A 53,151-nucleotide genomic window follows, 5' to 3' on the forward strand; every position below is an offset into this window, starting at 1 on the left:
CGGCCGTCGATCTGGGTGCCGAGGCGCTGCGCGGTGCGCTGCGGACGGCAGGTCTGCGGCCCACCGACGTGGACCTGCTGATGTTCACGTCGGTGACCGGCGTGGCCGCCCCGTCGGTCGACGCCCGGCTCGTGGGGCGGCTCGGCCTGCGCCCGGACGTGAAGCGGCTGCCCGTCTTCGGGCTCGGCTGCGTCGCCGGAGCGGCGGGGATCGCGCGGCTCCACGACTACCTGCTGGGCCGGCCCGACGACGTGGCGGTGCTGCTCTCGGTCGAGCTGTGCTCCCTCACCTTCCAGCGCGGTGACACCTCCCCCGCCAACCTGGTGGCGACCGCGCTGTTCGGTGACGGGGCCGCCGCCGTGGTGGCGCTCGGCGAGGGCAGGGCGCCCGACGCCGGTCCCGAAGTGGTGGCCACGCGCAGCCGGATGTATCCGGACACCGAGCACGTGATGGGCTGGGACATCCGCGATTCCGGCTTCAAGGTGGTGCTCGATCCGGGTGTCCCCGACGTCGTGCGCCGCCATCTGGCGGACGACGTGGCCGGCTTCCTCGCAGAACACGGACTCAAGCCGAAGGACGTGGCCCACTGGGTGTGCCATCCGGGCGGCCCCAAGGTCCTGGAGGCCGTCTCCGACGTGCTCTCGCTCCCCGACGGGGCCCTCGACGTCACCTGGCGCTCGCTGGCCGAGGTGGGGAACCTGTCCTCGTCCTCGGTGCTCCACGTCCTGCGGGACACGCTGGAGCGGCGGCCCGAGCCGGGCTCTCCCGGACTGCTGATGGCCATGGGCCCTGGATTCTGCTGCGAACTGGTGCTGCTGCGCTGGTAGGTCGGAGGACACATGTTCTGGTACACGGCACTGGTGCTGACCGTGGCGGGCGAGCGCCTGGCAGAACTCGCCGTCGCCCTGCGCAACACGCGCTGGGCGCTGGCCAGGGGCGGAACCGAGTCGGGCCGCGGTCACTATCCGGCGATGGTCGCCCTGCACACGGGGCTGCTGGCGGGATGTCTGGCCGAGGCCGCATCGGCGGACCGGCCGTTCGTACCGCTGCTCGGCTGGACGATGGTGGCCGTGGTGGTGGCGGCACAGGCCCTGCGCTGGTGGTGCATCCGTACGCTCGGGCACCGGTGGAACACCCGCGTCATCGTGGTGCCGGGGCTGCCGCTCGTGACGGGCGGCCCGTACCGCCTGCTGCGCCACCCCAACTACGCCGCCGTCGCCGCCGAGGGGATCGCGCTGCCCCTCGTCCACGGGGCGTGGGTGACCGCACTGCTCTTCACCGTGCTGAACGCCGCGCTCATGGCCGTGCGGGTCCGGTGCGAGGAGGCGGCGCTCGCCTCGGCCGGGGGCGTGCCGGCGTGATCGATCTCCTGATCGCGGGCGGTGGCCCGGCCGGCCTGGCGGCGGCGATCCGCGCGGCCTCGCTCGGCATGGAGGCCGTCGTGGTCGAGCCCCGTACCGCCCCCGTCGACAAGGCGTGCGGCGAGGGCATCATGCCCAGCGGGGTGGCGGCGCTGCGTGCCCTGGGCGTCGAGCTGTCAGGCCATCCGCTGCGCGGCATCCGTTACGTGCAGGGCGCGCGGAGCGCGGCGGCGGCCTTCCGTGGCCGGGCAGGGCTCGGGGTGCGGCGGACGGCACTGCACACCGCACTCCATGAGCGGGCGGTGGAGCTCGGCGTCCGGATCGTGCCGGGGAAGGTCGGGCACGTACAGCAGGGCGATGACCGGGTCGGCGCCTGCGGGCTCACCGCCCGTTGGCTGATCGCCGCCGACGGGCTGCACTCGCCCGTCCGTCGCGGTCTCGGTCTGGACGGGCCCGCCGGCGCGGTGCGCCGGTACGGGCTGCGCCGGCACTACCGCGTGGACCCGTGGACGGAGTTCGTGGAGGTGCACTGGTCCCGGCACGGCGAGGCCTACGTGACGCCGCTCGGGGACGGCTTCGTGGGGGTGGCCGTGCTCAGCGGGGAGCGTCGAGCGTACGAGAGCCAACTGGCGGCCTTCCCCCGCCTGGCCGCCGCACTTCGCGGCCGGGAGGCCGGTGCCGTGCGCGGTGCCGGGCCCCTGCGTCGGCAGGCGCGGAGCCGGCGCGCGGGGCGGGTCCTTCTGGTCGGTGACGCCGCGGGCTACGTGGACGCGCTGACGGGCGAGGGGGTCGCGCTCGCCGTGGCGACGGCCGGTGCGGCGGTGGACTCGCTCGCCGCGGGCCGTCCGCAGGACTACCCGGCCGGATGGGCCGGGCTGACCCGGCGTCACCGGCTGCTCACCGCAGGGTTGTTGTCGGTGGCTCGGCGTCCCGCCACCGCACGGCTGATCGTCCCCGCCGCGCATCGGGCCCCGGGCCTGTTCGGCGCCGCGGTGCGCGCGCTGCAGTAGGGGCCGCGTCGTGCCGGGTTCCGGTCCGGTGCAGGTCACCGCCCCGATGAGCGGTCCAGCGGCCCGCAACACCGCGTGATCAACGCCCAGTTGCTGTGGCAGACTTCACCGCAGGAGTGGTTTCACCTCATCTGCAACGGAGCTCGCCATGACGGCAGGGACGTCCCAGCCCCCGATAGACACCAGCAGGCCGCAGTCGGCGCGCGTCTACGACGCGCTCCTCGGAGGCAAGGACAACTACCCGGTCGACCAGGCGGTGGCGGAACAGCTGCCGATCGAGGCGAAGATCGGCGCCCATCAGAACCGCGCGTTCATGCACCGCGCCACGGCGTGGCTGGCCGGAGCGGGCGTCGACCAGTTCCTCGACATCGGCACCGGCATTCCGACCGCGCCGAACCTCCACCAGATCGCCCAGGAGATCAATCCGTCCGCCCGGGTGGTCTACTGCGACAACGACCCCATCGTCCTGCGTCACGCCGAGGCGCTGCTGATCAGCCGGCCCGAGGGCGCCACCGACTACGTCCCGGCGGACGTCCGCGAACCGGACACCATCATCGAGGCGGCTCACAAGGTCCTCGACTTCCGTCGTCCCGTAGCCCTCTCGATGCTCGGTCTGCTGCACTTCCTGCCCGACGACGTGGACCCGGTCGGCATCGTCCGCACCCTGACGCAGGCGCTGTCACCGGGCAGCTATGTGGTGCTGTCCCAGGGCGCGTCCGACGTCAACCCGGAGCGGGGGCAGCAGGGCGCCGACGAGTACGACAAGGGCGGCATCCGGCTGGCGCTGCGCACCCGGGCGGAGTTCGCCCTGTTCCTCGACGGGCTGGACGTCGCCGAGCCGGGGCTGGTGACAGCCCCCGAGTGGTTCCGCGACACGCCCGCGCCGGAGCCCGAGCACAGCGGACTGTACGTGGCCGTGGCCCGCGTACCGTAGGGAGAGACCGCAGGAGAAGGGAATCCGCCATGGATTCGGCTCAGCACCCCACCGCCGCATCGGTGTTCGACGCTCTCGGTGCCGACTATGAGCAGGCGTTCGGGGAATCGGCCGCGCACCGGGCCTCGTTGGAGCTGCTGCTGGAGCGGCTGGCTCCGGGCAGCCGGGTGCTGGACGTCGGCTGCGGCACGGGTCGGCCGGCCGCGCAGACCCTCGCCGACGCCGGCCACGATGTACTCGGCGTCGACGTCTCCCCCGTCATGGTGGACATCGCGTCGCGGCAGGTGCCCGGAGCCGAGTTCCGCTGCGCCGATGTCCGTGATCTTCCCCTGGAGGACGGGAGTTTCGACGCGGTCTGCGTGTACTTCTCACTTCTCCAGCTGTCCCGCACGGAACAGACGGACATGCTGCGTCTGGCTGCCCGGGTGCTGCGGCCCGACGGGCACTTGGCCGTGGCCACGGTGCCGCTGGACGTGGAGGGGGTGTCCGGCACGTTCATGGACCAGGCGGTTCACGTGACCAGTTTCGGCGAAGAGGCGTTCATCGCGGTCGTGGCGACGGCCGGATTCACGGTCCTGGCGCAGGAGAGCACCCTGTTCACTCCGGACCATCCGGCGGCCGTGCCCGAACCGCATCTGTTCCTGCTGGCGCGGCGGACCTGACGGAGCGCCGGACCTCACGGAGCGGCGGACCTGACGGAGCGGCGCTGCGGGGCGCGAGGCCCCCGCAGCGCCAACCGGACCGGATCCGAAGAATTCTTCGCGGACGTGTCACGTTTTCCCGTCGGGGCGTTTCAGTGCAGTGCCGGACCGGCCACCGAGGCCGGCGAGAACACACCGGCACCCGCCTGATGAGGAGCTTCCATCATGTCCGTCGCCCACGTCGTCGTCACTCTCGTCGCCGCCGCCATGGCCGGCTACTCGGCCGGCGCCCTTCTCTTCCGCGCCCAGTGGGTCGTCCAGGCCCTGACCGACTACAGCGTCCCGCGCTCCTGGTGGACGTGGCTCGGTGCGGCGAAGGCCGCGGGGGCCGTGGGACTGGTCGCCGGTCTGTTCGTGCCCTTCGTCGGCATCCTGGCCGGTTCGGGGCTGGTGCTGTACTTCGCCGGCGCGGTCATCACGGTGATCCGTGCCCGCTGGTACTCGCACATCCCCTTCCCGCTGGTGTACGCGGCGCCGGTCGTCGGGGCCATGGTGCTCGGCCTCGCGGCCTGAATCCCGCGCCCGGGGCCCGAGAGGCGCAGAGCGGCGCGGCTCATGCGCGGTCACCCATGCGACACGGCCATCGGCGCACCGCCACTCCTCGTGGACGGTGACGGGCTCCCGGTCTCCAGTGACCGGGGCGCCGCCCGCGTCGCTGGTGACGGGGCCGCTGCCCTCGTCCGCGGCTGCCGCCGCCGCCGGGCCACAGTGCGGGGCGGCCCCGCGGCCGGGCGCGAGGGAGTTGCGACCGTCCGCCGCCCGGGCGGCGCGGCGCCCGCACCGGACCCAGCCGGACCCGTGATCCGTACGCTCGTGTGTCCGGCTGTTCACACGACTCCCCACCCCGCGTGTGCGCCTCGGTGTACGCCCCCGTCCCGGTTCCCCGCGCAGCGAACCGCTCGGAGGCATGGGCGGCCCGACGCGCCGCACCTGTGGGGCAGTTGCCGCTCGGAGGCCGAGCCCCGGCGGTGTCACCGACTCGCTGAGATGCCGAACCCCGCCCGAGGACATAGCGTCCATGTGGCTCGTACCGCATTTCGGGAGGTGCTGATGCGGAAGGCGATTCTCGCTCGGTGCCGCACCTTCCACGAATCCGGGCAGGGAGCGATAGACCGGGGTTGTCCGGCGGGCTGCCGGCCCATGGCGGCGTTCACCCGTACGGCCGCTCGTTGCGCAGGCGCGTTTCTGCTCTCCGTCTCGCTCCTGCTCGTCACGCCGGCCCAGCCTTCGAACGCCGCCCCTCCCCCTGTCCGGCCACCGGACGGCCACGGCGTCGCCAGGGAGGGGTGCGACGAGGGGCCCGCGTCGTGCCACGGCGGCGTGAAATGGCTGTACCGGTACGACTACTCGCTGGGCGTCCACCCCTTCACGAGCCCCCACGACGTACGCCGGCAGCTCACCGGCCACTTCTGGCTGTTCCCGGTGAGCGGCGCGTGTCCGGCCCGGATCCGGCCGGCGGACGAGTGCGATCTGCTGGGCGGGAACCCCGTCCGGGTGGAGGCCGTCGGCGACACCCGGCTCCAGATCGCGACCCTTCCCGGCCACGACCTGGGCGACGGGCTGCACATCCGTTTCACGTTCAGCAGCACCTTCGGCTTCCATTACCTGACCGTCAGCGCCTGGCAGGACCGGCCGACCCGTTGCACCCGGAGCACACCGTGCGCGGTGGCGAGCCGTGCGGGTGCCTGGGCGCTGTGGAAGGTGCTGTCCGGGACGCTGGCGATCACCGCGTACGCCGCCTGACCGGGGCGGCCGGACTCCTCCGGGGAGCCGACCCTACTGTGTGCCGGTGCCGCCCCGGCCCTCCTCCAGGGCCGCCGTGTCCAATGCCGCCGTGAGCCGGTCGAGGCGCTCGCGAAGTTCGCTGATCTCATCGAGGCCGAAGCCCGTCGCGGCGGCGATCCGGCGCGGCACGAGGAGCGCCTGGTCGCGCAGGGCCGTGCCCTCGTCCGTGAGGTGCACCTGTACCGACCGCTCGTCCCGGGCGCTCCGCTCACGCCGCACGAGACCCGCCGCCTCCAGCCGCTTCAGCAGCGGCGACAGCGTGCCGGAATCCAGCCGCAGGTGCTGCCCCAGCGCTTTCACCGGGAGTTCGCCGTGCTCCCAGAGGACCAGCATCACGAGGTACTGGGGATAGGTCAGACCCAGATCCTTCAGGAGGACCCGGTAGACGCTGCCGAAGGCGCGCGAGGCGGCGTTCAGGGAGAAGCAGATCTGCTGGTCGAGGCGGAGATAGTCGGCCTCGGGCGGGGCCTGGCGGGCGGGGCTGGGCGTGGCGGTCATGGATTCAGCATAACGCCGCACCCCCCATTTGATTGTGCACAACTGAGTTGTGTGATTCACTTCAGGGAAGCGGCGGACACCCGCCGCGCAACCCTTCGAGAGGAACGGTTTCCATGGAATCGATCTACACCGCCGTCGCCACCGCCACCCACGGCCGTGACGGCCGCGCAGTGAGCTCCGACGGCGCGCTGGACCTGCAGCTGGCCATCCCGGTGGAGATGGGGGGTAACGGCAAGGGCACGAACCCTGAGCAGCTGTTCGCCGCCGGATACGCCGCGTGCTTCGCCAGCGCCCTGGGGCTCGTGGGCCGTCAGGCCAAGGTCGATGTCACCGACGCCGCCGTGACGGGAGAGGTCGGCATCGGCAAGCAGGGCGAAGGCTTCGGCCTCGCCGTCACGCTGCGCGTGGAGCTGCCCGGATCCGTCGACGAGGCCACCGGTCGCAAGCTGGTGGAGCAGGCCCACCAGGTCTGCCCGTACTCGAACGCGACCCGCGGCAACATCCCGGTCGAGCTCGTCATCGAGTAGCCGAGGCGCCGCGCGGGGGACGGGCGGACACGGGGACGTCGTGCCGCACCCCTCGCCCGGGGGAAGGGCCCCGGGACTCAGCCAGGGAGAGAGAGCCGCCTGGACACGCGAATCGCCGAGGACAACAGCCCGTCGCGGACACGGACGGACCGGTACATCCGGTCCGACCGGAAGGAAATCCCCAAGGACCCGACCTGATCGCCGCTGTATACGGGCACCGCGATACAGGTGGTGCCCCGGGCGTACTCTTCGCGGTCCATGACCAGCGGTGCCGCCGACGGGGCGTCCAGCTGCCGGAGCAGCTCCTCCCGGTGGGTGATGGTCCGGGGGGTGAGCCCGGTCAGGGAGTGCCGCGACAGGTACTCGGCCCGCGCCTCCTCGTCCAGCTCCCGCAGCACGCTCTTGCCCAGTGCCGTCGCATGACCGGCGTCCTCGAAACCCACCCAGAGGTCCACCCGCGGGGTCCTGGCACTGTCGACGATCTCCATGACCCGGATCTCGCCCTCCTCGTACAGAGTCAGGTAGACAGCGGCCGACAGATCGTTCCGCAGAGCCGTGAGAAGGGGGCGGACGCGCTCGTGCAACTCGTGGCCCGCGCGCATCGCACCCGATGCCGTGCCCGCGTCGGCGAGGACGTACGCCCCGTCGCCCAGGTCCGTCACGAACCCGTCCCGGCTCAGCGCGGACAGCAGCTCACGGACCGTGACCAGCGGAAGCCCTGCCTCCCGGGCCAGCTGTTGCGCGGTGACCCCACGCCCGTGCGCCCCGACGGCCTCCAGCAGGCGGAGCGCACGTCTGACGGCCGCGACAGGATCAGGGCCGGCTTGGTCAGCCATGCCCCCAAGCATCACCCCGGGACCCGGGTGCGGCAACGCGTCCCGCTCGGTACCCCTCCCACCCGGAGGCCGACGGACCGCCCGAAGGGATGGCGGTGCCGGCCGCACCCCGGATCGCGGCTGCAGCTGCGAGGGCCGTCCGCCCGAGGGCCGTCGGCGGCCGGATGGCCGGATGGCCGGCGCCGGCCGCCGGGCATAGCCTGCGAAAACGCAGTTTCGTCAGCCACCCCACATGGTTGAAGGGTCAAGGAACTTGAGCGCCAACGGTGACGGACAAGAACCCCGGGGACCCGGAGCCGGGCCCGATCCGGAGGCCAGACCCGCGTTCCGTCCCTACCACCACCCCGCGGCGGGCTGGGGCGCGGCCAAGGGCGTGAGCCGCTTCCTGGTACGCGAGGGCGCACTGGTGAACGGCGCGCGGGCGCTCACACGGATGAACCATGAGCACACGGGGTTCGACTGCCCCGGCTGCGCGTGGCCCGACACCAAGGGCCTGCGCCTGGACATCTGCGAGAACGGCATCAAGCACGTCACCTGGGAGATGACCCGGAAGCGGGTCGGACGCGAGTTCTTCGCCGCCCATTCGGTGACCGAGTTGTCCGGGTGGAGCGACCACGACCTGGAGGACCAGGGCCGCTTGACCGAGCCCATGGTGTACGACCCCGGGTCTGACCACTACGTGCCCATCAGCTGGAAGGACGCCTTCGAACTGACCGGGCGGGCCCTGCGCGAGCTGGACGACCCGAATCAGGCGGCGTTCTACACCTCGGGGCGGCTCGGCAACGAGGCGACATTCCTGTACCAGCTGATGGCCCGCGAGCTGGGCACGAACAATCTGCCGGACTGTTCCAACATGTGTCATGAGGCGAGCGGCCGCGCCCTCCAGGCGTCCCTGGGCACGGTCAAGGGGACCGTCGACCTCAAGGACTGGGAGTCGGCCGACGCCTTGTTCATCCTGGGGGTCAACGCCGCCTCCAACGCGCCGCGGATGCTCACCGCACTGGTCGACGCCCACGACCGCGGCGCCCGGATCGTGCACGTCAACCCCCTGGTCGAGGCGGCCGCGACGCGCACCATCGTCCCGCACGACTTCGTGGACATGGCGCTGGTCAAGCCGACCCGGACCAGCAGTCTGAATCTGCAGCCGCGCATCGGCGGCGACATGGCCCTGTTGCGCGGCATGGCCAAGGCGATCCTGGAGCAGTCCCTCACCGACCCCAAGGCGCTGGACCAGGAGTTCATCGACCGCCACACCGCCGGCTTCGAGGACTACCGCACGGTGTGCGGGGCCACGCCGTGGGAGGAGATCGAGACGCAGTCCGGCCTGGGCCGAGCCGACATCCTGCGGGCGGCACGCGTGTACCGCGAGGCCGACCGCTCCATCGTCAGCTGGTGCCTGGGACTCACCCAGCACGAGCACGGCGTGGACACCGTGCGTGAGATCGTCAACCTGTTGCTGCTCCGCGGCAACCTGGGCCGCGAAGGTGCGGGCCCCTGCCCCGTACGAGGACACAGCAACGTGCAGGGCAATCGCACCTGCGGCGTCGATCACCGCCCCTCGGACGCGTTCCTGGACCGCCTCGCCGAGGCCTGCGGCATCGACCCGCCCCGCGAGCACGGCCTGGACACCGTCCGGACCGTCCGGGCGATGCACGACGGCGGGGTGAAGGTCTTCGTCGCCATGGGCGGCAACTTCGCCCTTGCCGCGCCCGACACCCCGTACACCTGCGAGGCACTGCGCGCCTGCGACCTCACCGTCCAGGTGAGCACCAAGCTGAACCGCAGCCATGTCGTCCACGGCAGGCGGGCGCTGATCCTCCCGTGTCTGGGCCGTAGCGAGAAGGACCATCAGCGCACGGGGATCCAGAGCACGTCCGTCGAGGACTCGATGAGCATGGTCCATCTGTCGACCGGCATGAAACGGCCCGCGTCCCCGCATCTGCTGTCCGAACCAGCCATCGTCGCCGGCATGGCGCGCGCCGCCCTCCCGACCAGTGCCACGCCGTGGCACTGGTACATCGAGGACTACGACCGCGTCCGGGACACCATGGCCCGGGCGCTCGACGGCTTCGAGGACTTCAACCGCCGGGTACGCCTGCCCCTCGGCTTCCGGATCAGGCAGCCCGCCCGCGAGCTGGTCTTCCGCACCCCCTCCGGACGCGCCGAGTTCTCGGCCGCCGCCCTGCCCGACGTCGTCCCCGCCGCGGGCACCCTGGCCCTGGGGACCATGCGGTCGCACGACCAGTGGAACACCACCATCTACTCCGACAACGACCGCTACCGCGGCATCAAGAACCTGCGCACGCTCGTCTTCATGAACCGGGCCGACATGCGCGAGCGCGGCATCGACGACCTCGGCCCCGTCGACATCACGAGCACCGCGAAGGACGGCAGCCGCCGGTCGCTCAACGGCTACCTGGCGATCCCCTACGACATCCCTCGCGGCTGCGCGGCCGGCTACATGCCGGAGATGAACGTGCTGTGCGCACTGAGCGACTTCAGCACCCAGAGCGACCAGCCGATCATGAAGCACGTCAAGGTCACCATCGACCCCGCCGCCTGAGCAAAGGACCCGCCCGCGACGCACGTTCGACGTGGGCGAGTGGTGCCGGTGCGCCCCACGCGCCAGGGGACCGCGTCAACCACCGGACAAGCGGGCAGGGTTGGGCGCACGAACAGACTTCGAGATCCAAGGCATTCCACAACGACACCCCGCGATTTAGGTTAGGCTAAGCTAAATTATTACTAGCGGGGCGGGCAGAAAATGAGACCGGTCGTCACAGAGCAGGCGGGCCCGGGCTCGTTCACCGGCTCCACGGAATCGCGGGACGCGGCGGTCGTCGTCGTCAAGTTCGGCGGTAACGCCATGGTCGACGCCGGTCTCCAGCGGTCGTTCGCGCGGGACGTCGTGGACCTGTGGCACGCAGGCCTGCGCCCTGTCGTCGTCCACGGCGGCGGACCCCAGATCAGCGCGATGCTCGACCGGCTCGGCCTGGAGACCCGCTTCGAGGCGGGCCTGCGGGTGACCACGGCGGAAACCATGGAAGTGGTGCGCATGGTGCTGTCCGGCGGGGTCCAGCGGGAGCTCGTCGGCCAGATCAACGCCCACGGCCCCTTCGCCGTGGGCATGACGGGTGAGGACGCGCACACGATGACGGCGGTCCGGCGGCCGGCCTACGTGGACGGCCGCCCGGTCGACATCGGTCTCGTCGGGGACATCGTGGCCGTGAACCCGGGCATGGTGCGCACACTCCTGGAGCAGGGACACATCCCCGTCCTCTCCCCCGTGGCCCGGGGTGACGACGGTCAGGTCTACAACGTCAACGCGGACCTGGCGGCGTCGGCCCTGGCCGTGGCCCTCGAGGCGGAACGACTGGTGGTCCTCACCGACGTGGAGGGGCTGTACGCGGACTGGCCGCACAGCACCGAGGTGATCGGGCAGCTGACGGCCGACGCACTGGAGGAACTGCTGCCGGGGCTGGCGAGCGGCATGCTCCCGAAGATGGAGGGGTGCCTGCGGGCCGTCCGCGGCGGCGTACGCCGGGCGCAGGTCCTCGACGGCAGGGTGCCACATGCGGTACTGCGTGGCGCCCTCGGCGAGGACGGCCCCGGCACCACCGTGATCCCCGGTGCCACCGTGGTGCCCGGAACCGGTGGGGACCATGCCATGAGCGGCGTGTGACCAGCGGCGGGGCCCGCCACACTCCGGCCCTGCCGGGCGCGGACGCGGCAGCCCGCCCACGCCCCGGGTGCGCCGCGCACGAGGCAGCACCTTCCGGAGCGGGGACTGCGAGTCGGGCCGGAACCGATCAGGCGTCCGCGGACACCACGAGGCTCCGGGGCCGGAGGTCGGTCCAGTTGGTCTCGACGAACTCCAGGCACGCCTCCCGGGTGTTCTCCTCGAAGGCGATCACCCAGCCCCCGGGCACTGCCACGAAGGACGGCCACAGCGAGTGCTGCCCCTCGTCGTTCACCAGGACCAGAAACCGGCCGTCGGGGTCGTCGAACGGGTTGGTGCTCATGCGTCAGGTCCTCCTCGGGTCCGACGGGCCGGTGACAGCCGCGTCGAGCGTGTACATCCGCACGCCGGGCCGGCCGTCGCGCCTCCCCGGGAACGGGCCCGGAGAGCTCGTTCGAGTGAGTGGCCGGGGATGGAAGAGGAGACCCACCTTAGGTTAGGCTCCCCTAATTAGACGGAGCTTAGCCCGTAACCCTCCCCTCCCACAAGGAGACGTTCATGCCCCCGGTGACCGAACGCATCCGCACCGAGAACGACTTCGCCGCGTTCGGACTGCCCGCCACGCCCGGTACCGGCGAGTTCTGGGCAGCGGCGCGGGCGCCGGCGTCGGTGCCCGCCGAGGGCGGAGGCTGGGTCACCCTGTTCCTCTGGCGTGGTTCCCCGGCGCACATCGGTTTCGAGAGCTGGTCGGAGCCGGTCCCGCTGCGCCGGTGGCGCGACACGGACTGCTGGTATGCCGCCGTTCCCATGCCCGAACGGCTGCGGGTGACCTACCGGTTCCTCGTGGACGAGGCGCCGCACGCGGATCCTTTCAATCCCGCCGGTGCCGGCATGGACCGTTCCGTCGCGGCGACCCCGGACGCCCCCGCCCAGCCGCACTGGCCCGCCGTCGGCGCCGATGACGTGCTCCCCGTACCGAGCACGCGGCTGCGCTGGAACAGCGAACGGCTCGGCGGGCGGCGCACGGTCCGTGTCCACCCGGTGGGCGGCGGTGGGCCGGTGGTGCTGCTGCTGGACGGGGACGACTGGCTCTACCTGCATCCGGCCATGACCGCGTTCGACTCGGCCGTCGCCGAGGGCGAGATGCCGCCCGTCACGCTCGTCTTCCTGCCGGCCAAGGACCGGGCAGCCGAGTTCGCGGTGGGATCCGGGCTGTGGGAGGCGATCCGCGACGAACTGCTGCCGCTGGTCGCGGCGTCGGGAGTGCCCGCGGATCCGGGCCGGCTGGTGGTGGCCGGGCAGAGCCTCGGCGGGCTGAGCGCGGTGAACGCGGCGCTGGAGCATCCGGAGCTGGTCTCCCGGGTCGCCTGCCAGTCGGGCTCGTTCTGGTGGACACCGGGCGCCCTGGACCTGGCGGACCCCTTGGGCGGCCCGCCGGGCGGCACCGTGGCCGCGCTGCTGCGCAGACGCCCCGACCTGAGCGGGCTGCGGGTCGCGTTCGACGTCGGGGAGCACGAGACGCGGATGCTGCCCCACTGCCGGCCGGTCGAGACCCTGACCGCAGAGGCGGGTGCGACGGTGCGGGTGTCACGGTCGGCGTCCGGCCACGACCGCGCGGGCTGGCGGCACGCCCTGCTCAGGGACGTCGCCTGGGCCCTCGGCTAGGTTCGAGCGGGATCACGGCTCCAGGGACGCCAACGGCGAAGTGGTAAGGCTCATCCGCTCGTTGCCCTCCGGTGGACCTGGCGTTCGGCGAACTCCCCCTGTAGCGAGTCACGGCGGCGATCCACACCGACAACTCCCCCGCCCTCGCCGTCCTCGCCGAATCCGGCTTCGTGCGCGAAGGCACCGACCGCGCCGCCTGTCTCCATCGCGGACGACGCCACGATCTTGCCGTGCTCCCGCTGCTCCGCCCCGACTGGGAGGAGTTGCCCCGCCCTCGCGCCTGGGACGCCTGAAGAGCGGGCCGCGCCTGCCCGGCACCCGGGCCGGGTCCGGTACGACTCCCTCAGGAGCGGAGTCGCCCGCCGCTCACCTCGCCACCGCCAGGCAGTAGGCCCCGTCGGTGGCAAGGAGGTTGCGATGGGTGTCCTCGGCCGTGATGACCCCCTCGTCCAGGACGAGCACCCGGTCGGCCGCGTCCAGGACGGCCGGGCTGCTGGTGATCACGACAGTGGTGCGGCCCCGGCGCAGCTTCACGAGGTTGCGCGCGATCAGCTGCTCGGTGACCGCGTCGACGGCCGTGGTCGGATCGTGCAGCACCAGCACATCCGTGTCGGCCGCCAGAGCGCGGGCCAGGGACAGCCGTTGGCGCTGCCCCCCGGACAGGTTCGCACCGCGGTCACGGACGCCGTGGTCCAGCCCGGTGCGGTGCAGGGCGACCACGTCGGTCAGCATGGACGCCTCGACGGCCTCGGGCACCATCCGGCTGGTGCCCGACGGATCGATGTTCGTGCGCAGGGTGCCGGCGAAGATCTCCCCGTCGTACGGGTTCACCAGCATGTGCTCACGGACCGCCTCGACCGACAGGTCCGCGATCTCCTGCCCGCTGATCCGTACCGTTCCCTCGTAGGCGTGCGGCGGAACGCTGACGGCCAGGACCGAGGCGAAGTCGGCTGCCGCGCGCGGCTGGTAGGCGGTGATCGCCACGAACTCTCCCGCGGCCACCCGGAACTTCAGCCCGCGCAGCGTTCCGTGGCGGACGCCGTCGATCTCCAGGTCCCCGCCCGCCGCCGGGCGCCGCGGCCCCGGAGCCGCTACCGGCGGCGCCGCCAGTACCAGGGCCATCCGCTCGGCCGACGCGCGCGCCATCATCACGTACTTCGGCATCTCCGAGAACATCTTCAGCGGTTCCATGATGAACTGCGCGAGGCCCACCGCCATGACGAGTTCCCCGATGGTGATCCGGCCGGCGAAGGCCAGCCATCCGGCCGTGAGGGTGACGGCGGCGGCCAGGACCGCGTTGAGGGCCTGCGCGGCGCCGGCGTACGCGCCGTTCACTCTGGCGACGGTGATCGCCTGGTGCCTCGCCTCCGTGCTGACCTTGCGGTAGGACACGAACGCCGCGTGGTTGCCGCCGAATCCGTGCAGCGGGCGCAGGCCTGTGATCAGGTCGGCGACCTTCGCGCCGGCCCGCGCCACCCGGGCCTGCTGTTCCTGGGTACTGGCGCCGATCCGCTTGGACATCACGCTCAGGATCGTCAGGATCACGACGGTGCCCATGATCACGAGCAGGCCGAGCCGGACGTCCGCCAGACCGAGCGCGACCGCCGCGACCAGGACCGCGACCAGCGAGCTGATCAGCAGCGGCACCACCTCGATGATGTCGGCGGTGGAGTCGGCGTCCTCGGTGGCAATGGTCAGCACCTCGCCGGACTTCAGATCGATGTCCCTGTCCACCGGCTGGAGTCCGCACTCCGCGACCTGCACCCGCCAGCGGTGTGCCTCGGTCGTGTTGGCCTTCTGCAGGATGCGCATCCCGAACCGCCACGACAGGGACACGGTCGTGATGATCACGGCCAGTGCCCCGATCGACACCGCGAGGGAGCCGGGGCTCCGGTCCTGCAGTGTGTGCTCGACGATCAGGCCGAGGGCGATGGGGAAGGCGGTCTCGCCGGCCTGGTACAGGCCCATGAGGACGGTGCCCCAGGCCATGGCACCGAGATTGCGGCGCAGGGCGGTGCGCAGGATCCCGGCTCCTCGCAGGGGCCGGTGGGGGTCAGGAGTTCGCATCGAGGTGACCGGCAATCGCTTCGGGGGTTCGCAGGGTGAGCAGGTCGCGGATCGTGATGACCGGACCGTACTCCCGGCGGAGCAGTCCGATCAGACGCACCGCCAGCATGGAGTGGCCACCGAGGGACACGAAGTCGCTGACCGCACTGACCTCGTCGTCGTCCAGGTCCAGTGCCTCGGCGAAGAACTCGCACACGGTGATCTCGGTGTCGGTCTCCGGTGCCCGTTCGGCCACCGTGGTCAGTACGCCCAGCGGCCGGGCCTCCGGCAGCGCCTTGGTGTCGGCCTTCCCGTTCACCGTCAGCGGGATGCGATCGACCTGCGCGTAGTGCGTGGGGCGCAGGAAGTCCGGCAGCGCGGCACCCACTTCGGCGGCGACGGAGGCCAGGTCCGAGCCGTCGAGCACGAGGTAGGCGGCAAGCCGGAACGCCCCGTCGACCTGCGGGTCGGGCTGGGCGACCGCGGCGGCGAACCGTACCGCCGGGTGCGCGGCGAACGCGGCCTCGACCTCGCCCGGTTCGACACGGTGCCCACGGATCTTGACCTGCTGGTCGGTGCGGCCCAGGTACGTCAGGTTGCCGTCGGGCCGCCGGAGAACCAGATCTCCGGTGCGGTACATGCGCTCGCCCGGGTCCCCGAACGGGCAGGCGACGAATCGGTGGGCCGTCTGGGCGGGCTGTCCGAGGTAGCCGCGCGCGATGCCCACGCCCGATACGTACAGTTCGCCGGGCACTCCGTCCGGCAGGGGACGCAGCCACGGGTCCAGCACGTACACCTCGGTGTTGTCGATCGCGACGCCGACCACCGGGTCCTCGCACTCGAAGGTGCCGACACCGAGGGTGTTGATGGTGTACTCGGTGGGCCCGTACAGGTTGTAGCCGGCTGTGCCCCCGGTCTCCGTGAGCCGCTGCCACAGGGCCGGGGTGACCGCCTCTCCGCCCAGCAGCACGAGCGCGGGGCGCCGCTCGGCGTGGTCGAGCAGCCCCTCGGCCACCAGTTGCTGCGCGTACGTCGGGGTCACGTTGATCACGTCGATCCCGTGCTCCAGGCAGTACTCGACCAGCCGGGGCGCGTCGCGGCGCAGTTCCTCGTCGCAGATGTGCACCTCATGGCCGTCGGCGAGCCACAACAGTTCCTCCCACGACATGTCGAAGGCGAACGACACCGTGTGCGCGATCCTGAAGACCCGGTTCCCGTGCTCCGCCAGCACCGGCTCGAAGATCCGGCGCTGGTGGTTGATCAGCATGTTGGTGAGCCCGGCGTACTCGGTCACCACGCCCTTGGGCTTTCCGGTGGATCCGGAGGTGAAGATCGTGTACGCGGGGTGCCGCAGCCGGTCCGGATCCTGCGGAGCGAACGTACGGAAAGGCTCCGCCTCGGGCAGCGGACGGTCGAGCTCGATCAGCTCACCGGTCAGCCGGGGCGACACCGCGCCCACCGTGAGGATCACGTCCGGGCAGGCGGCTTCGACGATCGCGGCGATGCGCTCGTCCGGGTGGTCGAGCTCCAGCGGTACATAGGCGGCACCGACGCGAAGTACGGCGAACAGCGCCACGATCGAGTCCAGGGAACGCGGGATCGCGAGCGCCACGGTCCGCTCCGGTCCGATACCGCGACCGGCCAGCACACCCGCCACCGCACGGCTGCGGTCGCGGAGCTGGGCGAAGGTCATGGCCGAACCGTCGGCGACGAGCGCGACGCGCTGCGGGTCGCGGTCCGCCGCCCGGTCGAACCGGTCGACGACCGTGTCCGTGCCGACGTCCGTACGAGCGGCGGGTGCCGGCAGTGAACCCGCCCCGCGCAGGGCTCCGACCGGACCGGCCGACCTGGCCATGTCCTCCAGCACCCGCAGGTAGCCGTCGAGGAGGCGGCGGGCCCCCGCGGGGTCGTCGTCACGGTGCTCCAGCTTGACGGTGAGCCGCTCGCCGGGCGTGACGACCCAGGTGAACGGGTAGTGGGTCGAGTCGTCGGCCTGCACCGAGGTGATGCCGTGCCTGGCGTTCATCTCGGCGAACGCGTCCAGGTCCAGGAAGTTCTGGAGCACGAACAGGTTGTCGAACAATGTGTCGTGTCCACTGGCCCGTTGGATCTCGCCGAGGCCCAGGTGCTCGTGTTCCATCGCCTCGACCCGGGCCCTCTGGACGGACGTCAGGTAGTCGCCGACCGTGTCGTCCGGCCGGGCCCGCGTCCACATGGGCACGGTGTTGAGCAGCACGCCGACGATGCCGGACAGGCCCTCGCCCTCACGGCCGGAGACGGTCACACCGAACACCGCGTCGCCGCGGCCGGTGTGCGCGCCGAGCAGGAGGCCGAACGCCCCGGTCAGGACCGTGTTCAGCGTGACACCGTGCGCCTTGGCCGCGCCCCGCAGCAGGTCTGACAGCTCGGCGGACATCGTGTGCACGAGCGCCCGGGGCAGTTCGTCCGTCACGGCCGGCCGCGCCCCGGCGAGCAGGGTCGCTCCGGTGAGGCCCTCCAGGTGCTCCGCCCAGAAGCGTTCCGCCACGGCTGGGTCCTTGGCGTCGAGTGCGCGGGCGTAGTCCTCGAACCCCGGCGAAAGCGGGGTGGCGTCCAGGGGTTCGCCCGCGAGGAGGGCCCGGTATGCCTCGAACAGGTCCCGCAGCAGGATCTCGCGGGACCAGCCGTCCCAGAGCAGGAGGTGGTAGCTGAGCAGCAGGCCGTCGCGGTCGCCGGGCAGACGCACCACGGTCAGCCGGATCAGCGGTGGCTCATCCGGGTCGAACCCGGTCTCGCGGTCCGTGGCGCGCAGGGCGTCGGCCTCGGCGTCCGTAGTGAGGTGAACGGTACGGACATCCACGCGCCGGCCCGCCTTGAGGACCTGGACCGGGTTTCCGCGGTCGTCGGTCGTGAAGCCTGCGCCCACGACCGGGTGACGGGCGATCACGTACGCCATAGCCTCGGCCAGCGCGCCGGTGTCCAGGCGCCGGTCGAAGGTGAAGTAGCTCTGCGCGACGTAGTGTCCGGCCGTGCCCGCCAGCTGGGCCTGGAAGTACAGGCCGCGCTGGAGAGGGGTGACGGGCGCGGTGCGCTCGGCCGTCGTTGAGGCGTCGGCGATGCGTTCCAGCGCGGCGCGCCAGTGCGCGGTGATCTCGTCGGGGATGCCGTCGGCGAGGGTGAAGGACGCTTGCAGGCTCCCGGTGGCGTCGTCGGTCCAGGCGTTGACCTCGACGGCGTACGGGCTGCCCTCCTCCGCGCCGGAGATGTGCGGCACCTGGGATTCGCCGCTCCGGCCGAGGTAGTTGAACAGCACCTGCGGGCGGGCGGTCAGCAGGGGTGCCGTCTGCGGGTTGAGGTACCTGAGCCGGCCGTAGGCGACGTGGCCGTCCTCGTCCGGCTGGCGCTGGGCGACCTCGCGCGCCGCCTCGACCGGGTCGGTGTGCGCGGTGAGCCGCACGGGGGCGATGGAGGTGAACCAGCCGACCGTGCGGGTGTAGTCGTGGTGTTCCAGTGCCGGGACCCGGCCGTGCCGTTCGAGGTCGATCGCGAGATCGGTGGGCGAAGGCTGGACCCGGGTCAGCGCCGTACGCAGTGCGCCGCACAGCAGCTCGGTGAGACCGATGCCGAGTGCGGCGGGTGCGGTGCGTGTCACCCGGTCGCTCACGGCGGGCGCGAGCACGACGGCGGTCTCGCGCAGGCCCTCGGCCGGGGGCAGCGGGGTGGGCGCCCCGAGCGTGGTGATCCAGTGGCCGAGCCCGGTCACCTGGGCGGACCGGGCGCTCGTCGCTTCCGCGTACTCGCCGTAGGACGTGGTCGGCGGCGCCAGGGCCCCGCCGCTCAGGGCGGTGGCCAGGTCGTCGAGGAGGATGAGCCAGGACACCGCGTCGACGGCCAGGTGGTGCACGGTGACCACGAGGGTCCGGCTCTCCCGCATCCAGGAGAACGCGATGACGTCCCCGCTCCCGGGATTCAGGCGTCCGGCCGCTTCGTTCGCGGCGGCCGTCGCGTCGTCCGTGTCCGTCCGGAGGACGGTGACCTCACGGCGGGGTTCGGTGTGCAGGGCCCACACGCCGTGCTCGACGTGCAGCCGCAGCCGCAGGACCGGGTGCGCGGCCACGACGGCGTTCGCTGCGCGTTCGACATCGGCCGCCGACGCGCCCTCGGGCACCACCAGGGACCTCGCCTGGGCGAACCGGGCGAGCGAGCCGCCCAGTTCCCGCCGGCGCAGCATGATCGGCGTCGCGGGCAACGGACCGTCGGCGCGACGGACGGGCCCGGCGGCGGTCTGCGGTGTACGCGCCTCCAGTTGTTCGGCGAGGGCTCGCGGCGTCCTCAGCAGGAAGACGTCCCGTGGTGCGACCGGCAGTCCGAGGGCCCGGGCCCGGTTGATCACGGTGATGGCGAGGATGCTGTCCCCGCCCGCCATGAAGAAGTCGGTGTCGGCGTGCGCGTCGGAGCCGCGCAGCGTCTCACGGAAGACACCCACCAGTGCCGCGAGCGCGGAGCCGTTGAGCGCCTCGGGGAGGGAGTCGGTCCCGGCTTGCTCGGTCAGGGCCTTACGGTCCAGTTTTCCGTTGACCGTCAGCGGCAGCGCTTCGACCGATCGCACCAGGCCCGGCACCATGTGCGCGGGCAGTTTCGCGGTGAGAAGGCCGTTGAGGTCGCCGGGAACCCGGCCCACGACGTGCGCGACCAGATGATCGCCGCTCTCCGCCGCGGTGACGGCCACGTCGACCACGCCGTCGAGCTCCCTGATCGCGGACTCCACCTCGCCGAGCTCGATCCTGAATCCCTTGAGCTGGACCTGGTCGTCGGCGCGGCCCGCGAACTCCAGCTCGCCGTCCAGCGTGCGCCGGGCGAGGTCCCCCGTGTGGTACATGCGGGAGCCGTCGCCCGCGAACGGATCGGCCACGAACCTGCCCGCGGTGAGCCCCGGCCTGCCGAGGTAGCCGAGCGACACCTGATCGCCCGCCACGTAGATGGCACCCACGCGGCCGGGCGGCACCGGCCGGAGCCGGTCGTCGAGGAGATAGGTGTACAGGCCGGGGATCGGACCGCCGATCGGGCTGGCGCCGGCGACGAGGTCCCCGTCGGTGAGCACCCGGTGGGTGACGTGGACGGTGGTCTCGGTGATGCCGTACATGTTGACCAGCTCGGGCGAGCCCGTGCCGTACCGCTCGACCCAGCCGCGCAGCCGCGCGGGGTCCAGCGCCTCGCCGCCGAAGATGATCCGCCGCAGCGAGGAGGCGGGTTCGCCGGCATGCCGGTCCGCCTCGATGAACTGGTAGAACGCCGACGGGGTCTGGTTGAGCACGGTGACTCCGCGCTCCCGGACCAGACGGTGGAAGTCGACCGGGGAACGGGTGAGCGCGTAGTCCGGAACGAGCAGCTCCGCACCGTGCGCCAGCGCACCCCACAGCTCCCAGACGGCGAAGTCGAAGGAGTAGGAGTGGAACTGGACCCAGACGTCCCGGGGGCCGAAGTCCATGTCGGCCCGGGTGTTCGCGAGCAGCGCCACGACGGAGGCGTGCGGGACGACGACGCCCTTGGGCCGGCCGGTCGACCCGGATGTGTAGATCACGTACGCGGGGTCGTCCGGACCCGGTCCCGCGGACTCCGGAACCGGCCGGTCCGCAGGTGGCAGTTCGTCCCCGAGCACGAGCACGCGGGCCCCCACGCCCGCCCGGGTCAGCAGTTCCGTGAAGCGCTCGTACTGATCGCGGTCGACGAGAACGGCCTGCGGTGCGGCATCGGCCAGTATGTACACGAGCCGTTCGTCCGGATACGCCAGGTCAAGCGGTACGTACGCACCACCCGCGGTGACGATGGCGACCAGGGCGAGCACCTGTTCCAGGGAGCGTGGGACGGCGACGGCGACCCGTCCGCCCGGCCCGACGCCGGACTCGCGCAGCGCCTGGGCCAACTCGTCCTTCGCCGAGGCCAGTTCGCCGTACGTGAGTGAGCTGCTGCGACCGTCGAGGGCGCACTGGGTGACGGCGACGGCGGCCGGGTCGCGCAGTGCGGCGGCGTCGAACAGCGCGCCCAGCGTCGTCGGGGGTACTGGCGCGGGGCGCCGGTCGTCGGCCGGCAGCTCTGCCACCAGCGCGTCGGGCCGGGTGAGCAGGGTGGTCAGCGTACGGGTGAATGTGTGCAGGATCGCCGCGGCGCTCGCTTCCCGGAGCAGTGCGCCGTCGTAGATCAGGTTGAAGCGCGGCCGGCCGTCGTGTGCGCGTTCCACCACCAGCGTGAGCGGGTAGTGCGGAGCCCCCTCGTTCACGATGCCGGTGATGACCAGTTCGTCGGCGGGGCCGCGCAGAGCAGCCACGTCGGTCGCGACATCGAACACGACCAGGGTGTCGAAGCGGGCAGCGGCTCCCGTCAGCCGGCCGATCCTCGCCAGCGAGACGTGCTGGTGCGGCAGCACCGCGCTCTGGTGTTCCCGCACCGAGGCGAGCAGGCCCGAGGCCGTCGTCGTACCGGCCCACCGCGCACGTACGGGGATGGTGTTGATGAACAGGCCCACCATGTCGGCGATGCCGGGCACATCCGCGTCGCGCCCCGACACGGTCGAGCCGAACACGACGTCGTCGCTGTGCAGGATCCCGCCGAGCGTCACGGCCCAGGCGCTGTGCACCGCCACGCTCAGGGGGACGCCGGCCCCCCGGGCGGCCGTGTCGATGTCGTCAGCCGGTTCCACGGACGTGTCGGCGAACCGGTCGGACGGGGTGTGCCCCTCGGCGACCAGGGAGGGGCCGGGCAGACCTGCCAGCTGCTCGCGCCAGACGCGGTCGCTCTCGTCGTCGTCGCGTCCGGCGAGCCAGTGCACGTAGTCCGGGAAGCCCCCGGTCCGGTACGCGGTCCCGGGCCGGTGGTACTCGGCCAGCAGCGTACGGAGCATCGGCGGCACCGACCAGCCGTCGGCGATGATGTGGTGCACGGTCTGCACCAGCACGTTCCCGCCGGCACCGTCGCGAATGAGCGTGTAACGCATCAGCGGGCCGGTGGCCAGGTCGAACCCGGCGCGGCGGTCCTGCTCGGCGTGGTCGCGGATCCCGGCCTCGGTGATGCCGGGCCGGTCGAGCGTGGTGAAGGGGGCCTCGGCGCCACTCTCGAGTACGGAGACCACGCGGCCGTCGGCGAGGGCCACGAACCGGGCGGCGAGGTTCGGGTACAGCGTGAGCAGCCGGGTGGCCGCCGCCGCGAGCCGTTCGGCGTTCACCTCGCCGTCCAGTGTGAGCAGTTGCTGCTCCACATAGCTGCCCGCCGAGTCGTCGTCGAAGACCGAGTGGAAGTAGAGGCCCTCCTGCAACGGGGTCAACGGCAGGATGTCGCACAGCCCGGGGCCGTCCAGTGCGTCGACATCGGTCTGGGTGAGCGGCAGCGGGGCGAAGTCGCTGGGCGAGTGGCCGCCCTGTTCGAGCCCGGCCAGTCCGGTCAGCGCCTCCCTCAGGTACTCACCGATGACCGTGATGTCCTCGTCGGTGAACATGCCGTCGGGCCAGGAGATGGTGGCGGTCAGCCGGTACCCGCCGCCGGCGGCCGGTTCGGTGATGAGGTTGAACTCCAGGGCACGCGGAAGGCGCATCCTCGGGTCGCGCTTCTCGCCCAGCTGTCCCGTGGTGCCCGCGAGCTGCCAGTCGCCGGAGGCGTCCGAATCGAAGCGGCCCAGGTAGTTGAACAGCACCTGGGGGGCGGGCCCGTCGAACCGGGAGTCGCTCAGGTACCGCAGGGCACCGTAGGAGACTCCGTTGCTCGGTACGCGTGCGAGGTCCTCCTTGACCGCCTTCAGCGCGGCGGCCAGATACGCGGGCGAGGTGAACGAGGCGGCGGTGCCGGGGTCGACGGTCACGGGGAAGAGCGTGGTGAACCAGCCCACGGTCCGCGAGAGTTCCGGCTCGAAGCCGGCGGCGTCCGCGACGAAACGTCCTTCGCGTCCGTGGCCCTCCAGTTCGATGTGGGCGAACGTCTGGTCCTGACCGAGGTCACGGCGCCACCGGGCGAGGGCTACGGCGAGCGCGGTCAGGAGTACGTCGTTGACGCCCGCGTGGAACTTCGCGGGGATCTCGCCGAGCAGCGCCGACGTGATCCCGGGCGCGACGGAAACGGTCCGCTCCCGCTCGTGGGCCACCGTGTCCGCCCCGGACAGGGCGCGTCTGCCCAGGGGCCTGTCCACGCCCGGCAGGGGCCGCTCGAAGCAGGCGCGGTCCGCGTCGAAGTCAGTACGTCCGAGCAGTTCGGTCCAGCGCCGGAACGATGTGCCCACCGGGGGAAGTTCGACCGGTGCACCCGCCGCGGACTGCCGCCACGCCGTGGCGAGGTCCTCCATCAGGATGCGCCAGGAGACCCCGTCGACGACCACGTGGTGGATGACCACGACCAGTTGCCGGGCCTCGCGGCGCCAGACGGCGCGCAGCATGACGCCGTTGTCCGGATCGAGCCCGTCGGTGGCGAGCCGGACGCAGGAGTCCAGGGGCCGGCCGCTCTCCTGCCACCCTGCGACGGCTTCGTCCGCCTCCGGTATGTCGAAGCTCCAGCGCTCCCCGCGCACCAGCCTGGCCCGCAGCATGTCGTGCCGCCGGACCAGGGCGGTGAGGATCTCGTCGAGGGCTTCGGCGGTCAGGTCCGGCGGGGTGTTCAGCACCACCGACTGCACGAATCCGTCGACCGCGTCGGTGGTCCCACCGAGCCACTGGACGATGGGCGAGCCCACGACGGGCCCGGTCGCCACGTCGTCGTCCTCCATCGTGGACACGTCCTCGCGGCTCGCGACCGCGGCGAGGGCGCCGACGACACCATGGGCGAAGATCTGGCCTGCCGTGACGTGGAGACCGGCATCCCGCAGCGCGCTCAGCAGGGAGATCGCCAGGATGCTGTCCCCTCCGAGCCGGAAGAAGTCCTGGTCGACGCCGACCTCGTCGAGCCGCAGCACCGCGGCGACGGCCGCGCAGACCACACGCTCGTTCTCGGTGGCGGGCGCGAGTACCGGTCCGGCCGATGTCACGGGCTCCGGCAGCGCGGCGCGGTCGAGCTTGCCGTTGGCGGTGAGTGGGAACTCCTTCATCACGACCATGTGGGCGGGCACCATGTACTCCACCATGTGCGCGGCGGCCCACACCCTGACCTCGTCGGCGTGCAGGTCCTCGCGCCCGGCGGCCGGGATCACGTACCCCACGAGGTAGGTGCCGCCCGCCGTGTTCTTCCTGGCGACCACGCAGCTGTGGCGCACCCCGGGGTGCTCGGCGAGACCGGCTTCGACGTCCTCGATCTCCAGGCGCATCCCCCGGATCTTGATCTGGTTGTCGGCCCGCCCGAGGAAGTCCAGTGAGCCGTCCGGGGCGAACCGGGCGAGGTCACCGGTCCGGTACAGCCGGGATCCGTCGGCCGCGAACGGGTTCGCCACGAAACGGGATGCGGTCAGGGCGGGCGCGTTGACATATCCACGGCCCAGGAGGAAGCCGCCGACATACAGTTCGCCGCCGGCCCCGACCGGGACGGGGCGCAGCTCGTCGTCCAGTACGTACAGCTGGGTGTTGGGGTTGGCCTTGCCGATCGATGTCGACAGGCGTTCCGCCGCGCCCCGGTAGATGACGTGCGAGACGCCGATGGTCGTCTCGGCGGGGCCGTAACCGTGGTACATGGGAATGTCCAGGCGGGTACGGAAGCGCTCGTAGAGTTCGGGGGTCAGCACCTCGCCGCCGCACCACACATGGCGCAGGCTGTTCAGCCGCCCGGAGTCCCCCGCGATCTCCAGCAGGACGTCCAGCATGGAGGACACCAGGTACGTGAAGGTGACGCGCTGCTCGGCGATCACGCTCAGCAGGTGGTGCGGGTCGCGTTCACCGCCGGGCCGCAGGACCACCAGCCGGCCGCCGCACACCAGGGGCAGGAAGATCTCGTTGATGGAGATGTCGAAGGAGAGCGGTGCCTTGAACAGCGACGCGTCGTCGTGGCCGAAGTGCAGGATCTCGTCGACCTGCCACAACAGGCGCTCGGCTATCGCCTCGTGGCGGATCATCGCGCCCTTGGGCCGGCCGGTCGAGCCGGATGTGAAGATCACGTAGGCCAGGGCGGGCCCGGGAACGGCGACCTCGGGGCCGTCGGCGGGACGGGAGGCGAACCTCCAGTCACCGAGGTCGACGGCGACGGCCTCCGGCTCACCCGGTTCGTTCTCGCCCGAACCGTTGAGCTGGAGCACGGCCCGGGCGTCCTCGATGACGACGGCCCGGCGCGCGGCGGGCCACAGCGGATCGAGCGGGACGAACGCGCATCCCGCCTGGAGGACCCCGAGCAGCCCGATGACCATGTCGGCGCTGCGGCCCAGCGAGATTCCCACGACCTGCTCGGCGGTGAGTCCGCGTTCGATCAGGTGATGGGCCAACTGGCCGGCGTGCGCGGCTGCCTGCCGGTAGGTCAGCGAGCGGTGCTCGTCCACGATCGCGACGGCGTCCGGGCGTGTGCGTACCTGCTCGTGGAACATCTCCACGATGGTGGGGCGGACGCGGCCTGCCCCGGTGTCGTTCCACCGGGCCAGGGCCTCGATCCGTGCGGCGGCCCCGGAGGGGCCGATGGTCCCGAGGGGCCGGTCGGGGAAGTCGGCGAGGTCGTCCAGGGCCAGCTGAGCCTCGGCCCGGGAGACACCCTCGGGGACGGAGATGGTGCCTGCGTCCATATCGGTCTCCCAACCGGCCCCCGCGGTACCGCCGTTGCCGGCCCATCCGAGGACATCGGCGAACAGGGTGCCGGGGGTGAGGTCCATTCCCTCGGGGCTCCGTCCCGTCGCCCAGTAGGAGAGGCCGATGGCACACGCGGTGATGATGGTGCGATCACTGTGGTCACCGGTTCGCCGGCGCAGGCCGGCCAGGCCCTTTTCGGGAAGCAGTACGAGACGAGCGCCCGGTTCCATCATCGAAGACTCCGCTTCCCATCCGAGGTATTCAACTTAGCCTAGCCTAACTAAGGTTCACCTAACTACCTTCACGCCAGGCCTGCCACAAACGTGCGTACCGGCCCCCCAGAGCCACGAGTTCCTCGTGCGTCCCCTGCTCCACGACCCGCCCCGCGTCAAGCACGGCGATCCGATCGGCGGCCATCGCCTGCGTCAGCCGGTGCGCGACGAACAGCGTCGTCCGGCCCGCACACGCGGCCAGCACGCCCCGCTCCAGCTCTGCGGCGCCCTCACTGCCGGCCTCCGCCGTCGACTCGTCCAGCACCACGACCGGAGACCGGGCCAGCACCAGCCGCGCCAGGGCGATCTGGGCGACCTTGGTGACGTCCAGGCGCTCGCCGCCCTCGCCGACCAGGGTCCGCAGTCCGTCCGGCAGCGCCTCGGCCCACGCTCCCGCGCCGACCGTCCGCAACGCGTCCGTCAGCTCCGCGTCGGTCGCCTCCGGTGCGGCGAGCCGCAGATCGTCGGCGAGCGGACCGGAGAACACGTGCGTCTCCTGCGTCAGGATGCTCACCAGGGCCCGAGCCCCGGCCTCGTCAAGACCGGCGAGATCGTTCGGTCCGATCCGCACCGATCCGGCCTGCGGGATCCCGATGCCCGCGATCAGGGCGGCGAGCGTCGACTTCCCCGCGCCCGTGGCCCCCACCAGAGCGAGGGAACCGCCGGCGGGGATCGTCAGGCTGACGTCCCTGAGAACCGGGTCCTCGGCATCGGGATAGCTGAACGTCAGACCCTCCACCGTCACTTGGTACGGCGCCGAGTCGGCGGGCGCCACGTTGGTGTCGCCCACCAGGCGGTCCTCCGCGTCCTCCCCCAGCACGCCGACCAGCCGGGTCAGGCTCGCGCCCGACTTCTGCGCCTCGTCGAACGTGAACATGATGGCGCCGAGCGGAGTGAACAGCCGGTGGAACATCAGCGGAGCGGCCGAGACCTCACCGAGGGTGGCCGCGTCGCCCTCCAGCAGGGCGTAGCCGACCAGAAGGATCAGGACCAGTCCGATGAACTCGGCACGGTTCTCCCGGCCGACGAAGCGGCCGAAGAACCGGAACACCTCGATGCCGAGCTCCCGCACCCGCCACGACTCGCTCGTGACCTTTTCCCGGAACGCGCCCTCCAGGCGGTAGGCCCGGACCGTTTCGATTCCGTTCAGGCCGCTGATCAGCGCCTGGGCCCGGTCGGCCTGCGCGGCCCGCTGCTTGCGGTAGAGCGGTGCGGACCGGGGGAGGTACCAGCGCAGCGCGAGTGCGTACGCGGGGAGGGCTCCGGCGCCGGCCAGGCCGAGCCGCCAGTCCAGACCGAACATGCCGGCCGTCGCGATGGCGACGAGTACCCCCGCCGTGAACACGGTGGGAATGGCCGATCGGATGCCCCGGGACAGCACGGCCACGTCGTCGCCGACCCGGGACAGCACGTCTCCCCGGCCGACCTGCTCGATCCGCGCGCTGGGCATCCCGAGGACCGCACGGACGGCAGCTTCGCGCAGCCGGGCGAGCAGATCCGCGCCGAGCCGCCCGATCAGGTACGTCGACCCCGCGGTGGCCGCCGCCCCGAGCAGCGCGGCAGCCACCATCAGCGCCCCGATCCGGACGAGGAGCGACCGCGGTTCACCCTCGACCACCCCGTCGACCACCTGGCCGAGCAGGAGGACCGGGAGCACCTGGAGCGCCGCGCCGGCCACCGTGGTGATCACGGTGGCCGCCGTCAGCCACGGCACCTCGCGGCAGCGGGCCGTGATCCACCGGGTGGCCTCACCCCCGGTGGCGGTGCGCAGCGTCGCCGGGGCGGCGCGGGTGCCGGTGGTGCTCACACGCGGGCCGGGGCGAGCCGGCCGGTGGTTCGGGTGAATGTCACTGGTCGACCGACTTGACGAGTTCGTCGATCGCGTACGGCAGGGACAGCAAGGTGCCCTGGGAGATGGCCGCGCCGACCGCCGGTCCCTCGCTGTCGAGGAGATACGACACCCGGCCGTCCTTGACTGCCTTGAGGTTGCTGAACAGTTCGGACTTCTTCAGGGCTTCCTGGTCCGCCTTGTCGTTGATGACGAAGATGCGGTCGACGTCGACGAGGTCCATGCGCTCGGGCGAGAGCACCGTGTAGAACTTGCCGCCCGCGATCTTGTCGATCTCCGTCGCGCCCTTGTAGCCGATGCCCGTCACCAGGCGCCCGCGCACGTCGGTGGTGGTGAACGGTGCCACCGACTTCTCGTACCAGGACAGGGCGACGCCGGTCTGGGTCACGAACTCCGGGTGGGCCTTGGCGGCGGCGTCGAGCTGCTCCTGGATGCCCTTCACCATCGCGGTGCCCTCGTCCTCCTTGCCGAGCGCCTTGGCGATGTGGACCGCGTTGTCCTGCCACGGCGCGCTGAAGGGCTCCTTCTCGGCCTTGGTACGGCCGACCGTCGGGGCGATCTTCGAGAGCTTGTCGTACGCGGCCTGGTCGACCTCCGAGTAGACCGCGATGATCAGGTCGGGCCGAAGGGCGGCGATCTTCTCGTAGTTGGGGCCCGCGTCACCGTTCTTCATGATGACCTCGGGGCGCGCGTCCCCCCACTTGTCCTTCACCCAGGGCCACTGGGTGTTGATGTCGGGGGTCTTGCCCGCGGGGTTCGGGTACTGGTCGACCATGCCGACGGGCTTGATGCCGAACGCCAGGACGGTCTGGTCGTCCGTGTAACCGACCGAGACGACCCGCTCGGGCGCCTTGGTGATCTTCGTGGATCCGAACGCGTGCTCCACGGTGACCGGGAAGGCGCCGGCCGCGGCGGCGGGGGCCTTGTCGCTCGCCTTGTCCGCCTCGTCCGCCGAGTCGGAACCGCATCCCGCCAGCAGGCCGATACCGAGGGTCGCGGCGGACACCGTCGCCGCCAGCCGCTGCCAGGGCTTCGTGAGCATCGTTCTATGGAGGAGCATCCGGAATCCCTTGCTTTCGCACTGTCCACTGAGCCCCGTATAAGGGCAGCCAAACCTTACCGCGACCTAATGAGGGCAGCCTAGCCTAACCAGCGTATTCGCCTCGTCCGAAACCTAGTTGAGATGAACGTGGGTACGGCCGATCGGCACGATGAGGGGCCGGTCGCCGACCGGGTCATCGATCACCATGGCGCGCAGCCCGAAGGCGTCGTGCAGCAGTTCGGCGGTGATCACGTCGCGGGGGTGTCCCTGCGCCAGGATCGCCCCCTCACGCATGACGACGAGGTTGTCGCTGTACCGGGTGGCCAGGTTGAGGTCGTGCAGCACCATGACCACGGTGCAGCCCGACTCGTGGAGGTCGTCCACCAGGTCGAGCACGTCGATCGCGTGCGCCAGGTCCAGATAGGTGGTCGGCTCGTCCAGCAGCAGCAGATCGGTGCCCTGGGCCAGGGTCATCGATATCCAGACCCGCTGACGTTGTCCGCCGGACAGCGAGTCGACGGGGCGGTCCGCCAGTTCGGACACCCCGGTCATGGCCAGCGCCTTCTCGACGACGCCGGCGTCGTCCGACGACCACTGGCGCAGCCAGCTCTGGTGCGGATGGCGCCCCCTGGCGACCAGGTCGGCCACCGTCAGCCCTTCCGGGGCGACGGGTGCCTGGGGAAGCAGGCCGAGCTTCTTCGCCACGTCCCTGGTCCTCAGCGCGGCGATGTCCTCGCCGTCCAGTACGACCGCGCCCCCGGACGGCTTGAGCAGGCGGGTCAGGGTGCGCAACAGGGTGGACTTCCCACAGCCGTTGGGGCCGATGATCGTGGTGATCACGCCTGGCGGGATCGAGACGTCCAGCTCGTCGATGACGGTCCCGCCGCCGTATCCGACCGTGACACCTCTGGCCTCCAGCCGTGAGGTGCCCCCGGCCACCGACTCGACCTCGGTGATGGTGTGGTGAACGGCCACGGGCTGCCCTCTCTCCGAATGGTCCCACTCGTCTGTCGTCATCTGAGGTTCGCCCGCACCAGCAGGTACACCAGGAAGGGCCCGCCGATCGCGGCGGTGACCACCCCCACCGGAAGGCCGATGGGCAGCGCCGAGCGCGCCACCAGGTCGGATCCGGTCAGCAGCAGCGCGCCGGTCAGCCCGGAGGCCACCATCGGCGGTGTCGGACACCTCGCCAGACGCATCGCCACCTGCGGCGCCACCAGCGCGACGAAGGGGACCGGGCCGGCCGCGCTCACCGCGACCGCGGCCAGCAGAACCGCACACAGCAGCAGGACGGCCCGCACCCTCGTGTACCGGACGCCGAGGCCGGCGGCGACCTCGTCACCGAGGTGCATCGGCTTGAACTGGAACGCGACGCAGGCCACGACGGCGAGCAGGGCGAGCGAGCACCACGACGCCACCCGGACCTCGTCCCACGACCGGTTGTCCAGCGAGCCGACCAGCCACGCCTGGGCCCGGGCCACGTCCCTGATGTCCGCGGAGACCAGCAGCCATGTGGTGACCGCCTCCGTCATGGCGCTCACCGAAATGCCGATGAGGATGAGCCGGAAGCCGTCGATCCCCCGCCGCCACGCCAGGAAGTACACCAGCAGCCCCGCCCCGAGACCGCCGGCGAGCGCCGCCGCGGGGAGGCCGACGGAGCTGCCGACCGCCGCCGCGGCCCCGCCCGACACCGTCACCAGGAAGACCGCGACCATGCTCGCGCCCCCGGTGATCCCGAGCACGTCCGGGCTGGCCAGCGGATTGCGCGCGACGGACTGGGTGATCGCCCCGGACACCCCGAGCGCGATCCCCACGACCAGGCCGGCCAGCGCGCGAGGCATCCGCAGATCCATGATCACGAACTCGTCGACCTGCTCGCCCCGGCCGAGGACCGTGGCGATCACCCGGGAGAGGCCGATGGGGAAGTCCCCGGTACCGAGGGAGAGACAGAACACCAGGAAGGCAGCTGCCGCCAGTACCAGCGTGACCAGCACCAGCCAGGGTCGCCATACGAACGAGACCTGGCCGAACCGCACGCCCGGGGCCAACGAAGGCTTCGTCTCCGTCACGTTCATGCGCTCCTGAACTTTCCGCGCCACACCAGCGCCGCGAAGAACGGGGCGCCCAGGAGGGAGACGACGACACCCGCGTCCAACTCGCCCGGCCGCACCACCAGTCGGCCGACGATGTCGCAGACCAGGAGGACCACCGCGCCAAGAAGTCCCGCGTACGGCACCAGCCAGCGGTAGTCCGGTCCGGTCAGGTAGCGGGCCACGTGGGCGACCATGAGGCCGAGAAACGCGATGGGGCCGCACGCCGCCGTAGCCGCGCCCGCCAGCAAGGTGATGGCGATGATGCCGACCGTCCGGCTCAGCGCGATGTTCACGCCCAGCCCCCTGGCCACGTCGTCACCGAGGTTCAGCAGATTGAGGGAGGGCAGCATCATGAGCGCCGGCACCAGCCCGACCGCGACGAACCCGGTCACCGGCCAGATGACGTCGAAGCCGACGCCCGCCACGGAGCCCGCATTCCAGAATCGGAGCGCGTTCAGCGACTTCTGGTCCGAGAGCGCGACCGCGGTGGTCATGGCCGCGAGGAACACGGTGATCCCCTGGCCGGCCAGAGCGAGCGTCAGCGGATTGCCCGCGCCCCTGCCGATGCTCGCCAGCCCGAACACGACGACACCGGCGACCGCCGCCCCGACGAAGGCGAACCAGACGTACTGGAACGGGTCGGTGAACCCGAGGACGGCAATCACCGAAACGACCGCGAACGAGGCACCCGCATTCACACCCAGCAGACCCGTGTCCGCGATCGGGTTGCGGGTGTACCCCTGGATCAGCGAGCCGCCGACCCCCAGGGCGACGCCCGCCACGATGGCGAGCACCGTCCGTGGCACCCGCACGGTCCGCACGATGAGCCGGATCTCGGTGAGCCGCTGGTCGGATTCCGGCGCGGCGAACAGCCCGTGCCACACCTCGGCGGGACTCAGCGCCCGCGGCCCCACGGCCATCGACACCAATCCCGCGATCACGAGGATCACCAGGAGCGCGCCGAGACCCACAACCCGCTTACGGCGGGCCGTCGTTGTGCCCCGGGGCGCGGGACGCTCAACTGCAGTCGTGCTCATATCGGCGTACGTTATCCCTTTGATCCACTCGAACGACGCGGCGGTCCGGACCGTGACGGCCCTCTAGCGGGGCGTGGCGGCCGCTTCACCGACGACGGCTTCGGCGCCCCGGGCAAGCAGCGAGTCCAGGATCTCTCCGACCCGGATCGCGGTGTTGGACAGGAGCGCCGAGGTGATTCCGTGCGTGTGCTCGGTACCACCCTGGAGATAGATGCCGCAGCGCAGGCCGGAGTCGGTCGCGATGCGGTAGTCGCGCTCGACGCGGACCCGGCCCTGCTCGTCCCGCAGGCAACGCTCCCCGACATCGCCCAGGAGACCGAGCGGGTCGGCGGGGCTGTAGCCGGTGGCGAGCACCACCACGTCGGCGTCCAGAAGCGTTTCCTCGCCCGTGACGAGGGACCTCACGGTGGCGCGGACGCGGTCCGGCGTCTCCTTGACCTCCTCGAGCCTCGACACGTTGAGGAAGCGCAGACGCTCGGCTCCGAGCACCTTCTCCTGGTACATCTGGCGGTACAGGTCGTCGATCAGGTCGATGTCCACCACGGAGTAGTTGGTGTTGCCGTGGTAGTCCATCAGTCTGCGCTTGATGCCCTCGGGCGCGGCGAAGTACTCGTCCACCGCCCCGGGGTCGAAGATCTTGTTGGCGAAGCTGCTGTCGTCTGCGGGGCTGTAGCCGTACCGGGAGAAGACCGCGCAGACCTCGGCGCCGGGGAAGCGGCGGTGCAGATAGGCGACGTTCTCCGCGGCGCTCTGCCCGGCACCCACGACCACGAACCGCGAGGGCGAGGTGCCCTCCAACGTGTCGACCTTCGACAGCAGTTCGGAGTTGTGCCAGACACGGTCACCTCGCTCCACCCCCTCCGGCACGAGGGGACGCAGCCCGGTTCCTATGACGAGGTTGCGGGCGCGGTGAACGGTCAGCCCCTCCCCCGACCGGACCGTCACGTCCAGGTACTCCACCTCGCCGTCGCGGACCGCGGGCGTGATGCCGACGACCTCGTGGTCGTAGGAGACCATGTCGTCGACCTGCGCGGCGGCCCACTCGAAGTAGTCGTGGAACTCCACCCTCAGCGGGAAGAGGTTCTTGTGGTTGATGAAGTCGATCAGCCGTCCCTTGCTCTGCAGGTAGCAGAGGAAGCTGAACTCGCTGGACGGGTTCCGGAGCGTCACCAGGTCCTTGAGGAAGGAGACCTGCATGGTCGCGTCGTCGATGAGCATGCCGCGGTGCCAGCCGAATCGCGGCTGCTGCTCGAAGAAGTGGGCGCTGAACGCCTCCTGGGTCCCGCCGCGTGCGTTGTGCTCGTTGATCGCGATCGCCATGGCCACATTGGAGGGGCCGAAGCCGATGCCAATGAGGTCGTGGACCGGTGGTGCGTCGCCAGGGCGAACCTGTGACATGTCACTCCCATCGTGCGGGGAAGCCGCCTGTCAGGCGTGGGGAACGTGCGGGAGACGGGCACGCCGATGGAGTGACCCGATGAAACTTAGGTGAGCCTAAGCTAATCCTGCGACGCTGTCGATAGACCGGAATCAGCCACCCCAAGGCATGGGACCGGTCAACTGCAGCGCCGCCCCAGCCCGTTGCGTGATTAGGTTAGCCTTGCTTTACTGGCTGTCGCTCCATCCCTACGCTGAGGAGGAACCCCTATGCGGGTCGTCATGTTCGGTTACCAGACCTGGGGGCACCGCACCCTGCAAGCCCTCCTGGACTCCGAGCACGACGTGGTGCTGGTCGTGACCCACCCCAAGAGCGAACACGCCTACGAGAAGATCTGGAGCGACTCCGTCGCGGACCTCGCCGAGGAGCACGGAGTTCCGGTCCTGATCCGCAACCGCCCCGATGACGAGGAGCTGTTCGAGCGCCTCAAGGAGGCCGACCCGGACATCATCGTGGCCAACAACTGGCGGACCTGGATCCCCCCGCGCATCTTCGCCCTCCCCCGCCGCGGCACACTGAACATCCACGACTCGTTGTTGCCGAAGTACGCCGGCTTCTCGCCGCTGATCTGGGCGCTGATCAACGGTGAGCGCGAAGTGGGCGTCACCGCACACATGATGAACGACGAGCTCGACGCCGGCGACATCGTCCGGCAGGAAGCGGTCCCGGTCGGACCGGCGGACACCGCCACCGATCTCTTCCACAAGACCGTCGACCTCATCGCCCCGGTCACCACCGGCGCACTCGCCCTCATCGCGGACGGGCAGACGGAGTTCACCGAGCAGGACCGCTCGCAGGCCAGCTTCTTCCACAAGCGCTCCGCCGAGGACATCCGCATCGACTGGACCTGGCCGGCCCAGGACCTCGAACGCCTGGTGCGCGCCCAGTCGGAGCCCTACCCCAGCGCCTTCGCCTTCCACCGGGGCAAGCGCCTGGAGGTCCTCGCCGCCGTGGTCTCCCAGGGCCGCTACGGAGGAACGCCCGGCCGCATCTTCTACCGCGAGGGAGAGGGCGTGGTGATCGTCGCCGGCGCGGACGCCCGCACCGGCCGCAACCACGGCCTGGCCGTGACACGCGTGCGCACCGAGGACGGCCGGGAGATGCCGGCGACGGAGTACTTCACGTCCATGGGCGGGTACCTGACCAGCCGCCCATGAGGCACGGGGTCCCGCGGCCCCGGGCTCACGGGGCGGCCCCCCTTCTCCCAGCGGCCGGCGGAGCCCCCTCGCGCCCCACCTGTGGACCTCCGCCGGGCCGTCGGCCTCGAGCGGTGCGCCGCGGTGATCGGCCGGGTTCGCTCACTTGGCCAGTGCGACCCGGACCAGGGCGGCCGCCAGTCTCGGCAGGTCGTCGCCGGTGACCAGGCGCGCCAGTCCTTCGGGTGTCTTCGGCAGGTCCAGCCCGGCGGCGGCTTCACGGGCCCGGGTGTCGAACGCCGGGCGCAGCTCCGGCCACACACCCTGGGCCTCCCGGCTGAAGATGTCCGCGCCCACGGGCCCGATCCGGGGGAACTCCCGCAGCAGCCCGCGCACGCGCTCCGGGTCCCCGCCCGCTTCCTCGCGCAGTCGCCGCAGGTCCCCCCGGTACCGGTCGAGCAGGAATTCCGCGCCGTCTCCGAGCGCGGTGGCCGTGCTCTCGTCGTAACGGCGATAGTGTGCGCGCCCCAACGCGTCGACCCGGTCCTGCCAGGAGGCCTGCGCCATCGCCCGCGGCGTGCGCATTCCCGCTGCCGACAGCTCCCGGGCCGCGGCCACCGCGATGTCGGCCTTGATGCGTACCGACAGCAGGACGCACAGGGTCAGCAATCGGTACAGCGGCGAGGGGGTGTTCCGGAGCCGGATTCCGGCTTCCTCGGCATACGTGCGCCCGTGCTCCTCCAGCAGACGCTCGGCTTGCGCCGACCGGGACATGGGGCACCTCCCGTGGACTGCGCACGGCGGCGGGCCGGGTCGGCTCCGCCCACCGCGTGTCGCGGTTCGTCACCGTGCAGGGGCCGTGTGTCGCATCGCCGACCGGCCCTCAGTCTACTCGCCCGGATGCGATCACCCCCGGTGCGAGCCCGCTGCCCGACTGTGCGGGCCGAGTGCCCGGGTCACCCGAGCGCACGGCCCGATGGGCGTTCGCAGGGCGGCGGTGCCATGTTTCGGAAGCGGCCCGGTGGTAACCCGGTTGTACGGCGGTGTCCCACCACCGGTGCCGTCGCGGACCGTGTGCCGCTGGGCAGAGCCCTACCAGTACAAGGAGGAGAGCGACATGCCGGCAGGATCCAGCCGTAAGCGAGAGCGTCAGTACGAGCATGTGAAGGAGAGCGCCGAGGACCGCGGGGAGTCGACGAAGCGGGCGAAGGAGATCGCCGCCCGCACCGTCAACAAGGAACGCGCCCGCTCGGGTGAGGCGAAGACGTCGAGCAGGACTTCCACCCAGGACCCGAAGTCCGCTTCCCAGCGCGGCGGGGAGCGCTCGCACAAGGGCGCCCAGGGCCGCACCAGGGATCAGTTGTACGAAGAGGCCAAGAAGAAGAACATCGAGGGCCGCTCCTCGATGAACAAGGAGCAGCTCCGTAAAGCGGTGAGCAGCTGAACCACCGGCCGCCGTCGGCGTAGGGGCCGCCTGGGCCGAACACCTCGCCTCGCGGTCCTTCAGCCGGCGGCGCGCAGGACGGGCAGGAGTGCCTTCCGCGCGCACTGTCCGGTGGGTGAAACGCACCGGCTCGAGCAACCGAGGCACGTTTCACGGCCCCGCAGTGAACCGGGTCAGAACGCGACGTCCTCGGCTGCACGCAGGTGGGCGCCCATGTTGCGTTCCATCATCCGGAGCGCGGCCTGAGCGAGGTCCGGGTGGATGTGGGCCACCGCGTCCTGCGGGATCGTCAGGCGCATATGGCGGATGTGCGCGTCGAGAGCCGAGTAGAGAATGCACTGCTCCGTCACCTGGCCGCACAGGACGAGGTGGTCGGCTCCCAACTGCCGTAGCAGGTAGGGGAGAGGCGTCTCGTAGAAGATCGAGTGCCGGGCCTTGACCACGAAGAGCGACTTCTCGTCGGGCCTCAGCGGTTCGACGAGGTCCGGACGGGCACCCGCCATCGCCGCTTCGACGATCTCCCCGTGGTGGGAGCGCCAGTCCCCGAAGTTGTCGTTCGCATAGATCACCGGCGCCCCCGTCGCCCGGGCCGCCCGCAGCAGTGCCGCGATGGCAGGAACCGCCCGCTCTACCGAGGCCACGAGCCGCTCGGCGTCCTCGTGGTCATAGGGGTTGATCATGTCGACGACGATCAGCGCCTTGCGTGCCATGGTTCCCATGGTGACAGCGACCGCCCCCGGCGGCCTGCGCGGGACGCCCGTATGCCGCCTGTGCCGATGACCGCATCGGCGCCGCCGCATGTGACCGGGCCCGCGCCCGGCAAGGCTTCCATGGGCCCGGGCAGGACGTCGAGTACGCCGCCACCTCGTACGGCCATGTGCCCTGGCACGTGTGATTGGCCGGGCCCCTTCACGGGAAGGCGACCCGGATCCTGATGTCCCGCACGCTCGATCTCGCCGCTTCGGTGCGGCAGGCGATCGCGTCGATCGACGGCATGCACGTCAATGACGCCGCCGACTTCTGTGGGCCGGGTGCCGGGTCCGAGTTCGACCCGCTGCCGGTCGTCATCGACATCGACGGACTCGGGATCTCCGGATACCGCGCCGCCGACTGGCTGCGCGAACACCACCACATCGACGCGCACCTGATGGATCACCGCCGTATCAGTACCCAGCTCACCCATGCCGACGACGGCGACACGACGACGCGCCTCCTGACGGCGCTGCGTGACCTCGGCCGCCGGGCGTCCGAACTGCCGCGAGGGCCCGAGACGGCGGTGCCCACACCTGCCGGACTCCGGATGGAGCAGGTACGTCTGCCACGCGACGCCTACTTCTCGGCCACCGAGGACGTACCGGTGGAGCAGGCGGTCGGACGGATCGCCGCCGAAATGATCACGCCCTACCCGCCCGGCATCCCCGTGGTACTGCCCGGCGAGCAGTTGACCGAGCCTGTGGTGCGCTATCTGCGCACCGGCCTCGCCGCGGGCATGAACCTCCCCGACCCGGCGGACCCGGAGCTGAACACCGTACGTGTCTGCGCCGACGGGGACAGTGCGTGAGCAACCGGGACCGGGCCGGCCCGCGCTGATCGTCCGCGCAGCCGAGCTATCGCGATGTCAGCCACGCGTTCTGGACACGCACTCGGCCACCACGGCCCGCAGGCTGCCCGTCCGTTCGAGCACGCCCCGCTGGGTCCGCGCCCCGGTCCCCCGCTCCAACACGCGCGTGACGGCGTCCTCGGCCGCGGCGAAGTCGCCACTGTCCTCCAACGCGTCGCGAACATGCGCAAGCAGCGCGCCCATCACCTCGGACGCGGGCTCGGGACGCATGGTCGCGGGGTGAAGCAGGGGGCCCTCCAGGCCGGAGCGGCCGGCCTGCCAGGCGGCCATGCGCAGGAGACCCACCCCGACGGGGTCGGGCGGTTCCCCGGCACGCCAGCTGCGCGCCGCCGTCTCGACCAGACCCCGCACCAGCGAGGCGAGCAGCACGGCGTCCGCCGGATCCAGACACACGTCCGCGACTCTGACCTCGACGGTCGGATAGCGGTACGAGAGCCTTGCGTCGAAGTAGATCATTCCCTTGTCGCGCAGGACGCCCGTGTCGACGAGTGCCTGAACCTGCTCGTGGTAGCGACGCGAGGAGCCGAAGGTCTCGACCGGACCGGCCGAGGGCCAGCGCCCCCAGACCCTGCTCCGGTAGCTGTCGTAGGCAGTGTCCTGTCCCTGCCAGAAGGGTGAGTTGGCACTCAGCGCGAGCAGAACCGGAAGCCACGGACGTATACGGTCCAGCACTCCGACACCTTCCTCGTCCGAGTCCACGGAAACGTGTACGTGGCAGCCGCAGGTCAGCTGTTCCTGAGTGGTCAGGCCGAACCTCTCGGCCAGCCAGCGGTACCGCTCCCCTTGACCGATCGAGGGGCTGACAGGCAGCGGCGCGGTCGCGAGGGCGGCCACGTCCGCCCCCACCTGTGCGGCACTCGCCGCGGCCTCGGCCCGCCGACGCAGGATCTCCTCGGCGAGTTCGCTCATGTCACCGCACGGCTGAGTAGCGAACTCCAATTGCTGGAGGTGGAGTTCGGACTCGAAGGCCGAATCGCCCTCCGCGCGGCTCTCGGCACGGGCAAGCACCGCCGTCGACAGCGCCCGGGGCTCGCCGCTCTCCGTATCGACGAGGAGCAGTTCCTCCTCGACCCCCACCGTCCGCACCATCGCGTCCTCCCAGCCGCAATCCGTCGGGCGCGACCTGCCGTGCGGTCCTCGTACCGCACGTGCGCATGCCGTTGCGTCCGAGGCCCTTCGCGTCTCCGTTTCGGTTCCAAGCTTCCCGCACAACCCAGTCAGGGGCACCTCCCGGTCCCTTGCGCCACCTGCCCGGCAGGCCGTGCAGCGCCTCAGGCGCCGACAGGTGAGGCACGGTGCCACTCGGCGAGCAGACGTGCGCCCAGCCGGTCCTCCAGGAAGCCCGTCGCGCCGATGCCGAGCACGACGTCCGCCGCCAGGTGCGGCTCCTCGTCCAGCAGCCCGCGGATGACGTCATGGCGGACGATCTGTTCATGGACCGCGTCGGCTTCGACGTGCTCGGTGTAGAAGTGCTCCGCGGCCGGTCCCGCCTCCGCCCGCTTCATCGCGAGGGCCAGCCGCCGCGACGCGGGCGACGAAGTGATCTCCACCGCGGCGAAGTGTCCGACCAGCGCGCCACGCAGCCGGCGGTGCAGTCCGAAGAGGGACATCATGTTAACCAGGGCGAGCATCTCGGCATGGCCCTCGTCCACGTAGTGGCCGTACGACGTCTCCAGCCCCAGGTCCGCCATGAGGTCCGCGAACAGCCGCGCATGCACCCGTTCGGCCCGGCCGGCGCCGAACTCGTCGTACTCGACCGCGGCCATGCCCGCCTTGGCACGCCCGCTGAGACGGGGAAGCACCCAGGCGTGCGGGTCAGCTTCCTTCAAGTGGTAGAGGGAGCGCTGCACGGCATAGGCGCGGAGCTGCTCCAGCGTGCCGCTCTCCTGGAGAAAGTGCGAGACGCCCGTGCCCCGGACGGGCTCGACGAGCAACGCGTCGAGCGTTTCGGTCAGGTCCTCCTCCGGCGGGGCGTCACTGCGCAGAGCCGTCTCGAAACGCCTCTCCAGCGAGGCCCGTACCTCCAGAAGGGCCGGATCCCATTCGCGCGCCGGGTCCACGCCCGCAAAACCGCGGTAGTGGAGTTCGTAGCTCACGTACAGCGCCAGCTGCAGGTCGTCACCGTAGGGAGGCGCGTCGTCCGCCATGGCCGGTGAGGGCAGTGGGCCACTCCCGCGGAGGTAGGCGATGACCGCCTCCGAAAGATCACCACGCCCCTGCGGAAGCCGGGGTTCCTCTGTCCGACCAGCCATGATTCTCTCCTCGAACGCCTGCGTGAGCGGTACCGGACTGCGGGCAGCGGACTACTGCTGTGTCAGCAGTTGGGGCGGCGGGTCATTGAGCATCGTGTTGCTCCCTTTCATCTGCCGCAGTGGTTCCGGATGGCACGTGGAAACGAGGCTCAGCAGGCGCTGGTCCCTTGACGCCTGTGCCGCTCGAGCCGGCATCTCCCAGCAGAGCGAAGTGGCCGCCGCGCGGAGGTGCAGGCCCTGGAGTTCGCGGAGCAGGGTCACCCCGCGGTCGTCGGCACAGCCGCCCCAGGGCTCCGCGATCCTGTCCGTCCGCGTGTCCACCTCTGCCCTCCATCCGGCACCTGGACGGCCTGCTCCGCCCGACCGCTCCCGGATACCCCGGGTTCCGGACATCAGTCACCGGGTGCACGCGCCGACGCCGCCGACGACTGCGCCCCGGCTCCTACCACCATGGGCGCACAACGCCGATGCCGCTGTGGCGGGGGCGGCCGGACGGGCCTGGGGATCCGCGCCTCCACCGGGCCGGTGCGCGGCCCCGTTCCCCCACTCCGGCCTTACGCCGTCCGGGTGACGCGCGGTTGCGGGCGTGCCCTCGCGGCCACAGGCTGCCGGAGACCGACCGGGCGGGCCGTGCGAATGACCGCCGCCGCACGGGGAACCCAGAGGCTGCGGTCCCGGAGAAGCGGGGATCGGACGTATTCAGTACAGACAGGACGGACGAAACCGATGAGCGACCATGATGTGAGCAAGCGGAAGGTACTGGCCATCGTCACCAACTACGGCGTGGAGCAGGACGAGCTCGTCGTCCCCGTCGACCACCTGCGTGGATGGGGCGCCCAGGTCGATGTCGCGGCGGTGTCGACGGACGCCGTCGAGACCCTCGTCGGCGACAAGGAGCCCGGCAGGACGCTGCACCCCGATCTCACGCTGGACGACGTCGATCCGGCCGCCTACGACCTTCTGCTGGTGCCGGGCGGGACGTTGAACGCCGACACGCTGCGCATGCAGAGCTCAGCGGGCAGGATCGTGCGCGCGTTCACCGGAGCGGGGCGCCCCATCGCCGCCATCTGCCACGGGCCCTGGGTGCTGGTGGAGGCAGGTGCCGTCCCGGGCAAGCGGCTCACCTCCTATGCCTCGCTGCAGACCGACATCCGCAACGCGGGTGGCGACTGGACCGATCAGCCGGTCGTCACGGACGATTCGGGCGGCTGGACGCTCATCACCTCACGCAACCCGGGCGACCTGGAACCGTTCATCCGGGAGATCGACGCGGCGCTCGCCGTCCCGGGCCTGTCCGGCTCCTGATCCACGCGGCCACTCCCGGCGTGTCCCGCGATCGCACCGGTCCGGGCGCGCAGGAGTTCCGGAACGGCGATCCGGGCGCGTCACACGGGTTCGGGCACGAAGGGCAGGAACTCGTCCACGCCCGGCCGGATGACCCCGTAACTGCTCTCGGGCACCTCGTTCCACTCGCCGGGCAGCCCGCCCAGAGGCTCCGACACCACCATGCGGGTGCCCTCGGACACCTCCGTCAGGACATCCAGGTCCGGCTGCAGTGCCCGCACGGTGTCCGCACCCGTGCTGCAAAACAGTGACCTGGACGCCCGCAGGCTCGAATAGCGGAAGGCCCACAGCCGTTCACCGTCGGACACCGCCACCGTCATCTGGAGTGGATGCTCCACCCCCTGCTCGTGGCCCAGGCGTTCGATCAACCCGGCCATGCGTGCCACGGCACCCGGCACGTCCTGGTCGAGACCGAAGGTGATCGCCAGATAGAACATCACCTCCGAGTCGGTGGATCCCTCCAGGGCCGAGAACAAGGCAGGGTCCACGGCCAGGGAAAGGGTGCGCCTCAGGCGGTGGAAATCGGCGACGGCTCCGTTGTGCATCCACATCCAGCGGCCGCGGCGGAAGGGGTGGCAATTGGTCTGCTGGATCGCCGTCCCCGTGGACGCCCGGACATGTGCGAAGAACAGAGGCGACCGTACGTGGTCGGCGAGTTCCCGCAGATTCCGGTTGTTCCACGCGGGTCCGGTGTCCCGGATGATCGCCGGTGTGGCCCTTTCGGATCCGTACCATCCCACACCGAATCCGTCGCCGTTGGTCGTCTCGACGCCGAGACGCGAGTGCAGGCTCTGGTCGATGAGTGAGTGCTCCGGTTTGTAGAGGAGATCGCTCAGTACGACACTCGTGCCGGAGTAGGCCAGCCATCTGCACATGAGCGGTGCCCCTTCCCGATCCGGGCATGCAGAAACGCTCCCGCCGTCCCGGGGTCGTCTCTTCGACCCCGGTGAGGCCCGGGTGTCGTCGCTCTGTCCACGCTACCGACTCGGAGAAGCGGTCGCCCAACCTTCCGGCGGCCCGAGGGTGCCCCCTGTACGAGCGGAGCGGCCGGGAATCGGATCCGACTCGGCAGCAGCCGTCCGCCCGCGCCGTCCGGCGTGTCCCCACGGCGCGGGAATGCCGCGCGGGCAGAATTCCGTACTCTTCACGACTACGTGCGAGGATGCGGCGCTCTGTCGGCGTCGACAGGCCAGCGGTCGTCGGCCATATCGAATTCAACGAGCAATGCGGCGTGGACGGCCTCCACCCGGTCTCCTGCGGCGCCTGTCTGATGCCTTCCGACTTCGCGGTGGATGTGACGGAACCGGCGGTCGGAATACCTGCGGTTCTCCCGTCCGCTTTCCTCGCCGTCGCCTCCATGGTCATTGTCTCCGTGCATCTGCGTCAACGGGGCTCTCCGGACCAGGCCGTGCTGCGCCACCCCGGGGCCCTGGGGGACGACGCGGCAGTTTGACGACAGGACCTAGGACTGCGCCATCAGGTGTTGTTCCGCCGCGAGCACCGCATCGTGCACACCGGTTCTGCCCAGCAGCACGCACAGCGTGTAGGCGGCGTCGTCCAGTGCCTGCCGCGCCCGCATGTCGGACGGAGCCTCGATCAGCCGGGACTGGCAGCCACGGAACTCCGCCAGGACCTCAGCGGTCCGAGCGCGGCTCGGCATCAGTCCGATGCACGCCGCCCGGGGCGACACGGCACGAGCCGCCGCCACAGCGCGGTGCAGTGCCCGCTCCACCCGCGCGGGCATCGCGACGCCGCGTGCGTCGGCGGCCATGACGGCGGCCACCTCGGCCGACGTGACGCCCGCCGCCTTCGCCGCAGCGCCCAGCACCCGCCTGGCATCCCGGGCCGAGCACGGAGTTGCCGCCATCACCGTGCCGACCGCCCATGCGGCCTTGGGCTCGTCGATGGGGAGCTGCGTTTCGGGCGCGGCGGTCCTTCCGCCGGGCTCGGGGGTGCGGGGCATGCGGGCAGACATCATCAGGGCCATTTCTCGACGAAGCGATGGAGGAGCTCCGCGATGACCGAAAGGGGGGACATGCCGGTCTTCGCCCGCCCCCGTGTGCTCGTTTCCGAAACATGACACCCGGAGCAGAAGTGCGCCTGTGGACGAAGCCGCTCGGGTGACCGTCCCCGAGCAGTGACGCGGTACGGCGCTGCTACGGGCCCCGGCACGGGGAATGTGCGGTCCACGGGGCGCTGTCCGGGTGCGGTGGAGTCCCGGCCGTGCCCACAGTTGGAGCGGAGAGCGAACGGTCGGCCCAGCGCGCCGACGGTGCGATGCCGGGCCGTCGGGCGAGGGTGCGCCGCTCCTGCTCATCGGGCCGGGAAGGTGAGAGCCGGATCCGGTGCGGCGCTCGGCGCTCCCCGGGTGCGGCGCTCCGGCTGGTCGGCTCGCTCCGCACGCTCCGCGTGCGGGCGTCACGAGCGGGACCCACCGGCCCGGTGCGCGGGCAACGGGTCGCAGTCGGGACCCGGATGTCAGCTTCCCTCACCATGCAAGGAGTCTTCGATGCCGGCCCTCGGAACGACGATGCCGGTGACAGGTGCACCCTGCTGGGTGAGCCTGGTGACACCCGACCCACACATGGCCCGGTCCTTCTACGAGCGGGTGATGGGGTGGGAGTTCCGCGCCAGTTCTCTCGGACGCGACTTCGCGCTCGCCCTGGACGACGGCGAGCCCGTCGCGGGGATGGGCGACTGCCACGGCCGCGGCCTCGCCGCCCGTTGGACGCCGTACTTCGCCGTGGCCGACGCCGACGAGACTGCGGACCGCGTCCGGGAGCGCGGGGCCACACTCGCCGTCGGACCGGCGCGGCTGGGCGAAGGGCGTGCCGCCCTCGCGGCCGACCGCGACGGCGCCGTCTTCGGCTTCTGGGAGGGGCCGGCCCTGGCATGGACGGTGGGGCGGGGCAGCGCGCCCGCACGTCTGGACCTCATGACGCGTCACGCCTTTGAGGCAGCCATCTTCTACGCCGGGATCTTCGACTGGGCGAAGCCGGGCGGCGGCTGCACGGTGGACTACGCGCAGGAGCACGTCGTGATCCAGGTGTCCGGACACACCGTCGCCACCTTGCGGGGCGGCGGCGAGGAATCCGCCCCGGACCCGAGGATGCGGCCGAGGTGGGTGGTGGACTTCCGCGTGGCGGACAGCCGGGCGACCGCGGCGGCGGCCGATGCGGCGGGCGGCGAATCCTCGCCGGCCCCTCCCCCGCTCGGCTGCTCCGAGGACGCCTACATCATCCGTGATCCCGGCGGCGCGCTGTTCACCGTCTCGGGCCCCGGCGCGGCCTGACACCGGCCCGCTGAGGGGAGGAGCCGCGGGCCGCCCCGAGGTCTCAGTGACTGGTGAGTTCCCCGGAGAGCTTCCCGTGGAGGTCGGCGCTGGGGTCGTTCAGACCGATGATCTCGACGGTCTTGCCTCGTTGGGCGTACTTCGTCTCGATGGCGTCCAGGGCGGCCACCGAGGAGGCGTCCCAGATGTGGGCCGCCGAGAGGTCGACGACGACTCGGTGGGGGTCACCCGCGTAGTCGAACCGGCCGACGAGATCGTTGGAGGAGGCGAAGAAGAGTTCGCCGCTCACGGAGTACACCACCGCGGTGCCGTCGGGGTCGGTGATCCGGGTGACGTCGGCGACGTGGGCGACACGTCTCGCGAAGACGACCATCGCGGTGACGGTTCCGACGACGACGCCGATGGCGAGGTTGTGGGTGGCGACCACCACGGCCACGGTGATGGCCATGACGGCGATCTCCCCCACGGGCATCCGCTTGAGCGTCTTCGGCGCGATGGAGTGCCAGTCGAAGGTCGCGAACGACACCATGACCATGACGGCGACCAGCGCGGCCATGGGAATGTCGGACACCACCGGGCCGAAGACGATGCACAGCACCATCAGGAAGGAACCCGCGAGGAAGGTGGACAGCCGGGTGCGGGCGCCGGAGACCTTCACGTTGATCATCGTCTGGCCGATCATCGCGCAGCCCCCCATGCCGCCGAAGAAGCCGGTGACGATGTTGGCGATGCCCTGCCCGATGGACTCGCGGGTCTTGGAGGAGTGGGTGTCGGTGATGTCGTCGACCAGCTTCGCGGTCATCAGCGACTCCATGAGCCCGACCAGCGACATCGCGAACGCGTAGGGGGCGATCGTCGTCAGGGTGTCGAGGGTGAAGGGCACGTCCGGCAGGCCCGGCACCGGCAGCGAGGACGGCAGGTCCCCCTTGTCCCCCACGGTCGGCACGGCGATCCCCGCCGCGACCGTGATGACGGTGAGGACGACGATCGAGACCAGCGGAGCCGGGATCACCTTGGTGACCGTCGGGAAGAACACCATCAGGGCCAGGCCGCCGATGATCAGCGGGTACACGGCCCAGGGCACGTCATGCATCTCCGGCACCTGCGCCATGAAGATCAGGATCGCCAGGGCGTTGACGAAGCCGACCATCACGGAACGCGGGACGAAGCGCATGAGTTTCGCCACCCCCAGGGCGCCGAGCGCGACCTGGAAGACTCCGGCCAGGATCACGGCGGCGATCAGGTAGCCCAGGCCGTGCTCACGGTTCAGCGGCGCGATCACGAGAGCGACGGCGCCGGTGGCGGCCGAGATCATGGCGCGGCGGCCTCCCACGACCGAAATGACCACCGCCATGGTGAACGAGGCGAACAGGCCGATCGCCGGGTCGACACCCGCGATGATCGAGAACGAGATGGCCTCGGGGATCAGGGCGAGCCCGACGACCAGCCCGGCCAGGATCTCGGTCCGCCAGACTTTCGGGTCGGACAGCCAGTCGGGCTTCAGGCCGCGCAGAACAGCGGCAGGCGTCATGAGGGATGAAGACAAGGAGGTGGGTCACCTGTCGTGCTCGGGCAGACCCCGCCGACGGGCCGGGACATGCGGGAATGACGCGAAGGGGCCGGGCCGGCACCCCACGAACGGCCCCGACGGGCCGGAGTCCGAGGGGGGAGGGACGATGCGCGGGCACATGGCCGGGCAACGCACGTCCGGGGCGAACGTCACGGCGGGCAGGTGGTGGCGCTCAGCACCATGGGCTCGCGCACGCGCACTCCTGCAAGCATCGGATCGTCGCCGGGGGCGCCATCGGCCCCGGCAAGGGTGGGAACGGGGCAGCCGTACGGCCTCGCCGCCAGCAACTCTACCCTAACGTTAGAGTAGAGGTCGGCGGGTCCGCACACGAACGCGGCCGCTACGAGGAGAAGGGCCAGGGCCACGGGCGTGGACGACAGGCACATGCAGATCGGCGAGGTGGCCGCACGGACCGAACTGTCCCTGCGCACCATCCGCCATTACGAGGAGACGGGTCTCGTCGTCCCTTCCGCCCGCTCGCAGGGAGGCTTCCGGCTCTACACCGAGAGCGACGTCCAACGGCTCATGGTCATCCGCCGCATGAAGCCGCTCGGTTTCACCCTCGACCAGATGCGTGACCTGCTCGACGCGACGGACCGCCTCGACGCCGCCGACGAACTGGACGCCGGCGAACGCGACGGCCTGCTGGACCGGGTGCGCGTGTACGAACGGGCCGCCGCGGAACAGGTCACCCGGCTCCGCATCCAGCTCTCCCGGGCCGAGGACTTCGCCGGCACCCTGCGTGCGCGCCTGCCGCAGGACGCGTCGAGCTGACCTGCGCAACCGGCGCTCGCGGATCGCGGCCACGGGCTGCCGTGGGGAGCGTGTGCGGCGTACCTGGTGCCGGAGAACCGGGCAGGCACCGTGATGCCGTCAGCATCGAGCGGGCCGGTCAGGGGGTCGGGGGTGAGCCGCGCACCCTTCCAGATGGTCTGGGCTGCAAGGGTCGTCAACGCGATCTGGTGAACCTCGGTGGCGCGGCACATGGCGCGATTCGTTCCCGAGCAGCTGCTGGAGGAGCGCGTCGGGTGACGAGGCCAGGTGACTGGCTGCGTCGCGGCGGGTTCCGGTGCAGGCCCCGAGGCAGTGGTCAGCATGCTGAGCGCGGCCTTCGGGCAGAGGCTTCCCATGTGTCCGATGTCCGGTGCGGTGCCGTTCTCCGGGAGGCTGTGACCGTCGCACCCGAGCCGCCCATTTCTTCGAAGCGGGGTTGATCATGTTCAGCACCAGCAACTACCCGGTGTCGGCCGCCGCCGAAGCCCGTACGTTGACGGACCTGGACACCCGGTTGGTGGACTGCCGCGCCTGCCCGCGCCTCGTCGCCTGGCGGGAGGAGACCGCCGTCGCCAAACGTGCTGCTTTCCGTGACTGGGAGTACTGGGGGCGTCCCGTGCCCGGGTTCGGGCCGTCGGACGCCGCGCTCGTGATCACGGGACTGGCACCCGCCGCGCACGGAGCGAACCGGACCGGCCGGATGTTCACCGGTGATCCGTCCGGTGACCTGCTGTTCGCCACGCTCCACGAACTCAATCTGGCCTCCCGGCCGACGGCGACGCACCGGGACGACGGACTGGAGCTGCACGGGGTCCGGGTCACCGCGCCGGTGCACTGCGCACCGCCCGCCAATCTCCCCACGACCGGCGAGCGCGACACCTGCCGTCCCTGGTCGGCCCGGGAGTGGGAGCTGCTCCGGCCGACGGCACGCTCCGTCGTCGTGCTGGGCGGCTTCGGCTGGCAGGCTACGCTGCCGGCCCTGCGGCAGGCGGGCTGGAACGTGCCACGCCCGCGTCCGGCGTTCGGCCACGGCGCCAGGACGACGCTGGAGCCCACGGACGGGGCCACCGCCGCCTTGTCCGTTTTCGGCTGCTACCACGTGAGCCGGCGCAACGTGTCGACCGGCCGCCTCACCCCGGCCATGCTGCGCGAGGTGCTCGCCGAGGCCGCACGCACGGCGGGACTTCCCGTCGCACGGCCGGGGGCCGGCTGACCGGGCACCACGCCTCCTCCGCGGCCGGGTGACGGCCTCCGCGTGGTGACCGGCCGCCGCGCGCACCCCCGTGTGGCCGAGCGCTACCGGGTGTGCGGCGGCGGCAAGCGGGCACCTGGCCGATATTGGACTGACGCGGTCACGCAGTGCGCGCCCGCAACCCGGGAGAGGAGACGACCGCTGTGACAACCGCCGCATCGGAGAACCCCGGAGACGGAAAGAGAACGGCAGCGCCCGGGGATTCCGGACTCGGTACGGTCACCACGGCCGTGCCGGCGCGGCTGGACCGGCTGCCCTGGTCACGCTGGCACTGGATGATCGTCATCGGCCTCGGCACGGTGTGGATCCTCGACGGGCTGGAAGTGACGACGGTCGGCAACATCGCGAGCCGGCTGTCGGAGGAGGGCTCGGGACTGGCCATCACATCCGCCCAGGTCACCGGAATGGCGGCGGCCCTCTATGTGGCGGGAGCATGCGCGGGAGCGCTGTTCTTCGGCCGGCTCACCGACCGGTACGGCCGTAAGAAGCTGTTCATGGTGACGCTCGCGGTCTACCTCGCCGCGACCGCGATGACCGCCCTGTCCTTCAGCGCGTGGTGGTTCTTCCTCTTCCGCTTCCTCACCGGTTTCGGTATCGGTGGGGAGTACGCGGCCATCAACTCGGCGATCGACGAACTCATCCCCTCGAAGTACCGGGGCCGGGTCGATCTCATCATCAACGGAAGCTACTGGCTGGGCGCGGTCGGCGGGGCGCTGCTGTCGATCGTCATGCTGAACACGGACTACTTCCCGAAGGACCTGGGCTGGCGCCTCACCTTCGCCCTGGGCGTCGTCCTGGGTCTGGTGATCCTGCTCGTACGCCGGCACGTACCGGAGAGTCCGAGGTGGCAGTTCATCCACGGCCAAGGCGAGGAAGCCGACAAGCTCGTCGGTTCGGTCGAGCGGGAGATCGAGGAGCAGCGGCAGGAGAAGCTGCCGCCCCCGGCCGGTGAGATCACGATCCACCAGCGCAAGAGCATCGGTTTCGGGCTCATCGCGAAGACGGTCTTCCGTAGCTACCCCAAGCGTGCGGTGCTGGGGCTGTCCCTCTTCATCGGCCAGGCCTTCCTCTACAACGCCATCACCTTCGGCTTCGGCACGATCCTCACCACGTTCTACGACGTCCAGAGCGGTCAGACCGGTTACTACTTCGCGGTCATCGCGGCCGGCAACTTCTTCGGACCACTCGTGCTCGGCAAGCTGTTCGACACGGTCGGGCGGCGCATCATGATCGCCGGCACATACATCGTGCCGGGCATCCTGCTCTTCATCACGGCCTGGCTCTTCGACCGGGGTTCCCTCACCGCCACCACCCTGACCGCGTGCTGGTGCGTGGTGCTGTTCTTCGCCTCGGCCGGAGCGAGCAGCGCCTACCTGACCGTCTCCGAGGTCTTCCCGATGGAGACCAGGGCCATGGCCATCGCGTTCTTCTACGCAGTCGGTACGGCGGTCGGCGGGATCAGCGGCCCGCTCATCTTCGCCGACCTCACCGAGTCGGGCGTCCCCGGCGACACGGCCCTTGCCTTCTCCATCGGCGCCGGACTGATGTGCGCGGCAGGCATCGTCGCGGCTTTCCTCGCGGTCAACGCCGAGCAGCGCTCCCTGGAGGACATCGCGAGGCCGCTCTCCCAGACGGGGGAATGAAGCCGCTCTCCCGGACGGGGGTATCCGGTGGCCGCGGGTGACAGCGCGGCCACCATCAGCCGCACGGAGGGCTGAACGGAAGCAGCAGCCGCGCCCTGTGCGGCTGCTGCTTCCGGGAAAGCTCGCTCTTTCAGGGTGAGCTGCCCCGCATCTCTTCCCGCAGACGCCGGGCCGCCGCGGTCAGGCCTCGGGCGTGACGCGAGAGCGGCGAGACCGCCTTAGTGATTCCGTGCTGCGGAAACAGCTCCTTCTCGGCCCGCTTCACCTCGATGTCGGCGTCCGCCCCTGAGCTCGACATGGGGTTCACGCCACCACCTCCTTCACACCGGTGCTTCCCCTCCCGGTCCCCCCGCCGGGTCACGGCAGCGGCGTACCCCCGGTGGCGTTCATGATCTCCGCGGTAATGAAGCTCGCGTGCTCCGAGGCCAGGAACACGTAGGCGGGGGCCATCTCTGCCGGCTGGGCCGCCCTGCCCATCGGTGCCTGCTTCCCGAACTCCTCGGTGTCCGGCATGGTGGCCGGGATCAGCGGTGTCCACACCGGTCCCGGGGCAACGGCGTTGACGCGGATGCCCTTGTCGACCAGCATCTGCGCGAGCCCCTGGGTGAAGGTCACGATGGCGCCCTTGGTCATCGCGTAGTCGAGCAGGTGGGGGCTCGGCTTGTATGCCTGCACCGACGTCGTGTTGATGATGGATCCGCCGGGCGGAATGTGCGGCACCGCCATCTTGCACAGCCAGAACATGCCGTAGAGGTTCGTGCGGACGACGCGGTCGAACTGCTCCGTGGAGATGTCCTCGATGCCTTGGGGCTGGGACATCTGGTACGCCGCGTTGTTGACCAGAACATCGATCCGGCCGAACTCCGTCACGGCACGCTCGACGAGGCGACGGCACTGCTCCTCGTCCCGGATGTCGCACGGAACGACCAGCCCGCGTCGGCCCGCTTCCTCGACCAGGCGGCTCGTCTCCCCGGCGTCCTCCGCCTCCGCGGGCAGACAGGTGAACAGGATGTCCGCCCCCTCGCGGGCGAAAGCCAGTGCGACGGCCCGGCCGATTCCGGAGTCGCCGCCCGTCACGAGCGCGACCCGGTCCCGCAGCAGCCCGCTCCCCCGGTACGACTCCTCGCCGTGGTCGGGTTGCGGGTCCATGCGACCCGTTCGTCCCGGCGGCTCCTGTTCCTGCTGAGGAAAGTTTGGCTGCGGGTGCTTCGTCGTGGGGTCCTGCGGACTGTCACTCATGGGTGCCCTTCCCTCCGCGGCTCGCTGTCTTCCCAGCTTGCTCCGCGATGCTCGGAGTCGCGAACGCCGGAGACCCCTTGCCGCGGATGACCTGCTGGAACATGGGTCCTTGCGACACCGGGTATCCCGTGAGGCGCCGCACCACACCTGGAAGCGCCCCTCGGTGTTCATCGGCCTCAGAACGCGAACCATCGCCGTTCGTCCTGTCGGACGCGGCCGGCCTGCCGAGCGAACCGAGGCCTCCTTGCCGATCGTGAACGATCCCGGGCCACCTGCGGTGGCGGTCTCCCCTTCGGCGCCAATGACCCGTGCGGGCTGCCAGGCGACGGCCGTGCACGATCCCCGAAGCGTCGCGCCCCGCCCGTCACGCCCGGGCTCGTCAGGCGGGGCCGCCCGGCAGGACGGGGAGTGCGGCCAGGCGGCGGTGCAGGTAGCCGCCGCCCCAGGTCAGTTCGTCCAGCGGCACGGCCGGTGCCAGCCGGTGCCAGCGGCCGAGAAGTGCGGTCAGGGCCACCGTGAGCTCCAGCCGGGCCAGCGCCGATCCGGGGCAGTAGTGCGGGCCGAGCCCGAAGGTCAGATGGCGGCTCGCGGTGCTCCGGCCCGGGTCCAGGGTCCCCGGGTCGGCGTGGCAGCGCGGGTCGTGGTTGGCCGCCGCCACGGACAGCAGGACACCGCTGCCCGCCGGAATGACCGTGTCCCCGAACCGGACGTCCTCCATCGCCAGCCTCTTGGTGGTGAAGGGGCCGGGGGTGTCCCAGCGCAGCAACTCGTCCACCGCGCGCGGAATCCGCGACGGCTCGTCCCGCAGGGACCGCTGCACCTCCGGATGGCCCAGCAGCGCCACCACGCTCATGCCGATCGCCTGCACGGTGCTGTCGAAGCCCGCAAGCAGCAGCATCGCCAGGAGGGAGGCCACTTCGTCCTCGGTCGCACCACCCTGCTCGCGCCATGCGGCGACGACGCGGGAGACGACGTCGCTTCCCGGGGCAGTACCGCACTGGGCCATCCTGCGGCGCACGAAGACGTCGATGCGGGCGATGCTCTCCTCGACCGCGGCAGCCCGGTGTCCCGTCTTGTCCGCGAGGCACGCCACCGGCTCGTACAGGGCGGCCCGCTCCTCCTCCGCCACCTCGAAGACCTCGCACAGCGAACGGAAGGCGAAGGGGCGCGCGAACGCGTCCATCAGCTCCACCGGCCCTTCGCCACGTGCGGCGTCGGCGGCGTCGAGGAGTTCAGCGGCCGCTCGCTCGATCTGCTCGCGGTGGGCCGCCATGCGCGCCGGGGTCAGGGCCGGCGTCGCGAGGCGACGGATCCGCGTGTGGTCCGGCGGGTCGTAGTTGACCAGCGTCACGTCGAGTGCGCGTCGGCGCACGCCAGGGTCGGGAACGCGTCCGCCGCTCAAGGAGAGACGGGGGTCCAGGAGACCGGCCCGCACGTCGTCGGCCCGGGTCACCAGCCACGCCGGCCGGCCGGCCGGCGTCCTGACCCGGGCCACGGGGCAGGTCTCACGGATGCTCTCCAGCACCGGGGCCGGCCGGGCCAGGAAGCCGGCCCCGAGCGGCTGCGGCAGTTGCTGCCGCCCTGCCGGCGCGGGCCCACCGGCCGTGACGGTGTGTTCGGTGTCCATGGGGAGGCGTCCTCTCGCGGTCGCGGGGCGTGCGGCGGCGGCCACCGTAGGAACGGCCGGTTGCCCGCCGGTTCGCGCCCGGTGCGGTTCCGGTATGCCTCCGCCCCAGGCCGCCGACGGGCCGACGGACCGACCAGGGCGATTCACCGTGGGACAACCGGCGCCGAACCGGTGCCGAACCCGCCACTCCTAGCTTCCTGGCGGTCGGCGCAATGGCGCCGCTCTTCGTCCCGATCGCCCCCGTCGTATGGAGGACCATCATGGCCGAGAACGTCGAGCCCACCGAGACCCCCGCCGAGGACTCCCCCGAGGTGGTCGCGCACACCGAGTCGCCCATCGGCTGGTGCGGTGTGCACCAGGAGGTCGCCGAGGAGCCCGAGGTGATCGCGCACTCCGAGGAGGGCGAGGACACCCCGTGGTGCGGCGTCCACCAGGAGCCGCCTCGTCATCCACGACGACGGCCGAACCCCGAAGGAACCGGGGCATGGCCCGGCTGACCGCCTCGGTGGTGGCATCCGGCCTGGTCGTGGCC

General features: G+C 71.1%; 41 protein-coding genes and 1 pseudogene (1 of these 42 cut by a window edge). 20 read left to right on the plus strand and 22 right to left on the minus strand.

Features of this window, described 5'->3' with window-relative positions:
• From ABZ434_RS22955 to ABZ434_RS22985, 7 genes are all read left to right on the plus strand, one after another.
• Positions 1-827 carry the 3' portion of a 3-oxoacyl-[acyl-carrier-protein] synthase III C-terminal domain-containing protein gene (locus tag ABZ434_RS22955; protein ID WP_359139845.1) on the plus strand. Its footprint begins 226 nt before the window's first position, so only the last 827 of its 1,053 coding nucleotides appear in the window; the start codon falls outside the window, past its left edge; its stop codon occupies positions 825-827.
• A 12-nt stretch (positions 828-839) separates the two neighbouring features.
• Positions 840-1,361: an isoprenylcysteine carboxylmethyltransferase family protein gene (locus ABZ434_RS22960; RefSeq protein ID WP_359139847.1), complete on the plus strand. Its 522-nt coding sequence runs from the start codon at positions 840-842 to the stop codon at positions 1,359-1,361.
• Positions 1,358-2,371: an FAD-dependent monooxygenase gene (locus tag ABZ434_RS22965; RefSeq protein WP_359139850.1), complete on the plus strand. Its 1,014-nt coding sequence runs from the start codon at positions 1,358-1,360 to the stop codon at positions 2,369-2,371. Before ABZ434_RS22960 ends, ABZ434_RS22965 begins: the two co-directional genes overlap by 4 nt.
• A 148-nt stretch (positions 2,372-2,519) precedes the next feature.
• Positions 2,520-3,305, plus strand: coding sequence for an SAM-dependent methyltransferase (locus tag ABZ434_RS22970; protein ID WP_359139853.1), 786 nt, complete (start codon positions 2,520-2,522; stop codon positions 3,303-3,305).
• Positions 3,306-3,334: 29 nt separating this feature from the next.
• Complete coding sequence (locus ABZ434_RS22975) at positions 3,335-3,967, plus strand: class I SAM-dependent methyltransferase (protein WP_359139856.1); 633 nt, start codon at positions 3,335-3,337, stop codon at positions 3,965-3,967.
• A gap of 204 nt (positions 3,968-4,171) precedes the next feature.
• A complete protein-coding gene (locus tag ABZ434_RS22980; protein ID WP_359139862.1) occupies positions 4,172-4,519 on the plus strand; it encodes a DoxX family protein in 348 nt (115 codons plus the stop codon).
• 627 nt (positions 4,520-5,146) lie between these two features.
• On the plus strand, positions 5,147-5,749 hold the full coding sequence (locus tag ABZ434_RS22985; RefSeq protein WP_359139865.1) for a hypothetical protein: 603 nt from the start codon (positions 5,147-5,149) through the stop codon (positions 5,747-5,749).
• Positions 5,750-5,782: 33 nt separating this feature from the next.
• Here ABZ434_RS22985 and ABZ434_RS22990 read toward each other — a convergent pair whose 3' ends face one another.
• A complete protein-coding gene (locus ABZ434_RS22990; RefSeq protein WP_359139867.1) occupies positions 5,783-6,289 on the minus strand; it encodes a MarR family transcriptional regulator in 507 nt (168 codons plus the stop codon).
• 113 nt (positions 6,290-6,402) lie between these two features.
• Between ABZ434_RS22990 and ABZ434_RS22995 the strand changes: the two genes are divergently transcribed.
• Positions 6,403-6,816 (plus strand): organic hydroperoxide resistance protein, encoded by a 414-nt coding sequence (locus ABZ434_RS22995; RefSeq protein WP_359139870.1) that lies wholly within the window; start codon positions 6,403-6,405, stop codon positions 6,814-6,816.
• Positions 6,817-6,893: 77 nt separating this feature from the next.
• Here the strand turns inward: ABZ434_RS22995 and ABZ434_RS23000 are convergent, their stop codons facing one another.
• Positions 6,894-7,652, minus strand: a complete 759-nt coding sequence (locus tag ABZ434_RS23000) for an IclR family transcriptional regulator C-terminal domain-containing protein (protein WP_359139875.1) — start codon at positions 7,650-7,652, stop codon at positions 6,894-6,896.
• A gap of 232 nt (positions 7,653-7,884) precedes the next feature.
• On the opposite strand from ABZ434_RS23000, the gene ABZ434_RS23005 reads away from it, so the two are divergent.
• Together ABZ434_RS23005 and argB are read left to right on the plus strand one after the other, a co-directional pair.
• Complete coding sequence (locus tag ABZ434_RS23005; RefSeq protein WP_359139878.1) at positions 7,885-10,215, plus strand: FdhF/YdeP family oxidoreductase; 2,331 nt, start codon at positions 7,885-7,887, stop codon at positions 10,213-10,215.
• Between the two features lie 201 nt (positions 10,216-10,416).
• Positions 10,417-11,334: an acetylglutamate kinase gene (gene argB, locus ABZ434_RS23010; protein WP_359139881.1), complete on the plus strand. Its 918-nt coding sequence runs from the start codon at positions 10,417-10,419 to the stop codon at positions 11,332-11,334.
• Positions 11,335-11,461: 127 nt separating this feature from the next.
• Here the strand turns inward: argB and ABZ434_RS23015 are convergent, their stop codons facing one another.
• Positions 11,462-11,674: an MbtH family protein gene (locus tag ABZ434_RS23015; protein ID WP_359139884.1), complete on the minus strand. Its 213-nt coding sequence runs from the start codon at positions 11,672-11,674 to the stop codon at positions 11,462-11,464.
• Between the two features lie 215 nt (positions 11,675-11,889).
• On the opposite strand from ABZ434_RS23015, the gene ABZ434_RS23020 reads away from it, so the two are divergent.
• Positions 11,890-12,996, plus strand: coding sequence for an alpha/beta hydrolase-fold protein (locus ABZ434_RS23020; protein ID WP_359139887.1), 1,107 nt, complete (start codon positions 11,890-11,892; stop codon positions 12,994-12,996).
• 366 nt (positions 12,997-13,362) lie between these two features.
• Here ABZ434_RS23020 and ABZ434_RS23025 read toward each other — a convergent pair whose 3' ends face one another.
• The 8 genes from ABZ434_RS23025 to ABZ434_RS23060 form a co-directional block, all read right to left on the minus strand.
• The gene (locus tag ABZ434_RS23025; protein WP_359139890.1) at positions 13,363-15,063 is read right to left on the minus strand and encodes an ABC transporter ATP-binding protein; all 1,701 of its coding nucleotides are present in this window, start codon (positions 15,061-15,063) and stop codon (positions 13,363-13,365) included.
• A complete protein-coding gene (locus ABZ434_RS23030; protein WP_359139893.1) occupies positions 15,050-25,927 on the minus strand; it encodes an amino acid adenylation domain-containing protein in 10,878 nt (3,625 codons plus the stop codon). The genes ABZ434_RS23025 and ABZ434_RS23030 overlap by 14 nt, the downstream gene beginning before the upstream one ends.
• Positions 25,928-25,985: 58 nt before the next feature.
• Positions 25,986-27,773, minus strand: a complete 1,788-nt coding sequence (locus ABZ434_RS23035; RefSeq protein WP_359139896.1) for an ABC transporter ATP-binding protein — start codon at positions 27,771-27,773, stop codon at positions 25,986-25,988.
• Positions 27,774-27,813: 40 nt separating this feature from the next.
• Complete coding sequence (locus tag ABZ434_RS23040) at positions 27,814-28,875, minus strand: iron-siderophore ABC transporter substrate-binding protein (RefSeq protein ID WP_359139899.1); 1,062 nt, start codon at positions 28,873-28,875, stop codon at positions 27,814-27,816.
• Between the two features lie 114 nt (positions 28,876-28,989).
• On the minus strand, positions 28,990-29,832 hold the full coding sequence (locus ABZ434_RS23045; RefSeq protein WP_359139901.1) for an ABC transporter ATP-binding protein: 843 nt from the start codon (positions 29,830-29,832) through the stop codon (positions 28,990-28,992).
• Between the two features lie 38 nt (positions 29,833-29,870).
• Positions 29,871-30,932, minus strand: a complete 1,062-nt coding sequence (locus ABZ434_RS23050; RefSeq protein WP_359139904.1) for an iron chelate uptake ABC transporter family permease subunit — start codon at positions 30,930-30,932, stop codon at positions 29,871-29,873.
• A complete protein-coding gene (locus tag ABZ434_RS23055; protein WP_359139907.1) occupies positions 30,929-31,987 on the minus strand; it encodes an iron ABC transporter permease in 1,059 nt (352 codons plus the stop codon). The genes ABZ434_RS23050 and ABZ434_RS23055 overlap by 4 nt, the downstream gene beginning before the upstream one ends.
• Positions 31,988-32,050: 63 nt before the next feature.
• A complete protein-coding gene (locus ABZ434_RS23060; protein WP_359139910.1) occupies positions 32,051-33,385 on the minus strand; it encodes a lysine N(6)-hydroxylase/L-ornithine N(5)-oxygenase family protein in 1,335 nt (444 codons plus the stop codon).
• 249 nt (positions 33,386-33,634) lie between these two features.
• On the opposite strand from ABZ434_RS23060, the gene ABZ434_RS23065 reads away from it, so the two are divergent.
• Entirely contained in the window at positions 33,635-34,582 is a 948-nt protein-coding gene (locus tag ABZ434_RS23065) for a methionyl-tRNA formyltransferase (protein WP_359139913.1), read from the plus strand.
• Between the two features lie 141 nt (positions 34,583-34,723).
• On the opposite strand, the gene ABZ434_RS23070 is transcribed toward ABZ434_RS23065, so the two are convergent.
• Positions 34,724-35,335, minus strand: coding sequence for an endonuclease (locus ABZ434_RS23070; RefSeq protein ID WP_359139916.1), 612 nt, complete (start codon positions 35,333-35,335; stop codon positions 34,724-34,726).
• A gap of 343 nt (positions 35,336-35,678) precedes the next feature.
• On the opposite strand from ABZ434_RS23070, the gene ABZ434_RS23075 reads away from it, so the two are divergent.
• On the plus strand, positions 35,679-36,005 hold the full coding sequence (locus ABZ434_RS23075; protein ID WP_359139919.1) for a plasmid stabilization protein: 327 nt from the start codon (positions 35,679-35,681) through the stop codon (positions 36,003-36,005).
• 173 nt (positions 36,006-36,178) lie between these two features.
• Here the strand turns inward: ABZ434_RS23075 and ABZ434_RS23080 are convergent, their stop codons facing one another.
• The gene (locus ABZ434_RS23080) at positions 36,179-36,715 is read right to left on the minus strand and encodes an isochorismatase family cysteine hydrolase (protein WP_359139923.1); all 537 of its coding nucleotides are present in this window, start codon (positions 36,713-36,715) and stop codon (positions 36,179-36,181) included.
• 221 nt (positions 36,716-36,936) lie between these two features.
• Between ABZ434_RS23080 and ABZ434_RS23085 the strand changes: the two are divergent.
• Positions 36,937-37,566 (plus strand): annotated as a pseudogene (locus tag ABZ434_RS23085) (ornithine decarboxylase); the annotation flags it as partial.
• 57 nt (positions 37,567-37,623) lie between these two features.
• Here the strand turns inward: ABZ434_RS23085 and ABZ434_RS23090 are convergent.
• From ABZ434_RS23090 to ABZ434_RS23100, 3 genes are all read right to left on the minus strand, one after another.
• Entirely contained in the window at positions 37,624-38,715 is a 1,092-nt protein-coding gene (locus ABZ434_RS23090) for a glutamate--cysteine ligase (protein ID WP_359139926.1), read from the minus strand.
• Between the two features lie 182 nt (positions 38,716-38,897).
• Positions 38,898-39,878 (minus strand): iron-containing redox enzyme family protein, encoded by a 981-nt coding sequence (locus ABZ434_RS23095; RefSeq protein ID WP_359139929.1) that lies wholly within the window; start codon positions 39,876-39,878, stop codon positions 38,898-38,900.
• Between the two features lie 51 nt (positions 39,879-39,929).
• Positions 39,930-40,199, minus strand: coding sequence for a hypothetical protein (locus tag ABZ434_RS23100; protein ID WP_359139931.1), 270 nt, complete (start codon positions 40,197-40,199; stop codon positions 39,930-39,932).
• A 405-nt stretch (positions 40,200-40,604) separates the two neighbouring features.
• On the opposite strand from ABZ434_RS23100, the gene ABZ434_RS23105 reads away from it, so the two are divergent.
• Positions 40,605-41,183 (plus strand): type 1 glutamine amidotransferase domain-containing protein, encoded by a 579-nt coding sequence (locus ABZ434_RS23105; protein WP_359139934.1) that lies wholly within the window; start codon positions 40,605-40,607, stop codon positions 41,181-41,183.
• Between the two features lie 80 nt (positions 41,184-41,263).
• Here the strand turns inward: ABZ434_RS23105 and ABZ434_RS23110 are convergent, their stop codons facing one another.
• The gene (locus tag ABZ434_RS23110) at positions 41,264-42,097 is read right to left on the minus strand and encodes a class II glutamine amidotransferase (protein ID WP_359139937.1); all 834 of its coding nucleotides are present in this window, start codon (positions 42,095-42,097) and stop codon (positions 41,264-41,266) included.
• Positions 42,098-42,684: 587 nt separating this feature from the next.
• Entirely contained in the window at positions 42,685-43,185 is a 501-nt protein-coding gene (locus ABZ434_RS23115; protein ID WP_359139940.1) for a DUF5133 domain-containing protein, read from the minus strand.
• A 546-nt stretch (positions 43,186-43,731) separates the two neighbouring features.
• Here ABZ434_RS23115 and ABZ434_RS23120 point away from each other — a divergent pair.
• Positions 43,732-44,514 (plus strand): VOC family protein, encoded by a 783-nt coding sequence (locus tag ABZ434_RS23120; protein ID WP_359139943.1) that lies wholly within the window; start codon positions 43,732-43,734, stop codon positions 44,512-44,514.
• 43 nt (positions 44,515-44,557) lie between these two features.
• Here the strand turns inward: ABZ434_RS23120 and ABZ434_RS23125 are convergent, their stop codons facing one another.
• Complete coding sequence (locus tag ABZ434_RS23125) at positions 44,558-46,045, minus strand: SulP family inorganic anion transporter (RefSeq protein ID WP_359139980.1); 1,488 nt, start codon at positions 46,043-46,045, stop codon at positions 44,558-44,560.
• A 408-nt stretch (positions 46,046-46,453) separates the two neighbouring features.
• On the opposite strand from ABZ434_RS23125, the gene ABZ434_RS23130 reads away from it, so the two are divergent.
• From ABZ434_RS23130 to ABZ434_RS23140, 3 genes are all read left to right on the plus strand, one after another.
• Positions 46,454-46,858 carry a MerR family transcriptional regulator gene (locus tag ABZ434_RS23130; RefSeq protein WP_359139946.1) on the plus strand — a complete coding sequence of 135 codons (405 nt, stop codon included), beginning with the start codon at positions 46,454-46,456 and terminating at the stop codon, positions 46,856-46,858.
• A 442-nt stretch (positions 46,859-47,300) separates the two neighbouring features.
• Entirely contained in the window at positions 47,301-48,071 is a 771-nt protein-coding gene (locus tag ABZ434_RS23135) for a uracil-DNA glycosylase (RefSeq protein WP_359139949.1), read from the plus strand.
• A 269-nt stretch (positions 48,072-48,340) separates the two neighbouring features.
• Positions 48,341-49,753: an MFS transporter gene (locus ABZ434_RS23140; protein WP_359139983.1), complete on the plus strand. Its 1,413-nt coding sequence runs from the start codon at positions 48,341-48,343 to the stop codon at positions 49,751-49,753.
• Positions 49,754-49,883: 130 nt separating this feature from the next.
• On the opposite strand, the gene ABZ434_RS23145 is transcribed toward ABZ434_RS23140, so the two are convergent.
• The 3 genes from ABZ434_RS23145 to ABZ434_RS23155 form a co-directional block, all read right to left on the minus strand.
• On the minus strand, positions 49,884-50,060 hold the full coding sequence (locus ABZ434_RS23145; RefSeq protein WP_359139951.1) for a hypothetical protein: 177 nt from the start codon (positions 50,058-50,060) through the stop codon (positions 49,884-49,886).
• Between the two features lie 50 nt (positions 50,061-50,110).
• On the minus strand, positions 50,111-50,992 hold the full coding sequence (locus ABZ434_RS23150) for an SDR family oxidoreductase (protein WP_359139954.1): 882 nt from the start codon (positions 50,990-50,992) through the stop codon (positions 50,111-50,113).
• Positions 50,993-51,371: 379 nt separating this feature from the next.
• Entirely contained in the window at positions 51,372-52,619 is a 1,248-nt protein-coding gene (locus ABZ434_RS23155) for a cytochrome P450 (protein WP_359139957.1), read from the minus strand.
• 260 nt (positions 52,620-52,879) lie between these two features.
• Here ABZ434_RS23155 and ABZ434_RS23160 point away from each other — a divergent pair, with 260 nt between their 5' ends.
• Positions 52,880-53,116, plus strand: coding sequence for a hypothetical protein (locus ABZ434_RS23160; protein WP_359139960.1), 237 nt, complete (start codon positions 52,880-52,882; stop codon positions 53,114-53,116).
• Positions 53,117-53,151 lie beyond the last annotated feature (35 nt).

It is taken from the genome of Streptomyces sp. NPDC005761 (genome assembly GCF_040630635.1).
GTDB lineage: Bacteria > Actinomycetota > Actinomycetes > Streptomycetales > Streptomycetaceae > Streptomyces.

Excerpts from the sequence above, each read along its gene's own strand:
- ABZ434_RS22960 (WP_359139847.1), top strand. The coding sequence starts at position 840 with ATGTTCTGGTACACGGCACTGGTGCTGACCGTGGCGGGCGAGCGCCTG.
- ABZ434_RS22970 (WP_359139853.1), top strand. The coding sequence starts at position 2,520 with ATGACGGCAGGGACGTCCCAGCCCCCGATAGACACCAGCAGGCCGCAG.
- ABZ434_RS22975 (WP_359139856.1), top strand. The coding sequence starts at position 3,335 with ATGGATTCGGCTCAGCACCCCACCGCCGCATCGGTGTTCGACGCTCTC.
- ABZ434_RS22980 (WP_359139862.1), top strand. The coding sequence starts at position 4,172 with ATGTCCGTCGCCCACGTCGTCGTCACTCTCGTCGCCGCCGCCATGGCC.
- ABZ434_RS22985 (WP_359139865.1), top strand. The coding sequence starts at position 5,147 with ATGGCGGCGTTCACCCGTACGGCCGCTCGTTGCGCAGGCGCGTTTCTG.
- ABZ434_RS22990 (WP_359139867.1), bottom strand. The coding sequence starts at position 6,289 with ATGACCGCCACGCCCAGCCCCGCCCGCCAGGCCCCGCCCGAGGCCGAC.
- ABZ434_RS22995 (WP_359139870.1), top strand. The coding sequence starts at position 6,403 with ATGGAATCGATCTACACCGCCGTCGCCACCGCCACCCACGGCCGTGAC.
- ABZ434_RS23000 (WP_359139875.1), bottom strand. The coding sequence starts at position 7,652 with ATGGCTGACCAAGCCGGCCCTGATCCTGTCGCGGCCGTCAGACGTGCG.
- ABZ434_RS23005 (WP_359139878.1), top strand. The coding sequence starts at position 7,885 with ATGGTTGAAGGGTCAAGGAACTTGAGCGCCAACGGTGACGGACAAGAA.
- argB (WP_359139881.1), top strand. The coding sequence starts at position 10,417 with ATGAGACCGGTCGTCACAGAGCAGGCGGGCCCGGGCTCGTTCACCGGC.
- ABZ434_RS23015 (WP_359139884.1), bottom strand. The coding sequence starts at position 11,674 with ATGAGCACCAACCCGTTCGACGACCCCGACGGCCGGTTTCTGGTCCTG.
- ABZ434_RS23020 (WP_359139887.1), top strand. The coding sequence starts at position 11,890 with ATGCCCCCGGTGACCGAACGCATCCGCACCGAGAACGACTTCGCCGCG.
- ABZ434_RS23025 (WP_359139890.1), bottom strand. The coding sequence starts at position 15,063 with ATGCGAACTCCTGACCCCCACCGGCCCCTGCGAGGAGCCGGGATCCTG.
- ABZ434_RS23030 (WP_359139893.1), bottom strand. The coding sequence starts at position 25,927 with ATGATGGAACCGGGCGCTCGTCTCGTACTGCTTCCCGAAAAGGGCCTG.
- ABZ434_RS23040 (WP_359139899.1), bottom strand. The coding sequence starts at position 28,875 with ATGCTCCTCCATAGAACGATGCTCACGAAGCCCTGGCAGCGGCTGGCG.
- ABZ434_RS23050 (WP_359139904.1), bottom strand. The coding sequence starts at position 30,932 with ATGAACGTGACGGAGACGAAGCCTTCGTTGGCCCCGGGCGTGCGGTTC.
- ABZ434_RS23055 (WP_359139907.1), bottom strand. The coding sequence starts at position 31,987 with ATGAGCACGACTGCAGTTGAGCGTCCCGCGCCCCGGGGCACAACGACG.
- ABZ434_RS23060 (WP_359139910.1), bottom strand. The coding sequence starts at position 33,385 with ATGTCACAGGTTCGCCCTGGCGACGCACCACCGGTCCACGACCTCATT.
- ABZ434_RS23065 (WP_359139913.1), top strand. The coding sequence starts at position 33,635 with ATGCGGGTCGTCATGTTCGGTTACCAGACCTGGGGGCACCGCACCCTG.
- ABZ434_RS23070 (WP_359139916.1), bottom strand. The coding sequence starts at position 35,335 with ATGTCCCGGTCGGCGCAAGCCGAGCGTCTGCTGGAGGAGCACGGGCGC.
- ABZ434_RS23075 (WP_359139919.1), top strand. The coding sequence starts at position 35,679 with ATGCCGGCAGGATCCAGCCGTAAGCGAGAGCGTCAGTACGAGCATGTG.
- ABZ434_RS23080 (WP_359139923.1), bottom strand. The coding sequence starts at position 36,715 with ATGGCACGCAAGGCGCTGATCGTCGTCGACATGATCAACCCCTATGAC.
- ABZ434_RS23090 (WP_359139926.1), bottom strand. The coding sequence starts at position 38,715 with ATGGTGCGGACGGTGGGGGTCGAGGAGGAACTGCTCCTCGTCGATACG.
- ABZ434_RS23095 (WP_359139929.1), bottom strand. The coding sequence starts at position 39,878 with ATGGCTGGTCGGACAGAGGAACCCCGGCTTCCGCAGGGGCGTGGTGAT.
- ABZ434_RS23105 (WP_359139934.1), top strand. The coding sequence starts at position 40,605 with ATGAGCGACCATGATGTGAGCAAGCGGAAGGTACTGGCCATCGTCACC.
- ABZ434_RS23110 (WP_359139937.1), bottom strand. The coding sequence starts at position 42,097 with ATGTGCAGATGGCTGGCCTACTCCGGCACGAGTGTCGTACTGAGCGAT.
- ABZ434_RS23115 (WP_359139940.1), bottom strand. The coding sequence starts at position 43,185 with ATGCCCCGCACCCCCGAGCCCGGCGGAAGGACCGCCGCGCCCGAAACG.
- ABZ434_RS23120 (WP_359139943.1), top strand. The coding sequence starts at position 43,732 with ATGCCGGCCCTCGGAACGACGATGCCGGTGACAGGTGCACCCTGCTGG.
- ABZ434_RS23125 (WP_359139980.1), bottom strand. The coding sequence starts at position 46,045 with ATGACGCCTGCCGCTGTTCTGCGCGGCCTGAAGCCCGACTGGCTGTCC.
- ABZ434_RS23135 (WP_359139949.1), top strand. The coding sequence starts at position 47,301 with ATGTTCAGCACCAGCAACTACCCGGTGTCGGCCGCCGCCGAAGCCCGT.
- ABZ434_RS23150 (WP_359139954.1), bottom strand. The coding sequence starts at position 50,992 with ATGAGTGACAGTCCGCAGGACCCCACGACGAAGCACCCGCAGCCAAAC.
- ABZ434_RS23155 (WP_359139957.1), bottom strand. The coding sequence starts at position 52,619 with ATGGACACCGAACACACCGTCACGGCCGGTGGGCCCGCGCCGGCAGGG.
- ABZ434_RS23160 (WP_359139960.1), top strand. The coding sequence starts at position 52,880 with ATGGCCGAGAACGTCGAGCCCACCGAGACCCCCGCCGAGGACTCCCCC.